General features: G+C 60.2%; 51 protein-coding genes and 2 pseudogenes (1 of these 53 cut by a window edge). 39 read left to right on the top strand and 14 right to left on the bottom strand.

What is annotated here, in order from left to right; all coding sequences use genetic code 11:
* From ACKVY0_RS26920 to surE, 6 genes are all read left to right on the top strand, one after another.
* On the top strand, positions 1-1,044 hold the 3' portion of the coding sequence (locus ACKVY0_RS26920) for a class I SAM-dependent rRNA methyltransferase (protein WP_409217965.1). 210 nt of this gene lie to the left of the window's left edge; the window shows 1,044 of its 1,254 coding nt (coding positions 211-1,254); the start codon falls outside the window, past its left edge; its stop codon occupies positions 1,042-1,044.
* A gap of 63 nt (positions 1,045-1,107) precedes the next feature.
* On the top strand, positions 1,108-2,949 hold the full coding sequence (locus ACKVY0_RS26915) for a GreA/GreB family elongation factor (protein WP_409217964.1): 1,842 nt from the start codon (positions 1,108-1,110) through the stop codon (positions 2,947-2,949).
* Positions 2,950-3,059: 110 nt separating this feature from the next.
* A complete protein-coding gene (locus ACKVY0_RS26910) occupies positions 3,060-4,412 on the top strand; it encodes a hypothetical protein (RefSeq protein ID WP_409217963.1) in 1,353 nt (450 codons plus the stop codon).
* A 396-nt stretch (positions 4,413-4,808) separates the two neighbouring features.
* Entirely contained in the window at positions 4,809-5,696 is an 888-nt protein-coding gene (locus ACKVY0_RS26905) for a sugar phosphate isomerase/epimerase family protein (RefSeq protein ID WP_409217962.1), read from the top strand.
* Positions 5,697-5,777: 81 nt separating this feature from the next.
* On the top strand, positions 5,778-6,764 hold the full coding sequence (locus ACKVY0_RS26900) for an MDR family NADPH-dependent oxidoreductase (RefSeq protein ID WP_409217961.1): 987 nt from the start codon (positions 5,778-5,780) through the stop codon (positions 6,762-6,764).
* A 203-nt stretch (positions 6,765-6,967) separates the two neighbouring features.
* Entirely contained in the window at positions 6,968-7,657 is a 690-nt protein-coding gene (gene surE / locus ACKVY0_RS26895; RefSeq protein WP_409217960.1) for a 5'/3'-nucleotidase SurE, read from the top strand.
* A gap of 234 nt (positions 7,658-7,891) precedes the next feature.
* Here surE and ACKVY0_RS26890 read toward each other — a convergent pair whose 3' ends face one another.
* From ACKVY0_RS26890 to ACKVY0_RS26880, 3 genes are all read right to left on the bottom strand, one after another.
* Positions 7,892-8,842, bottom strand: coding sequence for a hypothetical protein (locus ACKVY0_RS26890; RefSeq protein ID WP_409217959.1), 951 nt, complete (start codon positions 8,840-8,842; stop codon positions 7,892-7,894).
* 129 nt (positions 8,843-8,971) lie between these two features.
* Positions 8,972-9,709, bottom strand: coding sequence for a fibronectin type III domain-containing protein (locus ACKVY0_RS26885; RefSeq protein WP_409217958.1), 738 nt, complete (start codon positions 9,707-9,709; stop codon positions 8,972-8,974).
* Between the two features lie 30 nt (positions 9,710-9,739).
* On the bottom strand, positions 9,740-10,108 hold the full coding sequence (locus ACKVY0_RS26880; protein ID WP_409217957.1) for a helix-turn-helix domain-containing protein: 369 nt from the start codon (positions 10,106-10,108) through the stop codon (positions 9,740-9,742).
* 905 nt (positions 10,109-11,013) lie between these two features.
* Between ACKVY0_RS26880 and ACKVY0_RS26875 the strand changes: the two are divergent.
* The 10 genes and pseudogenes from ACKVY0_RS26875 to ACKVY0_RS26830 all read left to right on the top strand — a co-directional run.
* Positions 11,014-11,187, top strand: a pseudogene (locus ACKVY0_RS26875) (DUF3892 domain-containing protein); the annotation flags it as partial.
* The gene (locus ACKVY0_RS26870) at positions 11,184-11,768 is read left to right on the top strand and encodes a hypothetical protein (RefSeq protein WP_409217956.1); all 585 of its coding nucleotides are present in this window, start codon (positions 11,184-11,186) and stop codon (positions 11,766-11,768) included. The pseudogene ACKVY0_RS26875 and the gene ACKVY0_RS26870, both read left to right, overlap by 4 nt.
* Before the next feature lie 43 nt (positions 11,769-11,811).
* On the top strand, positions 11,812-13,302 hold the full coding sequence (locus tag ACKVY0_RS26865) for an N-6 DNA methylase (RefSeq protein WP_409217955.1): 1,491 nt from the start codon (positions 11,812-11,814) through the stop codon (positions 13,300-13,302).
* Entirely contained in the window at positions 13,299-14,495 is a 1,197-nt protein-coding gene (locus tag ACKVY0_RS26860) for a restriction endonuclease subunit S (protein ID WP_409217954.1), read from the top strand. The genes ACKVY0_RS26865 and ACKVY0_RS26860 overlap by 4 nt, the downstream gene beginning before the upstream one ends.
* 558 nt (positions 14,496-15,053) lie before the next feature.
* Entirely contained in the window at positions 15,054-15,506 is a 453-nt protein-coding gene (gene tnpA / locus ACKVY0_RS26855; protein ID WP_409217953.1) for an IS200/IS605 family transposase, read from the top strand.
* A gap of 271 nt (positions 15,507-15,777) precedes the next feature.
* A pseudogene (locus tag ACKVY0_RS26850) lies at positions 15,778-16,512 on the top strand (Fic family protein); the annotation flags it as partial.
* Positions 16,513-16,873: 361 nt separating this feature from the next.
* A complete protein-coding gene (locus ACKVY0_RS26845; RefSeq protein WP_409217952.1) occupies positions 16,874-17,797 on the top strand; it encodes an Abi family protein in 924 nt (307 codons plus the stop codon).
* Complete coding sequence (locus ACKVY0_RS26840; RefSeq protein ID WP_409217951.1) at positions 17,794-21,063, top strand: type I restriction endonuclease subunit R; 3,270 nt, start codon at positions 17,794-17,796, stop codon at positions 21,061-21,063. Before ACKVY0_RS26845 ends, ACKVY0_RS26840 begins: the two co-directional genes overlap by 4 nt.
* Positions 21,056-21,757 carry a M48 family metallopeptidase gene (locus tag ACKVY0_RS26835; RefSeq protein ID WP_409217950.1) on the top strand — a complete coding sequence of 234 codons (702 nt, stop codon included), beginning with the start codon at positions 21,056-21,058 and terminating at the stop codon, positions 21,755-21,757. The genes ACKVY0_RS26840 and ACKVY0_RS26835 overlap by 8 nt, the downstream gene beginning before the upstream one ends.
* Before the next feature lie 166 nt (positions 21,758-21,923).
* On the top strand, positions 21,924-24,515 hold the full coding sequence (locus ACKVY0_RS26830) for a DNA topoisomerase III (RefSeq protein ID WP_409217949.1): 2,592 nt from the start codon (positions 21,924-21,926) through the stop codon (positions 24,513-24,515).
* Positions 24,516-24,695: 180 nt separating this feature from the next.
* On the opposite strand, the gene ACKVY0_RS26825 is transcribed toward ACKVY0_RS26830, so the two are convergent.
* Genes ACKVY0_RS26825 through ACKVY0_RS26815 form a run of 3 tightly spaced genes read right to left on the bottom strand, consistent with a single transcriptional unit; the run spans position 24,696 to position 27,019 of the window.
* Positions 24,696-25,127, bottom strand: a complete 432-nt coding sequence (locus ACKVY0_RS26825) for an acyl-CoA thioesterase (protein WP_409217948.1) — start codon at positions 25,125-25,127, stop codon at positions 24,696-24,698.
* A 1-nt stretch (position 25,128) separates the two neighbouring features.
* Complete coding sequence (locus ACKVY0_RS26820) at positions 25,129-26,373, bottom strand: 4-hydroxy-3-methylbut-2-enyl diphosphate reductase (protein ID WP_409217947.1); 1,245 nt, start codon at positions 26,371-26,373, stop codon at positions 25,129-25,131.
* Between the two features lie 28 nt (positions 26,374-26,401).
* Positions 26,402-27,019 (bottom strand): L,D-transpeptidase, encoded by a 618-nt coding sequence (locus tag ACKVY0_RS26815; protein WP_409217946.1) that lies wholly within the window; start codon positions 27,017-27,019, stop codon positions 26,402-26,404.
* A gap of 115 nt (positions 27,020-27,134) precedes the next feature.
* Between ACKVY0_RS26815 and ACKVY0_RS26810 the strand changes: the two genes are divergently transcribed.
* The 17 genes from ACKVY0_RS26810 (at position 27,135) to ACKVY0_RS26730 (ending at position 42,355) form a co-directional block, all read left to right on the top strand.
* Positions 27,135-28,832, top strand: a complete 1,698-nt coding sequence (locus ACKVY0_RS26810) for a GspE/PulE family protein (RefSeq protein ID WP_409217945.1) — start codon at positions 27,135-27,137, stop codon at positions 28,830-28,832.
* A 37-nt stretch (positions 28,833-28,869) separates the two neighbouring features.
* Entirely contained in the window at positions 28,870-29,109 is a 240-nt protein-coding gene (locus ACKVY0_RS26805) for an addiction module protein (RefSeq protein ID WP_409217944.1), read from the top strand.
* The gene (locus ACKVY0_RS26800) at positions 29,106-29,402 is read left to right on the top strand and encodes a type II toxin-antitoxin system RelE/ParE family toxin (protein ID WP_409217943.1); all 297 of its coding nucleotides are present in this window, start codon (positions 29,106-29,108) and stop codon (positions 29,400-29,402) included. Before ACKVY0_RS26805 ends, ACKVY0_RS26800 begins: the two co-directional genes overlap by 4 nt.
* 61 nt (positions 29,403-29,463) lie before the next feature.
* A complete protein-coding gene (locus tag ACKVY0_RS26795; RefSeq protein ID WP_409217942.1) occupies positions 29,464-29,694 on the top strand; it encodes an acyl-protein synthetase in 231 nt (76 codons plus the stop codon).
* A gap of 82 nt (positions 29,695-29,776) precedes the next feature.
* Positions 29,777-31,006 (top strand): type II secretion system F family protein, encoded by a 1,230-nt coding sequence (locus tag ACKVY0_RS26790; RefSeq protein ID WP_409217941.1) that lies wholly within the window; start codon positions 29,777-29,779, stop codon positions 31,004-31,006.
* A gap of 65 nt (positions 31,007-31,071) precedes the next feature.
* Positions 31,072-31,524 carry a type II secretion system major pseudopilin GspG gene (gene gspG / locus ACKVY0_RS26785; RefSeq protein ID WP_409217940.1) on the top strand — a complete coding sequence of 151 codons (453 nt, stop codon included), beginning with the start codon at positions 31,072-31,074 and terminating at the stop codon, positions 31,522-31,524.
* Positions 31,525-31,542: 18 nt separating this feature from the next.
* Positions 31,543-32,250, top strand: a complete 708-nt coding sequence (locus ACKVY0_RS26780) for a Tfp pilus assembly protein FimT/FimU (protein WP_409217939.1) — start codon at positions 31,543-31,545, stop codon at positions 32,248-32,250.
* On the top strand, positions 32,247-32,648 hold the full coding sequence (locus ACKVY0_RS26775; RefSeq protein ID WP_409217938.1) for a prepilin-type N-terminal cleavage/methylation domain-containing protein: 402 nt from the start codon (positions 32,247-32,249) through the stop codon (positions 32,646-32,648). The genes ACKVY0_RS26780 and ACKVY0_RS26775 overlap by 4 nt, the downstream gene beginning before the upstream one ends.
* Positions 32,623-33,495 (top strand): type II secretion system protein, encoded by an 873-nt coding sequence (locus ACKVY0_RS26770; protein ID WP_409217937.1) that lies wholly within the window; start codon positions 32,623-32,625, stop codon positions 33,493-33,495. The genes ACKVY0_RS26775 and ACKVY0_RS26770 overlap by 26 nt, the downstream gene beginning before the upstream one ends.
* Positions 33,492-34,424 carry a general secretion pathway protein GspK gene (locus ACKVY0_RS26765; protein ID WP_409217936.1) on the top strand — a complete coding sequence of 311 codons (933 nt, stop codon included), beginning with the start codon at positions 33,492-33,494 and terminating at the stop codon, positions 34,422-34,424. Before ACKVY0_RS26770 ends, ACKVY0_RS26765 begins: the two co-directional genes overlap by 4 nt.
* A gap of 155 nt (positions 34,425-34,579) precedes the next feature.
* Positions 34,580-35,797 carry a hypothetical protein gene (locus ACKVY0_RS26760; RefSeq protein ID WP_409217935.1) on the top strand — a complete coding sequence of 406 codons (1,218 nt, stop codon included), beginning with the start codon at positions 34,580-34,582 and terminating at the stop codon, positions 35,795-35,797.
* Positions 35,798-35,833: 36 nt separating this feature from the next.
* The gene (locus tag ACKVY0_RS26755) at positions 35,834-36,397 is read left to right on the top strand and encodes a GspMb/PilO family protein (protein ID WP_409217934.1); all 564 of its coding nucleotides are present in this window, start codon (positions 35,834-35,836) and stop codon (positions 36,395-36,397) included.
* Positions 36,398-36,399: 2 nt separating this feature from the next.
* Positions 36,400-37,170 (top strand): hypothetical protein, encoded by a 771-nt coding sequence (locus ACKVY0_RS26750; protein ID WP_409217933.1) that lies wholly within the window; start codon positions 36,400-36,402, stop codon positions 37,168-37,170.
* 51 nt (positions 37,171-37,221) lie between these two features.
* The gene (locus tag ACKVY0_RS26745; protein WP_409217932.1) at positions 37,222-39,900 is read left to right on the top strand and encodes a type II secretion system protein GspD; all 2,679 of its coding nucleotides are present in this window, start codon (positions 37,222-37,224) and stop codon (positions 39,898-39,900) included.
* Positions 39,901-40,044: 144 nt separating this feature from the next.
* Positions 40,045-40,365 carry a hypothetical protein gene (locus tag ACKVY0_RS26740; RefSeq protein WP_409217931.1) on the top strand — a complete coding sequence of 107 codons (321 nt, stop codon included), beginning with the start codon at positions 40,045-40,047 and terminating at the stop codon, positions 40,363-40,365.
* Positions 40,366-40,369: 4 nt separating this feature from the next.
* Positions 40,370-40,852, top strand: coding sequence for a hypothetical protein (locus ACKVY0_RS26735; protein WP_409217930.1), 483 nt, complete (start codon positions 40,370-40,372; stop codon positions 40,850-40,852).
* A 102-nt stretch (positions 40,853-40,954) separates the two neighbouring features.
* On the top strand, positions 40,955-42,355 hold the full coding sequence (locus ACKVY0_RS26730) for a Gfo/Idh/MocA family protein (protein ID WP_409217929.1): 1,401 nt from the start codon (positions 40,955-40,957) through the stop codon (positions 42,353-42,355).
* A gap of 479 nt (positions 42,356-42,834) precedes the next feature.
* Here the strand turns inward: ACKVY0_RS26730 and ACKVY0_RS26725 are convergent, their stop codons facing one another.
* The 3 genes from ACKVY0_RS26725 to ACKVY0_RS26715 all read right to left on the bottom strand — a co-directional run bounded on the left by ACKVY0_RS26725 (position 42,835) and on the right by ACKVY0_RS26715 (position 43,796).
* Positions 42,835-43,041: a hypothetical protein gene (locus ACKVY0_RS26725; protein WP_409217928.1), complete on the bottom strand. Its 207-nt coding sequence runs from the start codon at positions 43,039-43,041 to the stop codon at positions 42,835-42,837.
* A 192-nt stretch (positions 43,042-43,233) separates the two neighbouring features.
* Positions 43,234-43,476: a hypothetical protein gene (locus tag ACKVY0_RS26720; protein ID WP_409217927.1), complete on the bottom strand. Its 243-nt coding sequence runs from the start codon at positions 43,474-43,476 to the stop codon at positions 43,234-43,236.
* Positions 43,473-43,796, bottom strand: a complete 324-nt coding sequence (locus ACKVY0_RS26715) for a hypothetical protein (protein ID WP_409217926.1) — start codon at positions 43,794-43,796, stop codon at positions 43,473-43,475. The genes ACKVY0_RS26720 and ACKVY0_RS26715 overlap by 4 nt, the downstream gene beginning before the upstream one ends.
* Before the next feature lie 256 nt (positions 43,797-44,052).
* Between ACKVY0_RS26715 and ACKVY0_RS26710 the strand changes: the two genes are divergently transcribed.
* Complete coding sequence (locus tag ACKVY0_RS26710; protein WP_409217925.1) at positions 44,053-46,131, top strand: prolyl oligopeptidase family serine peptidase; 2,079 nt, start codon at positions 44,053-44,055, stop codon at positions 46,129-46,131.
* A 154-nt stretch (positions 46,132-46,285) separates the two neighbouring features.
* Here the strand turns inward: ACKVY0_RS26710 and moaC are convergent, their stop codons facing one another.
* Genes moaC through ACKVY0_RS26690 form a run of 4 tightly spaced genes read right to left on the bottom strand, consistent with a single transcriptional unit; the run spans position 46,286 to position 49,727 of the window.
* Entirely contained in the window at positions 46,286-46,732 is a 447-nt protein-coding gene (gene moaC, locus ACKVY0_RS26705) for a cyclic pyranopterin monophosphate synthase MoaC (RefSeq protein WP_409217924.1), read from the bottom strand.
* 5 nt (positions 46,733-46,737) lie between these two features.
* Positions 46,738-47,736, bottom strand: a complete 999-nt coding sequence (gene moaA / locus ACKVY0_RS26700) for a GTP 3',8-cyclase MoaA (protein WP_409217923.1) — start codon at positions 47,734-47,736, stop codon at positions 46,738-46,740.
* 36 nt (positions 47,737-47,772) lie between these two features.
* Positions 47,773-49,032 (bottom strand): sensor histidine kinase, encoded by a 1,260-nt coding sequence (locus tag ACKVY0_RS26695; RefSeq protein ID WP_409217922.1) that lies wholly within the window; start codon positions 49,030-49,032, stop codon positions 47,773-47,775.
* Entirely contained in the window at positions 49,029-49,727 is a 699-nt protein-coding gene (locus tag ACKVY0_RS26690) for a response regulator (RefSeq protein ID WP_409217921.1), read from the bottom strand. The genes ACKVY0_RS26695 and ACKVY0_RS26690 overlap by 4 nt, the downstream gene beginning before the upstream one ends.
* Before the next feature lie 177 nt (positions 49,728-49,904).
* Between ACKVY0_RS26690 and ACKVY0_RS26685 the strand changes: the two genes are divergently transcribed.
* The 4 genes from ACKVY0_RS26685 to ACKVY0_RS26670 all read left to right on the top strand — a co-directional run bounded on the left by ACKVY0_RS26685 (position 49,905) and on the right by ACKVY0_RS26670 (position 53,928).
* Entirely contained in the window at positions 49,905-51,026 is a 1,122-nt protein-coding gene (locus tag ACKVY0_RS26685; protein WP_409217920.1) for a glycosyltransferase family 4 protein, read from the top strand.
* A gap of 4 nt (positions 51,027-51,030) precedes the next feature.
* Entirely contained in the window at positions 51,031-51,906 is an 876-nt protein-coding gene (locus tag ACKVY0_RS26680) for a UDP-2,3-diacylglucosamine diphosphatase (protein ID WP_409217919.1), read from the top strand.
* Positions 51,907-51,936: 30 nt separating this feature from the next.
* Positions 51,937-52,638: a phosphate signaling complex protein PhoU gene (gene phoU / locus ACKVY0_RS26675; RefSeq protein ID WP_409217918.1), complete on the top strand. Its 702-nt coding sequence runs from the start codon at positions 51,937-51,939 to the stop codon at positions 52,636-52,638.
* A gap of 219 nt (positions 52,639-52,857) precedes the next feature.
* Positions 52,858-53,928 carry a peptidylprolyl isomerase gene (locus tag ACKVY0_RS26670; protein WP_409217917.1) on the top strand — a complete coding sequence of 357 codons (1,071 nt, stop codon included), beginning with the start codon at positions 52,858-52,860 and terminating at the stop codon, positions 53,926-53,928.
* Between the two features lie 470 nt (positions 53,929-54,398).
* Here the strand turns inward: ACKVY0_RS26670 and ACKVY0_RS26665 are convergent, their stop codons facing one another.
* Positions 54,399-55,868: a protein kinase domain-containing protein gene (locus ACKVY0_RS26665; protein ID WP_409217916.1), complete on the bottom strand. Its 1,470-nt coding sequence runs from the start codon at positions 55,866-55,868 to the stop codon at positions 54,399-54,401.
* A gap of 309 nt (positions 55,869-56,177) precedes the next feature.
* Between ACKVY0_RS26665 and ACKVY0_RS26660 the strand changes: the two genes are divergently transcribed.
* Entirely contained in the window at positions 56,178-57,005 is an 828-nt protein-coding gene (locus ACKVY0_RS26660) for an NAD(P)-dependent oxidoreductase (RefSeq protein WP_409217915.1), read from the top strand.
* Positions 57,006-57,418: the final 413 nt, after the last annotated feature.

The raw sequence follows: 57,418 nt of genomic DNA, 5'->3' as shown, positions 1-57,418 counted from the left end.
TTCGGCAGCGGCTTCTTCAATCCCAAGGCCCGCGTGCCATTGCGTGTCATCCAGCATGGCGAAGACGTGCTCACCGAGGACGCGCTTGATGCCCGCGTCGATGCCGCGCTCGATCTGCGCCTCAAAACCCTGCGCCTCAACGAAACTTCCGAAGCCTGGCGTGCCGTGCATTCGGATGGCGACGGTCTCAGCGGCCTCATCGTCGATCGTTACGCGGACGTGCTGTCCATCGAAGTCACCACGCTCGGCGTATGGCGTCGCCTGCGCCGCTGGTTGCCGAAGCTGCATGCCGCGCTCGGCACCTCGCAGCATCTCATCGAAGTCGATCCCGACATCGCCCGCATTGAAAACATGCGCTGGTCCGACGTGCCCGAGGCCGACGATCCCGCGCCACGCGGCGTGCGTGTGCGTGAAAACAATGTGCGCTATCAAGTCAGCTTCGAGGACGGCCACAAGACCGGCTTCTTCTGCGACCAGCGCGACAACCGCCTCAAGTTCGCGCATCTCGCCAGAGGCCGTCGGGTGCTCGACCTGTGCAGCTACACCGGCGGCTTCGCCCTCAGCGCCAAAGTCCTCGGCGGCTGCGAGGACGTGACCGGCGTCGATCTCGATGAGAAAGCCATCGCCCAGGCCAAGAAGAACGCCGACTTGAATCAAACCCGCATCGACTGGGTCCATGCCGACACCTTCACCTGGGGCCGCCAGATGCAGCAGAACGGTGCGCTGTGGGACGCCATCGTGCTCGATCCGCCCAAGCTCGTCTTCTCCCGCGATCCCGAGGAAGGCCAGCTCGGCCGCAACAAGTACTACGACATGAACGCCGTCGCCCTCGGCCTGCTGCGGCGCGGCGGTCTCTTCGTCACCTGCTCCTGCTCCGGCCTGCTCGATGTCGCCGAGTTCGAAGAGATCGTCATGCGCGCCGCGCACCGCAACAAACGCCGCCTGCAAATCATCGACCGCACCGGGGCCGGCGCCGACCATCCCATCATGTCCAACTGCCCCGAAGGCCGCTACTTGAAAGTCCTCTGGTGCCTCGCGTGGTGAGTCGTGTGATTGCTTGCAGGTTTCCTTTGCTCAAACCCTGTCACCGTCTAGTCTGAGCGTCCCATGAATCCAGAGGTGCAAAACATTGTGGCCGCAGGCAAGCTCCCTGCCGCTGACGGCGAAAAACTTTCCAAACTCGAACCCGGCACCATCGCAGTGCATAAAAGCTGGGGCGTCGGCAAAATCACCGAATGGGATTTGCTCGGTGACCGCCTGCTGATCGACTTCGAAGGCAAGCCCGGCCATCCTCTGAAGCTGTCCTTCGCCATCACCTCGCTGGAGATCATTCCTGCGGATCACATCATGGCCCGCCGCCTCACCGACCTGGACACGCTCAAGGAGATGGCCGCGAAAAATGCGCCCGGCCTCGTCGAACTCGCCCTCAAGAGCAGCGGCAACTCCCTCCATCTCGACGCGCTCGAAAAACTGCTCAAGGGCCGCATCATCAGCGACGCTGATTATAAGAAGTGGTGGGAAGGCGCCAAGCGCGCGCTCAAAACACACCGCCACATCGTGGTGCCCTCCAAGCGCACCGAAAACCTCGTGCTGCGTGACCAGGCGGAAAACGCCGGTGCCCAGATGGTGAAGGCCTTCCTCGCCTCGCGCGATTTGAAGGGCAAGCTCGCCACGCTGGCCAGCATCCAGAAGGACATCGACCTGTTCAGTGATCCGAAGGTGGATCTCATCCCCGTCTTCCAGGACATCTCCGACTCCGCCCGCAAGAGCGTGAAGCTCAACCTCAAGGAATGCCTGCAGCTTCTCCTCGCCCGCGACGAACTCATCGAGAACCTCGCAGCCACCGCGCCGATGGGGTCGATGAAGATTTCCGATCTCATCGTCGAGACCAAGGAAGTGCTGGCCGATGCCATCAAGAGCCTCTCCGCCGGTCTGCTGGGCCGCATTTACCGCGCCTTCCCGGAAGCCTTCCCTAATCGTGGCTGGGTGCCTGAGATTCTGCACCATCTCACCAAGACCGGCGGCCGTGCCGTCGCTGAAATCGCCACCGTGCTCGATGCGAATGATGAACTCGACGTGCTGGCCGAGGCGCTGAAAAAATCCCTGCGCAACCGCATGCTCTCCGCCGACCTCCTCATCTGGATGGCCCGCGAGCGCAAAGGCCTCGCCGAATCCGTCTTCGACATCGACCTCGGTCACGCCATCCTCGGCGTCATCGAAAGCGACCACATGGAAGGTGGCCCCAAACGCACCGGCCGCCTCCAGGATCTCCTGTCGGATGACAAGACTCTGCTGGGCGAAATGGTGGCCGATGCCGAAGAAGAAGATGTGCGCCTGCTCTCCAAGCGCCTCATCAACGGCTCACTCTTTGACGAACTCACCCGCCGCTCCCTGATGGCGCGCATCATCAAGGTGCGTCCTGAAATGGAAGCCATGATGGACGAAAACGCCGGCCCGCGTCATGACGACTCCCTCATTGTTTCCTGGGCCAGCCTGGAAAAGAAAAAGACGGAACTCGAAGACCTCGTCAACGTCAAGATTCCCGACAACAAGCGTGAGATTCAGATCGCCCGCGACGAAGGCGATCTCCGCGAAAATGGCGGCTACAAAGCCGCCCGCGACCAGCAGTCCGTGCTCCTGCGCATGCAGGGCAAGCTCGAGCGCGAGCTGCGCAACGCCCGCGGCACCGACTTCGCCAACGTGCCGACCGACAAGGTCGGCATCGGCACCGTGGTGGATGTCGTGGATCTTGCCTCCGGTGCCACCGAAGTCACCACCATCCTCGGTGCCTGGGACGGCGATCTGGACAAAAACATCATCAGCTACCTCTCCGAGTCTGCCAAAGCCCTCATCGGCAAGGCGGTCGGCGACGAACTCGACCTTCCGACCGAAGCCCTGCACGGCACCCGCAAGGTGAAAGTTGCGGCGATCCGGGCGTTCAGCGCGTAGGCTTCATGCGGCGCACTCGCTGTCGTCAAACAATTTTTAGCAGCGAGTGTGATGACAATTTCAGGATGAATTGTCGCGGAGTACGCATACCATCCGCGCCCTTCCAGCCAATGCCATCACCCACAACCACGTTTGTCCCGTCATCGCTCCAAGCAAACTGTCGATCCTCACGCCGCAGTACTGCTGTGCCCGGCGCTGGCTGGCTGGCTGGCCTGCTCCTCTTCACGCTGTCGCTGACCGTCGCCCAAGGGCAGATCACCAGCGCTGAAAACCTCGGCCTCAATCTCGGTCAGAACACCCTCCTGGCTCCGCAGGCCCAGTCCGCCCCCCCGGCCATCTCCGTCTTCGACGCCAATCCTGGGCCCTGGGGCAAACTGCAATGTACTTATGTATTTCTCGAAGCCCCCAAAAGCCTGATCGAAGGTTTTTCCCTGCCTAGTCCGATCCCGCGCTGGTCGTTCCCGGAATCTTCTCTGGCCTCCCTGCCGGAGTTGTTTGCCAAGGCGGGCTTGTCGAAATCGTTGATCGCAGCACTGCTGTCCCCGACAACCCAGGTCAAGGAGGGCACGCATGTTCATCTCTTCCCTCCTCTGGCTGAACTTGAAGCCATCACCCAGGAGTCACGTGCGGTCATTTATGGCGAACTCGCCAAAGATCCGGCCAATGAATACCACGCGGACCCGGTCCTCATCATCGGCACCACCGTCGAGGAATGGTACAAAGGCAGCAAACTGCGCCCGGAACTCATCGCAAAAATTCAAAAACTCAGCTACATGCGCGGTGAAACCATCGCTTTCAGCGATATTCCCGCCCTGCTGAACTACGCGCAGTCGGACTCCGAGGCGCGCACCATCTTCAAGGCCTGCACCCGCACCCGCACCCTGATGGTGCGCATGAAACTCGACCGCACCTCAAACGCCGAACAGATCATCAATTACTGGACGGTCGGAGCAGGCCTCCGCCGCAAAGATTTGGAGCCGCTGATCAACTCCATCGTCGAAATCGACGGGATCGATGATCTGGGGCTCGTGCATGTCCTACCCGCGTTAGTCCGCAAGCTTCTGTACACCTACCCTGGCCTGGACATGGCCAAATACGGCATCATGCCGGACTGCCACTGGACCTCGCTCAATTTCTTCAACTTCGAGCCGCACCAATACCTGCTGGACGCCCGCCTGGCCACCAGCCAGGTGCTGGAGCAGTTCACACCCGTGGAGCCACCCTATCAATACGGCGACATTTTGTTCTTCCTCGACAACACCACCGGCGACGCCTACCACTCCTGCGTCCATCTGGCTGACAATATTGTCTATACCAAAAACGGCCGCAACCTGCTCTCCCCCTGGCTGCTGATGCGGTTGGAGGATGTGAAGAAGGTCTATCTCTACAAGGGCAACGGTCGAGTGCAGGGCTTCCGCCGCAAGGACATCGCCGCGCAAAAGTCCGTGAAGGAAGGCGAGTAGTCTGCATTTCTCACACCCTCGTGTGGCATGAAGTGCTCAGTTCTCAGTCAATGTCGTTAAGTTAAGAAGAGATTGCCGCAGATTCAGGGAAGCCGCAGATTTCTCGCCTGAATCGTCTAATCTGTGGTTTTCCTGAATCTGCGGCATTCATTCATGTGCTGTCCTTAACTTAACGACATTGAGTGCTCAGTCCAAAGACGCTGACTCGAAACTGAGCACTGAGCACTGAGCACTGAGCACTGAGCACTGAGCACTGAGCACTGAGCACTGAGCACTGAGCACTGAGCACTGAGCACTGAGCACTGAGCACTGAGCACTTTGATCAATGCGGTGTGTGAAATGCCGGCTGCAATGATCGCACCCAGCGGTGCGTTACATCAGCCACACTCACCCACCATGAACTCACGCCGCCACTTCCTTCACACCGTCCTCGGTGCCAGCGCCGCCTCAGCCTTCGCCGCTGATGCCAAGCTCACTTACAAGGGCGAGAACATCCAGTTCGGCCTCGTCACCTACCAGTGGGGCAAGGACTGGGATCTGCCCACGCTCATCAAAAACTGCGAGACCGCGAAGGTGCTCGGTGTGGAACTGCGCATCGAGCATGCGCACAAGGTCGATGTCTCGCTCACGCCCGAGCAGCGCAAGGAGGTGCGCAGCCGTTTTGAAGACTCCCCCGTCGATGTCCTTGGCATGGGCACCAACTTCGAGTTTCACTCGCCCAATGCGGATGAACTGAAGAAAAACATCGAAGGTGCCAAGGCTTTCATCAAGCTCAGCCATGACATCGGCGGCACCGGCGTGAAGGTGAAGCCCAACGCGCTGCCCAAAGACGTACCGATTGAGAAGACGCTCGTGCAAGTCGGCAAGGCGCTCGCGGAACTCGGCGATCATGCCATTGGCTTCGGCCAGGAAATTCGCCTCGAAGTGCATGGCAAGGACAGCTCCGAGCTGCCGCACATCAAAACCATCATGGACGCCGCCGACCGCGACAACGTGCGCGTCTGCTGGAACTCCAACGACACCGACCTCATCGGCGCCGGACTGGAGGCCAACTTCGCCCTCGTCAAAGACCGCCTCGGCCACACCGTTCACATTCGCGGCGTCAATCTCAGCACCTACCCGCTCGACAAGCTCGCCAAACTGCTCGTCGAGATCGACTACGAAGGCCACGTCTGCCTCGAAGCCCATAAAATGCCCGATGGTGATCCCGTGGCCGCGCTCGCTGAACAACGCGAACTCTTCATGGATCTCGTCACAGCGGCACGCATGACGGTGAAGGACTGAGACGGCCGAAGAGTCTTCAAGCAGTCAAGCGCACGCGACGCTTGACCTCCTTGACCATCTTGACCACTTGACCGCACCCTCATGACCTCCCGCCACCTCCAATTCGACCGCACCGGCAGCCCCGCCGAAGTCCTCCAGCTCAAAGAGCACACGCTCACAGCTCCCGAAGGCCATGAAGTCCGCGTGCGCATGCGTTACGCGCCCGTGAACCCGGCAGACATCAACTTCATCGAAGGCACCTATGGCCGCGCCGCGCATCCGCCCTGCATTCCCGGTCATGAAGGCAGTGGCGAGGTCGAAGCCGTCGGCAGCGCCGTCACCTCACTCGCCAAAGGCGATGTCGTCATCCCGCTGCTCGGCACCGGCTGCTGGACGCAGCATCTCACCGCCGCTGAGCATCACTTCGCCAAACTGCCGCCGCAGATCGACGCCGTGCAGGCCAGCATGCTCCGCATCAATCCCGTCACCGCCTGGGCGCTGCTCAAACACTACACCGATCTCAAACCCGGCTCCTGGGTGGCGCAAAATGCCGCCAACTCCGGCGTCGGCCGCGCCTTGATCCAGCTCGCGCATCACTTCGGCCTGCGCACAATCAACTTCGTCCGCCGCGTTGAGCTATTCGATGAATTGAAATCCCTCGGTGCCGATGCGGTCGTGCTCGACACCGATGAAGGCGTCGCCGAGGCCAAAAAAATCATCGGCAGCGATCCCGTACGCCTCGCCACCAACGCCGTCGGAGGCGACAGCGCCATCCACCTCATGGATCTGCTCAGTCCTGAAGGCATTCACGTCACCTATGGCGCGATGAGCCGCCGCAGCCTCAAAGTACCGAACAAATTCCTCATCTTCAAAAATCTTCAGCTCCACGGCCTGTGGATCACGAAATGGTTTGAGAAGGCCAGCACCCCCGAACTCTACGAAGTGCTCGATCCGCTCACCGCGCTCATCGAAACCGGCGACCTCGTCACCGCCATCGACGAGATCGTACCCCTCGCCGATTTCAACCACGCCATCACCCGCGCCCAGGAAGGTTCACGCAGCGGCAAAGTCATCCTCGACCTCGCCTGACACGCCAGCGGAGAGCATCAGACCATCAGACCATCAGACTTTCAGACTTTCAGACTTTCAGACTGAGAGACTGAGAGACTGAGAGACAGGGAGACTGGGAGAGTCTGATTGTCTGATTGTCTGATTGTCTGGCAGTCTGGCAGTCTGACAGTCTGACAGTCTGATTGTCTCATCCTTCCTCCCACCACTCCATGATTCCACCCATGCACGTCCTCCTCACCAATGACGACGGCATCACCGCGCCCGGATTGCAGTCTCTCGCTGACGCCGTGACACAGCTCGGCTGGGAGTTCACCATCGTCGCTCCAGCCTTTGAGCAAAGTCAGTGCGGTCATCGCGTCACCACGCACCAGCATCTCAAAGTGGAGCCGCACGGCGCACAGCGCTTCGCCGTCCATGGCACGCCTGCCGATTGCGTGCGCCTCGCCTTGTTCGCACTCGATGTGCAGCCCGACCTCGTGCTCTCCGGCATCAACGCCGGTGGCAACATGGGCCAGGACATCGTCATCTCCGGCACCGTCGCCGCTGCCCGCGAAGCCGCGTATCACGGCATTCGCGCCATGGCGCTCTCCCATTACCTGATTCGTGAGTTGCAGGTCGATTGGCAGCGCACTGCACGATGGATCGCCGAAATTTTGCAGGAGACACATGCCAAGGCGCAGCCGGAAGGAACTTTCTGGAACATCAATCTCCCGCACCTCCCCGCCACTCATGCTGCCTTGCCACCACGCATCCTCTGCACGCCCGCACGCTCGCCATTGAACGTCGCCTACACCCAAAACGAGCATGGCTACGCCTACAGCGCCTCCTATGCCTCACGCCCGCGAGATCCCGGCTCCGATGTGGATGTCTGTTTCGGTGGCAGCGTCGCCATTTCGCTGCTGCACGTCTGACCCGCCTCATGTCAGGCAGGTTGTTGGCAGTGGCTTGGGCATCCTACTCGTCCTCCTACTCGAACTCGTCCTCGATGCGGAAAGTTGACGATGGTTGACCGTTGGTTGCAGTGGTTGGCGGTTGTTTGCCATGGTTTGAAAACCACTGCAAACGGCGCGCTTCATCCTTCGCAGTAGTGCTACGGAGAATGGCAGCGCCCTCAACAACGGCAAACCATGGCAAACTTCCGCCCCCTACCGCCGCAGCGCGTTGATCAGCTCGTTCATCTTCGCTCGCATCACCTCCAGATCAGCCAGCGTCGGTGGATCATTGGCAAAGGGCGTATCCAGTGTGCTCACCACGTTGCTGTTGTTGCTCGTCCCACTGATCGCACTGCTGAGCTGCGCATTCGTCACCTCACCGGGCGAACCTTGCGGCCCACTGCCACCATCGTTGCCGGTAAACCCACGCGGGATGTTAAAGACCATGTGCACAAAGCTGCCATCGAAGGTCGTCTGCACCGATGCGGGATCACTCGGGTTCAGCATGTTCACGCCATCAACGATGAAGTTCGTGAACGGCGGGCCTTGGGCACCATCACTGCCGTTGCTGCCCGGCGTTCCCGCCGCACCATCGTTGCCGGCAAAGCCACGCGGGATATTGAAAATAATCCGCACGGCGTTGCCATCGAAGTTCGACTGCACGGAGGCGGGATCAGTCGGGTTCAGCATGTTCACCCCATCGACAATGAAGTTCGTGAACGGCGGGCCTTGCCCACCATCGTTGCCGTTGCTGCCATTCGTGCCGTCACTGCCTCTTGGAATTCCGAATAGCATGCGAACGCTGGCACCGTCAAAGCTGGTCTGCACCGTCGCGTTGTCGCCAGGATTGAGCGTGTTCACGCCATCGACGATGAAGCTGGTGATGGGCGGGCTGCTCACGCCATCTTGACCTCTGGGTATCCCGAAGGTGAAGCGCACATTCGCACCATCCCAGCTCACGCTGGCCTCTGCCGGGTTGCCGGGATTCAGCGTGGTCGTGTTGTCGATCACTGCGCCAGTGACGCTCGTCCCATCGCTGCCGTTCTGGCCGGGCGGCCCGACGGGAATGGTGTCGATCAAATCCTTGAGGCCGTTGAACTGTCCGCGCAGCGGCGCGGACTCGATCTCGGCATTCGTGGGTGGATAGGTGGGGTCGAAGGGCATGGCGTAGCACAAGCGTCCCGCTTGTGAAGGGGTGTTTGACGGTGGTTTGGCACCAAGGAGCAGGACTTGCCAAGTCCTGTGGGAGTCTCCCCCCACCAGCACTTGGCAAATGCCTCTCCTTGTCTTGGATCACGGCGCACGCTCCGTCGCCTCATCACTCCACGTTCCGGGACCGGCGCTGCCGACGGCGCGGACGCGGAAGCCATACAGCGTGCCGGGTGTCAGGCCGGTCACGAGGAGTTTCGCCGCTGTGCTGGATTTGATGGCGGCCCACGGCGCTCCGGGCGTGTCGTGCGGGCGGCATTCCCACTCGTAGCTGCTCGCTCCACGCACCACGTCGCAGCGCAGATCCACCACGCCCTCGTTGTCAGTCGCCGTGGCGCGTAGATCGCCCGGTGCGGGCAGGCTGCCGATGGGTGCGCCGGGGCTGCGCAGCGGGAAGCCCGTGCTTTGCAGCGCGGCCAGGTCGTTCGGCGTCACTGCCTCGCAGTGGTTCGCCCGGGCGGTGATCACGGTGTCCCAGACGCCTTCTTTCTGGTCGCGTATCTGGATTTTCTGCTTCCAGGTGATCTCGGCGGCATCCACATCCTTTTGGGCCGTGTCCAGATCAGCCTGGGCGACCGCCACCTGTGCATCCGAGGGTACGCGAGTGGCATCAGGGTAGCTGGCGTTGCCTGTCATCGCGGTGATGTGCGTCTTGCCCAGCGTGAGTTTGTCTGCGGGCTTTTTCTTGTTGAGTTCGAGCTTGAACTTGGTCATGGCTTTGTTCCTCCGAATCGGTTGGTAGGGAGACGGCACCGGCTCTGAGTCGAATCGCAACCCTTGGTCCATGCGGAGCGGTGGGCTGGAGTCAAAGCGGAGAGGCATGACGGTGTCATCGGATGTGGCAGGAGTACATCACACCCCGCCCGCCCGATCACCGTCAGTGGCGTGAACCTTTCGGTTTTTCCCGCGCCGCGTTTCCAGCGCACCCGACGGCGGTCGGGCTTCGGGATGATCCATCAGGTAATCGGTATGGGTCACCACCTCGCCATAGGACACCTGCACCGCCCGGCACACGCGTTGCATCGTGCCGATTTTCTCATTCGTCAGCCCGTGCTCGATGTTGTGGACTTCCGTTCGAGAAAGACCTGCCGCCAGCGCCACCTCCTCCTGGCTTTTGCGCAGGCGGTTGCGCAGCATGTTGATATACTGGCCCATCAGTTCCAAATACAGCCGCTCCAGCGCGTCCAGACGCACCGCATGTTCAGGCGGAAGCTTCTTCATGGCAGGGGGTTGGGAGGTCCGGCAGCCACCGATGATCGTTCACTGCGGTGGACAATTGCTCAAAACATGACTTCAAATCACCCGTTTTTCAACTAAATTACACCCTAGATCAAAGCCGCTCTTATGCCACCCTTGGCTGCGAGCGTGCCTTCCTCGTGCTGAAGACACCGCTCCATGATCCCAGACATTGCGGTCCTCGGGCCGAAGCGACCGCCCCATGAGCTTAAACACCGCAGTCCTCGGGCCGAAGCGGCCGCGCCATGAACTTAAACACCACAGTCCTCAGGCCGAAGCGACCGCTCCATGGGCTTAAACACTGCGATCCTCGGGCCGAAGCGTCCGTTCCATGGGCTTAAACACTGCGGTCCACGGGACGAGGAGACCGCGCCATGAGCTTAAACATCGCGATCCTCGGGCCGAAGCGGCCTCTCCATGATCTCAAACACCGCGATCCTCGGGACGAAGCGACCACTCCGTGTGTTGAAACAACCTGATTTTCTGGGCAAAAAGCCCAGGATGTGACCTTAAACCCCTCGCGAATCTGCACGATTGCCAAGTGTGATTAAGAAATGGCTTGCATTCACAAACCTCCATGATAGACTTATCCTTGTCAGCCAAAAAGAACCCGAACCGCCTTTAACAGCAATCCGGGCCTTTTTGAACCGATGTCACCCGAGAGCGACGATCAGCCTTAGCAACTGGATTCTAACTCTTGGGAGGGCGCGGTGCAACTTCTTCCCTTCAGTGACTGGCCTGGTGGGTGTTTAACGCCAAACCCAAATAGACCCCAAATGACAGACATCCGCATCCAATGCATCAACAAGACCAACCGCACGAGTGCGCACGAGCGCATCCAAAACGTCGGCGGTCTTAACTCAGACGGCACCCCCTGAAAACTCACCCTCGACCAGGCCATTCAAGGCATCGAGTCGGGCAAGTGGCGTTTCTGGGTCAGTGTGAATGGCGATTCCGTCTGGGTCGTCGTGGCGAAGAGCGCCGCAGGCAACAAGTACCTGAAAACGGTCAACGACGGCGACCAGCCGAACAACCTGCTCAGCCTTAAAGAGTGCCCACCATGACCTCCACCCCCATCGCCAGCATCGCCGATGTCCGCATGGGGGTCACCCTGCGGGGGCGGGACGCCACACGTCCCGTCCCCCACGGGTCCTGCTTCATGATCCGCATCAGTGATCTCTCCAATGATGGCCATCTCACGCCGGATGACCTCCTTCAGTTTGAGCCGGGAGATGACATCAAGCCCGACTACTTCCTCCGCCGTGGCGACATCCTGCTGCCGAATCGCGGCACCCGCACCACGGCTTACGTGTATGACCTGCCGCTCACGAATGTCCTCGTCGGGGCGCAGTTTTATATCATCCGCCCGCATGAGGCCAAGGTCCGGGCCGACTACCTCGCGTGGTTCCTCCGCACCGATGTGGCTGCCGCACACTTCGCCCTGCGGCGGAAGGGCACCCTCGTCCAGACCTTGCAGCGGAAGGATGTGCTGGAGCTGGAGCTGCCATTGCCACCCCTGGCAAAGCAGGCCACCATCATCGCTCTCGATGCCCTCGTCATTCAGGAGCGCCAGCTCGCCACCGAACTCGCCCTCAAACGCGCCAGCTACACCCAGCGCCTCATGCTCCACGCCGCCAGTTCCTAGTCTCCCAGTCTCCTCTTCTCAAAGTCTCCCCTTCTCAAAAGCCATGCCCAAAGTCAACCAAGCCGAAATCAACGACGTCGCCTGGCGTGCCTGCGACACCTTCCGCGGCGTCGTCGATGCTGAGAACTACCGGAACTACATCCTCGTGATGCTGTTCTGGAAATACCTGTCCGATGTCTGGCGCGACCACCGCGACGCCTACCTGCGCGAATACAACGGCGACGCCGAGCGCGTGCAGCGCCGCCTCGCCCGCGAGCGCTTCCAGCTCCCGGACGGCTGCGACTTCCTCAGCCTCTACGCCCAGCGCACGGAGCCTGACATCGGCGAGCGCATGAATGTGGCCCTCGCCGGCATCGAGGAGGCCAACAAGGCCAAGCTCGAAGGCGTCTTCCGTGAGGTGGACTTCAATTCCGAAAACAAGCTCGGCCAGACCAAGGACCGCAATGCCCGCTTGAAGCTCCTGCTCCAAGACTTCGCCGATCCACGGCTCGACCTCCGCCCCTCCGTCGTGGGTGAGGAGGACATCATTGGGAATGTGTATGAATACCTGCTGGAGCGCTTCGCCTCCGATGCCGGGAAGAAGGCGGGAGAGTTCTACACCCCCGGTCAGGTGTCGAAGCTGCTGGCGCTGCTGCTGGCCCCCAAGAAAGGCAACACCATCTGCGATCCCACCAGCGGCTCCGGCTCCCTGCTCATCAAAGTGGGCCGCCAGGCCGATGAGCGCGACTTCGCCCTCTTCGGCCAGGAGAGCAACGGCACCACCCACGCCCTCTGCCGCATGAACATGTTCCTCCACGGCATGGACAACTTCCGCATCGAGTGGGGCGACACCCTGCGCAATCCCCGCCTCGTCGAGAAAGATCAGTTGATGAAGTTCGACATCGTCGTCGCCAACATGCCCTTCTCCCTCGACAAATGGGGGCAGGAGGACGCGGAGAAGGACGCCTTCCATCGCTACCATCGCGGCCTGCCGCCGAAGTCGAAGGGCGACTGGGCCTTCATCACCCACATGATCGAGACCGCTCGCGAGGGCACGGGCAAGGTCGGCGTCGTCGTGCCGCATGGCGTGCTGTTTCGCGGCGCAGCAGAGGGCAAAATTCGCCAAAAGCTCATCGAGGAAAATCTGCTGGAGGCCGTCATCGGCCTGCCTGCCAATCTCTTCTTTGGCACCGGCATCCCCGCCGCCATCCTGTTGTTCAACAAAGGCAGGACTCATGGCGATGTCCTCTTCATCGACGCCTCCCGCGAGTACAAGGACGCCAAGAATCAGAACGTCCTCACGGATGAGCACGTCCAGAAGATCGTCAGCACTTATGCGGCCTTCCAGACGGTGGAAAAGTACGCCTACCGCGCCACCCCGCAGGAGATTGCCGACAACGATTTCAATCTGAACATCCCCCGCTACGTCGATACCTTCGAGGAAGAGGCCGAGATCAACCTCGACACCGTGAAGGCCGACATCACCCGCCTCGAATCCGAACTCGCCACCGTGCGCGGGAAGATGCAGGCTTACCTAGAGGAGCTGGGGGTATGATGAAAAGCCCATTCAAGAGCAGATCTTTGGACTCACTGGTGCCGACCGAAAAACCTATCGTTTACGGCATTGTGCAAGCAGGGGAACATGTGCTCGATGGCGTGCCCTACATTAGGAGCACCGATGTGGGCGGCCGTATCGACGAGACAAAGCTACTTAAAACCAGCCCAATGATTGCAGCGAAGTATAGCCGGTCTGTAGTCGAGCCGGGCGACATCGTATTCTCTCTGCGTGGTAACATTGGAGAGACCAGCATCGTCCCCGAGATTCTTCGTGGAGCCAACCTAACGCAAGGCACGGCTCGAATCAGTGTCTCGGACAAGCATGATGGTCGGTATGTCCTTTATGCATTGAGGCACACGCCAGTGATGCGGCGCATTCTGGCAGTCGGCAAAGGCAGCACTTTTCGCGAGATTACCTTGGAAGACCTTCGGCAAATTGAAGTACCAAGCCCACCCCTCCCCGAACAACGCAAGATCGCCGACATCCTGAGCACCTGGGACGAGGCCCTGACCCAGCTCGACGCCCTCATCGAAGCCCAGGAGCGCCGCAAGCAGGCCCTCATGCAGCAGCTCCTCACCGGCAAGAAGCGCTTCCCCGGTTTCAAAGCGAAGTGGAAGACGGCCAGCCTTGGAGATGTTCTTGAACCCATCACAAGACCAACCGCCAAACCTCAAGGCAAGTTTTTGGCCGCTGGCATTCGCAGTCATGGCAAAGGCGTGTTTCTCAAACACGATTTTATTCCAGCCAACATCGCCCTAGATGAACTCTTTGAACTGAAAACGGGTGACTTGGTGGTGAACATCACCTTCGCCTGGGAAGGCGCTGCCGCCATCGTGCCGCCAGAGGCGGATGGTGCGCTTGTCTCTCATCGTTTCCCCGCCTTCGGCTTTCGAGAGGGCAAGGCTGCTCGATCCTTTTTTCGACACTACATCCGCACTCACCGTTTCGTCTTCGATTGCGGTCTGGCGTCGCCCGGAGGTGCCGGGCGCAACCGAGTCCTCAGCAAGTCTGCCTTCCTCGACATCGAACTTCCACTTCCTCCCATCGAGGAACAGCAAAAGATCGGCGACATCCTCGACACCGCCGACCAGCAACTCACCCTCCTCCGCACCCAACGCACCGCCCTCGACCAGCAAAAGCGCGGCTTGATGCAGCGCCTGCTGACGGGGAAACTCAGGGTGAAGCCATGACCGGCAACGCGTTTCCATCCATTGCCTGATTCGATGCCGACACACAATCCATCTCATCCGCACTCGGACGCCTCTCGCGCCCTTTCAGGGCGCGTTGAAATGTGGGCGTCTCATGACACGCAACCCAGGGCATCGCTCCGCTCAGCCCTGGGCTATGTTCTTTCGCCCCGTTGGGCCGGGTTGGCGATTCACGTCGCGTGGGTGAAATGGGAGATTCTGGCGACCTCTCGCGCCCTTTCAGGGCGCGGTGAAATGGGGGCGTCTAACGGCACGCCACCCAGGGCATCGCTCCGCTCAGCCCTGGGCTATGTTCTTTCGGCCCGTTGGGCCGGGTTGGCGTATCGCCCTCAACCGGGGACAAAACTCACTCCATTGCATCCCGCTGCCCTTCAGGCCGATGTTCGGCGTCCCCAACGGGGACCGAGATTCCAGCCCAGGGCTGAAGGAGCCTTGGCGACGGATGCCCTGGGAACGAGGTTTCAGGCCGTTTTAATTTCATCGCGTCCTGAAGGGGCGCGAGAGGCACTCATCCACCCCTGACGCGCCATTCCAACCGCCATGCCGCAATCACTCGCCAAACTCTATGTGCATCTGGTCTTCTCAACGAAGAACCGTGAACGCGTGCTCATGGACGACATTCGGCATGACCTCCACGCCTACATGGGCGGGACCTTGAAGGGCATGGATTGCATGCCTGTGGAGATCAACTCGGAGCCGGATCATGCACATGTACTTTTTCTACTCGGGCGGACGGTTGCCTTGAGCGATGTGGTCGGCGGTTTGAAAAAGAGCGCCACGGAGTGGCTGCGGGAGCATGGACCAACCTATCGGGGATTCCATTGGCAGGCGGGTTATGGAGCCTTTTCCGTGAGCCAGTCGGCGGTCGAGGAAGTCCGCCAATACATCCGCAACCAGCGGGAGCATCACCGCGTGAAGACGTTTCAGGACGAGTTCCGCGCGTTTCTGCGCAAATACGAAATCGAATTCGATGAACGCTATGTGTGGGATTGATATACCTCGTCCAACGATGAATGCCTCTCGCGCCCCTTCAGGGCGCGAATCTATGATGGTATTGGCATCGCATCCCAGGGCATCGCTGCGCTCAGCCCTGGGCTATGTTCTTTCGGCCCGTTGGGCCGCCCTGCTTCGCCCCCAACGGGGGCTAAGACTCCAGCCCAGGGCTGAGGGAGCCTTGGCGACCGATGCCCTGGGAAACGAACGTCCAATCCATCTCCATTTCGATGAGCCCTGAAGGGGCGCGAGAGACGACCGAACCATCGCCATGAAAACCTTCCCCGACATCGACCGCCTCAAGGCCACACTCGACCAGCATCGTCCGCTGGACCCGGCGATTGTGCGCAACCTGCGGGAGGACCTGATCGTGCGCTGGACCTACCATTCCAATGCCATCGAGGGCAACACGCTCACCCTTCAGGAAACGAAGGTGGCGCTGGAGGGCATCACCATCGGCGGGAAGTCCATCCGCGAGCATCTGGAGGCCGTGAACCACAAGAACGCCATCCTGCTGCTGGAAGGCCTCGTGCAGAAGAACGAGCCGCTGGCGGAGTGGACGATCAAATCCCTGCACCAGCTCATCCTCAAAGGCATTGATGACAACAACGCGGGCCGCTACCGCAGCGTGAACGTACGCATCTCCGGCGCGGAGCATCTGCCACCGGATCAAGTCCTGATCCCCGAGCTGATGGAGCAGTTCATCACCTGGTATCAAACCGAGGCCATGGCCCTGCATCCCGTCGAACGTGCCGCCCGCGTGCACAGCGACTTCGTCAAGATTCACCCCTTCGTCGATGGCAATGGCCGCACCGGGCGCCTGCTCATGAATCTGGAGCTCATGAAGGCCGGTTACCCACCTGCCGTGCTCACGGTGGACCAACGCTTGGCCTATTACACGTTCCTGGAAGAGGCTCATGTGAACGGGAACAATGAGCCTTTTATCTGGCAGGTCAGTCGCATCGTGAAGGAAGGCTTCCGCCCTTATTTCCATGCGCTGGGACTGGCGTGGGAAGAAACGCCAGAGTCGATGACCCCAGAGTTGCTCGAACGGCTGAGAGTCTCGAACCCTGCTTCATTTGATCACAAACGGAGGAACGCTTGAATGATCCGCCCATGCTTGCCAGCCGAACACCTACTTTAGCACCCGTGTACCACAGCCTTTGTGGCTGTGGGTCAGCCAGATTTACCCACAGATCAGGAAAACTGTACGGAAGCAGGAAACCCGAGGACAATTTTCTATCATTGCAAAGTTGCAATCTGTACACGGTGTACCATGTTGGTACCAACAAGCCCGCCACGCCTCTCAACGATGCGCAACTTGGTGGGCATTTTTTTGCCCATGAAGCGTCGGAGGGTCTTTGCGCATGAAGTACATCAAACCCGTCTGCAATCTTCACGATCTGCTGCAGAAGCTCAAATCACGCGGATTGGTTGTTTCGAGTGATTCAGATGTTTTATCCTCGCTGGAAAACATCGGTTACTACCGTCTGGCTGGCTACGCATACCCGTTTCTTGAAGCGCCCACCCGCAAAACCTTCAAGCCTGGAACGACTTGGGAGCAGATTTCCCGCCTGTATGAGTTTGACCGGGAACTTCGTGTGCATGTCATTGATGGCATCGAAAGAGTCGAAGTATCCATCCGCGCACGCATGGTTTCCGCCACCTGCACGCACTGGAGCGATTCGCACTGGTTTCTCGACGCCCGGCATTTTCACCCGGCGTTCGATCACAGCTACTTCATCCAGCAGTTGGAGCGTGAACTCGGTATCAAATACCCACCGCCGACACGTAGCCGGGTACTGCCCGCCAACCATGCTGAAACCTTCATCCAACATTACTACACCAAGTACGGCGATCCTTATCTGCCTCCGTTCTGGATGACTGCTGAGGTGCTGACACTCGGCACACTGTCAAAACTCTACAAGGGCCTGGGAGATTCCAAGTTGAAGGCCGAAATCGCGAAACCTTTTGGAGTGCCCGCCAAAATGTTCGAGGGTTGGCTTCATGCGCTTGCACATCTCAGAAACATCTGTGCTCATCACGGACGCTTGTGGAACCGGGTGTTCTCCATCAGCCCACCGCTGGCAAACAAACACATGGGACTGATGCGTTCACCCACACGCTTAGAAGGGCATCTTGTCGTGCTGGTGGACGCGCTTGATGTGGCCAATCCGGGGCACTCATTCAGGCAGCAGTTCAAGGCATTGCTATCCATGTTTTCCGAGATCGATCCGACCGCAATGGGTTTTGTCGCCGGATGGGATGCGCAACCTTTTTGGACCAAATGACTCCCTCCTTCCAAGAAGCCCCCATCAGCCAGATTCCGGCGCTGAGACTGCTCCAGCAGCTCGGCTACACCTACCTGACGCCGGAGGAGTGCGCGGTGGAGCGGAAGGGGAAGTTTGGTCGGGTGATCCTGGAAAAGGTGCTGGCCGGGCAGCTCAAACGCCTGAACAAGATCAACTTCAAGGGCCGGGAGCTGCCCTTCACGGACGAGAACATCGCCAAAGGCATCGAAGCGCTGCGGGACATCCCCTTTGAAGGCCTCGTGCGCACCAGCGAGAAGGTCTATGATTTGCTCACGCTGGGCAAAAGCCTGGACCAGACCATCTCCGATGAGACGAAGGGTTTTACGCTGCGCTACATCGACTGGCAGAACCCGCGCAACAACGTCTTCCATGTCACGGCCGAGTTTGAGGTGGAGCGCAGCGGCAGCCACGAGACAAGGCGGCCGGACATCGTGTGCTTTGTGAACGGCATCCCGTTTGTAGTGATGGAGAACAAGCGGCCTGAAGCCAAGGACTCGCTGGAGCAGGCGATGAACCAGAACATCCGCAACTGGCAGGCGGAGGAAATCCCGCAGCTCTTCATTTACAGCCAGCTCGCGCTGGCGCTGAACAAGAACGACGGCAGCTATGCCACCACGGGCACGCCCTTGAAGTTCTGGTCGAAGTGGAAGGAGCTGCACGATGTCAGCGCCCAGGTGCGCACCGTGGTGAACAGCCTGGTGCGGCCGGAGGAGCATGCGAAGCTCTTCAAAGGGGGCTTTGCCTTCGCCAAGCAAGCCTTCGAAGAGCAGATGATGCATGAGCGCGAGCCGACCGAGCAGGACAAACTCATCTGGTCTCTCTGCCGCCCGGAGCGGCTGATCGAGCTGGCACGGCAGTTCATCCTCTACGACGAGGGCGGTGCGGTGAAGAAGATCGCCCGCTACCAGCAGTACTTCGCCATCAAGGCCACGCTGGAACGCGTGAAGCAGCGGGATGTGCAGGGTCGCCGCAAGGGCGGGGTCATTTGGCAGACGCAGGGCAGCGGCAAGTCACTGGCCATGGTACTGCTGGGCAAGGCGCTGGCGCTGGATGAGACCATTCCGAATCCGCGCATCGTCATCGTGACGGACCGCATCGACCTGGACGAGCAGATCACCAAGACCTTCCACCAATGCGGCAAAGACCCGCAGCAGGCGAAGACGGGAGCGCACCTGATCGAACTGCTACAAGACGAACGCGTGGCGGTGATCACCACCGTGCTGTTCAAGTTCGAGACGGCTGCTAAAGCTGCCCGTGAGCTGCACAAGCTGAAGGACGACCTCTTTGTCCTGGTGGATGAAAGCCACCGCAGTCAATACGGCGATGCCAACATCCAGATGCAGAAGGCGCTCCCCAACGCCTGCTACATCGGCTTCACCGGCACGCCGCTGATGAAGAAGGAGAAGAGCACCGCGAACAAGTTCGGCGGCTTCATCGAACCCGCCTACACCATCCGCGATGCCGTGGACGACAAGGCCGTGGTGCCGCTGCTCTATGAGGGCAGGCACATCGTGCAGCAGGTGAACCAAACACCCGTGGACACGATGTTTGAAGCCATGTGCGAGGGTCTGACAAAGGAACAGAAGGCCGACCTGAAGCGGAAGTTCACCGCCCGCGATGAGCTCAACCGCCTGCAAAGCCGCCTCTACCTGATCGCCTGGGATGTGAGCCAGCATTTCTCCAAGCAGTGGCAGGGCACGGGCTTCAAAGGCCAGCTCACCGCACCCGGCAAGAAGGAGGCGCTGCTGCTGAAGGCTTACTTTGACCAGTTCGGCAAGGTGAAGACCGAGGTCATCATCTCCGGTCCCACCGAGATCGAGAACCCGGAGGAGCATCAGGAGGCGGAGAAGGACGAGAGCGTGGAACTCTTCTGGAAGGCCATGATGGCGAAATATGGCACCGAGAAGGAATACAACCGGCGGATCATTGATGCCTTCAAGAAGGGCGATGAACCGGAGGTGCTGATCGTGGTGGACAAACTGCTCACCGGCTTCGACGCCCCGCGCAACGTGGTGCTCTACATCGCCCGCAGCCTGAAAGGCCACACGCTGCTGCAAGCCATCGCCCGCGTGAACCGCCTGCACTCTGGGAAGGACTACGGTTACATCATTGATTACTACGGTGTCGTCGCCGAGCTGCACGATGCGCTGGAGCTTTACAGCAGCCTGGAAGGCAAGTTCGATGCCGATGACCTCGAAGGCACGCTGACGAACATCGCCGAGGAGATCAAGAAGCTGCCCGCGCTGCATGACGCGCTGTGGGATCTCTTCAAGGAGGTGAAGAACAAGAAGGACGAGGAGTCTTTTGAGCTGGCGCTGGAGCCGAAGGAGGTGCGCGAGGACTTCTACACCCGCCTGTGGCGCTTTAGCCGTGTGCTGAAGATGGCCTCCTCCAGCATCCACTGGGTCACCGCCACGCCTGCCGATCAAGCGCAGCGCTACAAGAGTGACGCGGCCTTTTTCCAAAAGCTGCGTGCCAGCGTGAAGCTGCGCTACGCGGAGGAGATCGACTACCGCGACTACGAGAAGCAGATTCAGAAGATGCTGAACACCTACGTGCAGGCCGATGAGGTGATCCAGGTGGTGGAGCCGGTGAACATCTTCGAGCGCGAGGCCTTCGAGGCCGAGGTGGAGAAAGCCAAGTCGCCACGAGCGAAGGCCGACACCATCGCCAACCGCACCAAGAAGACGATCACGGAGAAGATGGAGGAAGACCCGTTCTTCTACCGCAAGCTCTCGGCCCTGCTCCAGCAAGCCATCGACGACTACAAGGCCGAGCGCATCAGCGAGGCGGAGTTTCTCTCCAAGGTGACCGACATCATGGAGCAGACACGCGGCGGCAATGCCCAGGACGTGCCCGAGGTGCTCAAGGAGAACGACCTCTCGCGGGCGCTCTTTGGGGCGCTCAAGGAGCAGATGGCGGTGAAGTCTGCGGCAGATGGCGCTGACAACGAGGGTGTGGTCCGCGAAGATGCGCCGGCCTACGGCGGCGACATCAAGCCTCTTGAACCCACACCGGATGCGATTCTTGCCGAGGCGGCCTGCGAGATGGAGAAAATCATCCGCAAGCATGCCGTGGTGCGCTGGCGGGAAAACGTGGATGCGCAAAACCGCATGCGGAATGACCTGGATGATTTCCTCTTCGACCTCCAAAAGCAGAAAGGCATCACCTTGAGCTTCATCCAGATGGATGCGATCATGGAGAACGTCATCCGCATCGCCATGCACCGCACCGACGATGTCTAGGCCCGAGATCATCGACACCGCCGCCGGTCCCGCGCAGCTCAAGCGCACGAACCGCCAGACCCTCGCCATCAGCGTGTTGCCGGATGGCACCTTGGAACTGGTGGCTCCGCTCCACGCCCCACTCGAAGCCATCCTCATCCGTGTGGAGAAGCGCACCGGCTGGATACGCACGCAGCGCCGGACCTTCCGCGAGATGAACGCCACGCGCCCGTCTCTCCGCTATGTGAACGGAGCCACGCACCGCTACATGGGCCGCCAATACCGCCTGAAGATCGCCAAGGGTGCTCCCGCACAGGTGGCGCTTCGAGGTGGCTACCTGCACGTCATGACCTCTAATAACGGTGAGCGTGAGATCAAAGAAGCCCTGGAATTCTGGTATCGTCGCCATGCTCTGGAACAGTTCGAGCGGCGATTGATCCCTTGGATTGCATGGTGCCAGCAACGCAAGCTGCCCAAGCCCCGCTTTCACCTGCGCTCCATGCCCAAACGCTGGGGCAGCGCCCTGAAGAGCGGGACGATCCACCTCAATCCCGAACTCATTAAGGCCCCCTCCGCCTGCATCGACTACGTCATCACCCACGAAATCTGCCACCTCAAGCATCCCGACCACGGCCCGAAGTTCCAAGCCATGCTGCAACAGCTTTGTCCCGACTGGAAGCGGCTGAAGGAGCGGCTGGAAAGGGCGGAAGGATGAGCGCCATAAGCCGCCTGTTTCGCTGGCAATGTCGCCATTTCGCTGCTGCGCGTATGATTGAACAGCAGGCGGCTTTCACGGCTCAAAACGCGCCCGGCTTGACAGCGGGGGCGAAAGCATCCCCTAAGTAGCTCCCTTTTTCCCGACCATCCCTGTTCACACGCACATGTCCAAAGCCCTGATCATTGCCGAGAAGCCCAGTGTTGCCGCCGATCTTGCCCGCGCACTTGCCAAAGCCCCCGGCATGAAGCCTTTCGCCAAAGAAAAAGACTGGTACGAGAACGAAACACACGTCATCTCCTCCGCCGTCGGCCATCTGCTGGAACTCGGCATGCCCATGGTGGATGGCAAGAAAGTGGGCTGGGGGTTCACCAGTCTGCCGATCATGCCGGAGCAGTTTGAGCTGAATCCCATCGAGCAAAGTGCGGAACGCTACAAGCTGCTGGCCAAGCTGCTCAAACGCAAAGACATCGACAGCGTGATCAATGCCTGCGATGCCGGGCGCGAGGGCGAGCTGATCTTCCGCTACATCGTGGATGCCACCGGCTCCAAGAAGCCGATCAAGCGGCTGTGGATGCAGTCCATGACCCAGGGTTCCATTCTGGATGCCTATAAGAAGCTGCGCACTGACGAAGAGATGCAGCCGCTGGCCGATGCCGCGAAATGCCGCAGCGAAAGCGACTGGCTCATCGGCATCAACGGCACGCGAGCGCTCACCGCGCTGAATTCACGCCACGGCGGCTTCCGCCTCACGCCGGTGGGCCGCGTGCAGACGCCGACGCTCTCGATTCTCGCGCAACGCGAGCGTGACATCGCCGCCTTCGTGCCGCGCACCTATTTTGAAGCCATCGCGTTGTTTGAGGTGAAAGCAGGCCGTTATTCCGGCCGCTGGATCGACGAAGGCTTCAAGAAAGATGAAACCGATGAGCACAAGAAGGCCGAGCGGCTGTGGGATCAAGGCACGGCACAGGCCATCGCCGATCGTTGCAACGGCAAGCCCGGCAAGGTCGAGCAGACCACCAAACCTGCCCGTCAAGCCGCTCCCCTGCTCTACGATCTGACGAGTCTGCAACGTGAGGCGAGCAATCGCTTTGGTTTCTCTGCCCGCCGCACCCTGCAAATCGCGCAGGCGTTGTATGAGAAGTTCAAGGTGCTGACTTATCCTCGTACGGATTCGCGCCATCTGCCGGAGGATTATCTCGACACCGTCACCGACACGCTCAAAACTTTCGCCAGCCACGACAGCCGCAAGCAGGACGCGCTGCCGCATGAACTCGGCACGCACGCCGCCACCGCGCTCGACAAGAAGTGGGTGAAGCTCAACAAGCGCATCTTTGACAGCAGCAAAGTCAGCGACCACTTCGCCATCATCCCGACCGGCTTGATTCCACCGAAGGAACTGCCGGAAGCCGAGCAGAAGCTGTTCGACATGGTCGCACGTCGCTTCGTCGCCGTGTTTTTCCCTGCTGCTGAGTTTGAAGTGACCACTCGTATCACGCGTGTCGGCAAAGACGCGTTCAAGAGCGATGGCAAGGTGCTCAAGGAGCCTGGCTGGCTGAGCGTCTATGGCAAAAAAGCCGCCGAAGAAGCCGCTGAAGGTGGCGAGGATGCCGCCAAACTGCTCGTGGCCGCAAATGATGGCGACACCGCCAGCACGCTGGATGTCGAAGTGAATGAGCACCAGACCAAGCCGCCGCCGCGCTTCACGGAAGCTACACTGCTTTCCATCATGGAAGGCGCCGGCAAGCTCGTCGAAGACGAAGAACTCGCCGAAGCGATGAGCGAACGCGGTCTCGGCACGCCCGCCACGCGTGCGGCCATCATCGAAGGTCTCATCATGGATCGCTACATCGAGCGCGTGCAGCGCGACATGCATGTGACCGCGAAAGGCCTCGCTCTCATTGATCAAATCAGCGCCATCGGCATCGACACGCTCAGCTCGCCTGAAATGACCGGCCAGTGGGAGTATAAACTGCGCCAAATGGAGCATCGCGAACTCGACCGCGAGAGTTTCATGAAGGACATCCGCCGCGTCACCAAGCAGGTCGTGGACAAAACCAAGGAGTTCTCCAAAGCCGCCAAGGAGAAGGTGTATCCTGAGTTCAAGGCCACCTGCGGCGTCTGTGGCAGCACCGAAGGCTACAAGCAGACTGAGGAGTTCTACGGCTGCAAAAATCCCAAGTGCAAAGTGCGCGTCTATAAGACCGTCGCCAGCCGTCCGCTAAGCGACGATGAAATTCGCACGCTGATCGAGAAGCGCTTCATCGGTCCGCTGGAAGGCTTCCGCAGCAAGAAAGGCAAGGAGTTCACCGCCGCGCTCCAGGTCAAGGACGACATGAAGTTGTCCTTCGTCTTCGAGGGCAGCGATCCTGATGCGATCAACTGGGACGAATGCCCGGTCATCGCCGACTGCCCCGTTTGTGCGAAGAAGGGCCGAAAGGACCAGAAGATCTACGAAACGCCGGATGCTTATCAGTGCAAAATCAACGCCGCTGAATCCACCAAGTGCAACGCCCGCCTGCCGAAGAAACTCTGCCAGAAAGACATCACGCCCGAGAATGCGCGTGAGTTCTTCGCGGACGGCAAGACCTCGCTGATCGCCGGCATGATCTCCAAACGCGGCCGCCCGTTCAGCACATTCCTCGTCTGCACCCCCGGCGAAAAACGCATCATGAGCTGGGAGTTCCCGCCACGTGAAGCGAAGCCCAAGGCCGAGAAGAAGCCCAGAAAACCGGCGGGCGTCAGCGGGCGCGGATGATCGTAGGCCGGATGTGTTGGGCGGTTGGGACCACTTTCCGTCCACAGCTTCTTCGCCCAACTATCCGGCTCAAGGCGAGTGCGAAGGCCTGTTGACGCTCGAGTGCCTCCCAACCAGCCGGATAGTTCGGCGAAGCATGCACTCGTGTTTGCGCAGATCCATGCGCCGAACACATCCGCCCTACTCACCCTTCTTCTGCATCAGATGCGCATACTTCACCTTCCAGTCTGCTGGAAGTCGTGACGGCTTGCCTTCCGGCATCTGCACCAGCGCCAGTGACTGGCGGCAGGTGATGAGCAAGGCGTTGTCCTCGGCACGGCGCATTTCAAACGAGCACCAGAAGCGCACGCGCTCGACGCTTTCGAGTTTGCCGTGGATGATGAGTTCATCACCGAGCTTCGCCGGCTTCTTGTAGTCGATCTCGGTGCGCACCACGACGGGATACAAATGCGTCTGTGCCATTTCACGCAGTTTCATGCCCATCAAACCAGCAAGACGGGTGCGCGCGGTTTCAATCATGCGCAGGTAAGCGATGTTGTGGACCACGCCGCCGCAGTCGGTGTCAAAAAACATCACCTCCTCGCGGGTTTCGATGGTCGGTGTGTGCTGCATATCAGTTCAAAGCGGCCTGCACGGCGGCTTCGTCAACACCCCGCAGCTTGAACACGCGCAGCACGGTGTCTTCGATGAGATTGTTCGGACACGAAGCCCCGGCGGTGATGCCTAGCGTCACCGGTCCTTCGCTGGCGAGCTTGGTGGAGTAGCTTTCCTTCTCCGCTTTGAGATGAAGATCGAAATGCACGATCTGCTCCAATGATTTGAGGCAGTCGGCGGTGCGGATGAAGAAGGTGGGAAGCTGCTGCTCGCCGATTTCAACGAGATGGGTCGTGTTGGAGCTGTTGTAGCCGCCGACGACGAGCAGCACGTCGAGCGGCTGCTGCAACAGGCCAAACAGCGAGTCCTGCCGCTCCTGCGTGGCACCGCAGATGGTGTCGAAGACCTGGAAATTCGTCACACCTTCCGCAGGACCATGACGATCCAGCACCGCCTGCTTCAAACGCCGCTGAACCTCCTCGGTCTCGGATTTGAGCATTGTGGTCTGGTTCGCCACACCGATGCGCGTGAGATGAAGATCGGGATCGAAGCCATCGGAATGCACTCCGGGCGGAAAACGCTTCAAGAACGCCTCCCGGTCGCCGCCGTGGCGGATGTAGTCGCAAACGTAATCGACATCGGCCAGCGTGAGCACGACGAGGTAATTGCCCATGCCATCATCGCCCATGGCACGCGAGGAGGTGGCCCGGGTTTCTTCATGGCTGGCCTTGCCGTGGATGATCGAGGTGAATCCGTTCTTCGCATACTGGCGCACGCGTTTCCACACGCTCATCACGTCGCCGCAGGTCGTATCGACCACCATGCAACCGCGTTCACCGATCAGCTTCATCAGCCGCGTTTCCGCGCCAAAAGCGGGCACGATGACGACATCCTCGTTCGTCATGGTGGCGACCATCGCCTCGTGGTCGATGTTGGGGATGCTAACCACGCCCATTTCAGTGAGCTGACGGTTCACCTCCTGATTGTGGATGATTTCGCCAAGCAGGAACACACGCCGGTCGGCAAACACCTTTCGTGCGGCATAGGCGAGGTCGATGGCACGCTCCACACCATAGCAAAAACCGAAATCACGGGCGAGACGGATCGTGGTGTTGCCCACGCTGATCACGCTGCCACGCGCACGGATTTTTTCGACGATGTGGCTGCGGTAGTGCGTCTCCACCTCCGCCTGCACACGCTCCATGACCTCGGGCGTGCGGACATTCACACGACGGGCGGCTGGAGCGGATGCTGGAGCGGACATTGCGGAGAAAAACAAAGCGCCAGACGGCTCAGTAGTACATTTTGCCCTTCGCAGCGTCTTCGAAGACCTTGTTGCTCATCATGTAGGAGTCTGGCGGGTCGGCCAGGGTGCTGTCATCCAGCACGGGGAGCGACTTGCCGTGGGTGGCGTCTTCAGGATGCGAGGTGGCGATGATGAGCGGCGTGCCGGATTTCACCATGCTGAAGATCTTCTGCGCGGATTTGATGGGCAGGCGCACGCAACCGTGGGTGCAGGGATAAGGCTTGACCCAGCCCCAGTGCATGCCGTAGGCAGATTTGAACTCCATCCAGAACGTCATCGGATAACCAGCGCCGGGAGAGCTGGCGCGGCGACGGTTGGCCACCTTGCTGTAAATCGAGTAGGTGCCGAGCGGCGTCGGCGTGCTGGCGGTGCCGACAGAACATGGCGTGGCGAGCAGCACTTCATTGCCTTCCATCACATACACGCGCTGGGCACCGGTGCTGAGCTTTACCTTCACATTCGCGGGATTTTTCACCGCTTTGGCCGGCGGATCGAAGTTGAGGGAGTAGTTGCCTTTTTTCACAACGGCGCAGTTGCTCAAGGCGAGGGCGAGGCTGGCGAAGGCGAGCGCCTTCATGGAACGAGTGAGTAAGAGTGTGCTCATGGAGAATGCCGATGTAGCACACGATTGCGGTGGCTCCACAGATTTTCTTCGCCGATGAAGCTCTTGCATGCCTGAGCGAAACTTTGCCCGCATGCCTGCGTTGTATCGCCCTCACATGCCAGCAACCTCCTTGATCGATGTTCTCGTCCGCACCGCCGCCAGCGCCGGATGCGCCGAACCCACCCGCTTGCGCCACGCCCTCGAAATCGCCGCCGACAAGCGCCAGCCGCTCATGGATGCACTGGTGGACAGCAGCATGGTGGATGAAGACCGCTTTTTTGCCCAGCTCGCGACCGGTCTCGGCATTCCCTTCGCCGAAAATGGTGTCGGTGACGCTGCGGAAGGTCTGCACAGCCGTTTCCCGGCCAAGCTTGCTCTTCGCCATCGCATCTGCCCCTCGCAGCAGGCCGGGAGCGAGATGACGATCCTCACCTACAACCCGTTCGACCTCAACGCACGTCAGGCCGTGGGTCAGGAACTACGCAAACGGGTCCACTGGCAGATCGCACCACGGCATCGCATTCTCGAAGCGCTGCATCAGGGCTACGGCGTCGGTGCAGAAAATTTCGAAGAACTGCTCGAAGGCCGCGAGGGCGGCGATGAGCACGATGATCTCAAACAGGAGGTCAACGTGCTCGATGAAGCCGACGAAGAAGCCACGGTGATGAATTTCGTGAACCAGGTCTTTCGTGAAGCGCTCAAGGAACGTGCCACCGACATTCACGTCGAACCGCTGGAGCGAGACCTGCGCATTCGCTACCGCGTTGATGGCAAACTGCTCGAAGTGCCCGTGCCGCCCAACATGCGTCTGCTGCAATCGTCGCTGATCTCGCGCCTCAAAATCATGGCGAACCTCGACATCGCCGAGCGCCGCATGCCGCAAGACGGCCGCATCAACCTCGAACTCGATGGCGAACCCATCGACGTCCGCGTGGCGACGATTCCAAGCGTGAACGGCGAATCCGTTGCCCTCCGCCTACTCACCCGCAAAAAGTTCGACTTGATGTCCCTCGGCCTCGATCCCGCCACCGAGGCAACGATTCGCAAGCTGCTCGCAGCGCCGAATGGCATCATCCTCGTCACTGGTCCCACCGGCTCCGGCAAATCATCCACGCTTTATACCTTCCTCAAGGAACTGAACACCAAGGAGCGTCGCATCGTCACCATCGAGGACCCGGTCGAAAACAAGCTCGATGGCATCATCCAGATCGCCGTGAAGCCGGAAATCGACCTCACCTTCGCCGCCGGTCTGCGCAGCATCCTGCGTGGTGATCCCAACGTCATCATGGTCGGTGAAATGCGCGACCAGGAAACCGTCGAGATCGCCATCCGTGGCGCTTTGACCGGCCATTTGGTCTTCTCCACGCTTCACACCAATGACGCCGTCGGCGGCATCTCGCGTCTGCTCGACATGGGCATCGAGCCATTCATGATTTCGTCGTCCGTGCGTGCCTTCCAGGCCCAGCGCCTCGTCCGTACGCTGTGCAATCTTTGCCGGCAGCCTGCCCATCATGAAGACAGCCACCTGCGCACCATCGGCTTCCCGCTGGAATGGAAAAACAAGCTGTTCAAGCCCGTCGGCTGCCGCTCATGCCGCAACACCGGTTTCACCGGTCGTCTCGCCATCATGGAAATCTGCCTCATGACCGAAGCCTTGCAGGACAAGATCAACAACCGCGCCAACAGCATGGAACTCAAGGCCCAGGCGCTCAAAGACGGCATGGTGCCGATGCGCCACTACGGTTTCCGCAAAGCCTCTGAAGGCGTCACCACGCTCGAAGAAGTCATGACCGTGACGGCGGCCAGTGAGTAGCGTTGCAAACCCCTCACTTATTGAGTAATTTCGCCTCATGACACTCGCCGCCAATCCCCCCATCGAAATCCCGCTCGAAGGACTCACTCCAAAACAAAAATGGCAGGTTATTGAGTTCCTGTGCGAGGATCTCAGCAGCAACCACGCTACAGAAATCGAGCCGCCGGCATGGCACGCCGATGTTTTGCGTGAGCGCGAAGAACGCGAAGCGCGTGGTGAATCCGTCTGGCGGGATGTTGACGAAGCGTTCGCAGCCATTCGCCGTCGCGTGTCATGATCGTCAGACTCGAAGACTGGGCATCCGAAGACTTGATCGACGGCTTCGTCTTTTATGAAAAATGCGAGCCGGGTGCGGGTCACTACTTTCTTGACCGCATCCAGCCTGAAATCATGGAACTCGGTGTGACGGGCGGTGTTCACCGTAAACGGCATGGCTATCATTTTTGCGCCTCCAAACGCTTCCCGCATGGCTTCTACTACAAGGTCCAGAACGACATCGTGAAGGTGTATGCCGTGCTCGACTGCCGTCTCGATCCCCGCACGATCCGTCAGGTGCTAAGCTGCCGTTGACCCGTTCGTCCCCCCCCCCAGCAGCGTTGCCAACCCGTCACTCATTGAGTAATCTCTCCCCATGACCCCCGCCGCCAATCTCCCCATCAAAATCCCGCAGGAAAAGCTGTCTGTTGCTCAAAAAGGGCAGGTTTTTGACTGGTTGAGAAACGACCTGGCCGTGGCCGAAGCCGGTCCGCAAGACTGGCATTTTGAGGTGCTGGCCGAACGGGAGCGAATGTTGGCCTCGGGAGAGACCCGTCTCATGCCGCTGGCGGAATTCATCGCCGAAATGAGACGGGAGCTGCCATGACCGTATTGCCACCAGTGACGCCCTCGATCAACGCCGATAACGTTCATTCGTCATTCTGATTTCGTCATTCATCATTTTCCCCATGCCCGCCTTTGCCTACACCGCTCTCAACGCCACCGGACAGACCGTCACGGGTTCTGTCACTGTTGGATCGCGCGCGGAGGCGTTTCGGAAGATTGAGGCGCAGGCATTGACGCCGGTGAAGGTCACGCAGGAGGAAAAATCGGATGCGGCAAAAGCCAAAGCGGTAGCAGATGAAGGACCGGTGAAATTGAAGCGGGCGCAGCTCATTTCGTTCACCGAAGAACTCGCGGACTTGCTCGATGGTGGCCTGCAAATTGACCAGGCGTTTCGCGTGATGCAGGAACGTCAGGAAGCGCCGGCAGTGCGCCGCATCGCCACCACGATGCGCAATGAACTGCGTGAAGGCTCCACGGTGGCGAAGGCGCTGCGGAAGGCGTCGCCGAGCTTTGATGATCTGTACTGCAATCTCGCCGCCGCAGGCGAGGTCAGCGGCTCGCTGCCGAGCATTTTGCGCCGCCTTTCCACCAATCTCTCCGTCATGGCCGAACTTCAGGCCAAGGTGACGCAGGCGATGATCTATCCGGCCTTCCTGATCGGTGCTTGCATCGTGCTCATGGTCGTGTTCATGACCTTCATGGTGCCGCAGATCATGGATTTGATGGGCAAGAACGGCCAAAAGCTCCCGGCGGCCACGCAGTTGCTCATCAGCTTCAATCATTTCATGGGCCAGTGGTGGTGGGCCATTCTGGCGGCGCTCACCGCAGCCTTTCTGACCTTTCGCGGCTACATTTCCAGCCCCGCAGGCCGCATGTGGTGGGATGACACGAAACTCAAGCTGCCACTGTTCGGTGCGATCCAGTCGATGCGCTTCTACGCGCAGTTTGCGCACTCGCTGGGCAATCTCATCACCAACGGTGTGCCGCTGCTGAACAGCATTCGTCTCGTTTCCAAGATTTCCGCCAATGTCTTCATCCAGTCACTGCTCGCGAAGGTCACCAACCTCGTTTCGGAAGGTGCGCCGCTTTCTACGGCCTTGCGCAAAGTCGGCAGCTTTCCGCTGCTGCTCGCCGACATGATCGCCGTGGGCGAACAGACCGGCCAGCTCGGCAGATCGATGGAAAAATGCGCCACACGTTACGACAAGGAGCTGGACCGGCGGATCAAACGCATGACCGCGATGATCACGCCCATCATTCTCGTCGTCATGGCCGTCATGGTCGGCACGGTGGCCTACTCCATCGTTGCCGCCATCGCTCAAAGCGTTACTGGCATCCGTGGCGGCGGCTGAGGCGTCGCAACCAACCGCATTTCTTCCTGTTCATAACCCCAGAAATCCTGTTCAATCCTGCCACCATGAAAATCCGCTCATCGAACTCCAAAACACTCCATACCGCTGCCTTCACGCTCATCGAAATCGTGATCACGCTGACCATCATCGCCATTCTCGCAGGCGGATCGATGATGATGTACTCCAGTTTGATTGATACCGCCAAAGACTCACGCGTCGACGCGGACATGGACAAAATAGCACTCGCGCTCCTGTCTTATGAAGGCAGGACGCTCCGCGTGCCTACCACCGAGCAGGGGCTGCAGGCTTTGGTGGAAAAACCCACCATCGAACCGATCCCCGACAACTACCGCCCTTTCATGGAAGAGCTGCCGAAAGACCCATGGGGCCAGCCTTACAAGTATCGTTTCCCCGCGCAGAAATCGAAGAAACCCTACGATATCTGGACTCTCGGAGCCGATGGCCAGGACGGCACGGAAGATGACCTCGGCAACTGGAAGAAGACGGCGGCCAAATGACGAATGCAGAATGACGGAATGAAATCCAAATGTCGAAATCCGAAGGCCGGCCATGACGCGAGTGATGCTCCTGTCATTCGTCATTCGTCATGCTGCATTCGTCATTCCTCCGCGTTCACGCTGGTCGAGATCATCATCGCTCTGACCATCGTCGCCATTCTGGCGGCGGCGACGGTGCCGATGCTGAAAGGGTTCCGCGAAGAGCGCCTGGCACGTGAACCGGTCACGGCGCTGGTCAAACTGGCGCGGGAGGCGCGCATGCGAGCGATGACGGAGAAGCGGCCGTATCAGGTGGCGTTTCATGGCGGCGGCTTCACCGCCTCGCGTTACTTCAATCCGTATCTCCAGCTTGCCGAGTTGCAGGAGTTTCTCGAAACCGGCGAGAATCCACCGGCGGAGCAGGAAACCTTCGACAAGAACGATCTCGACAACGGCGGCAGCGTCACGAAGACCACCGAACTGCCGCTGGCACCGCCCGCACCGAAATATGACGAGCACTGGACGGAAAAGTACGAGATGCCGCAGGACATGAAGTACTCGCTCCAGTTCTGGTATGACACCGAACCGCTCTACCTCGAAGGCGATGTTGTGAAGCTCTGGGTGTTTCAGCCGAGCGGCGTCTGCCAGCCGCTGAAGGTCCATATTGAACGCGATTCTGCCACGTTCGATGTCGAGTTCGCCGCCCTGACGGCGGACATTGTGAAGGAGAGCGTGGATCTGCGATGAAAACGTCAGCTCACAAGCGCCGGAGCGGCTACATCTTGTTTGAACTGGTGATCGCGCTGACGATTTTCGCGCTCGCCGTCCTGGGGCTGGCGAAGGCGCTGAATCAGGCGCTGGAGACGGCGAATCTGCTGAAGCGTGATCAGATCATCCGCATCGGGATGCGCAATTTTTTGGAGGAGATCCGACGCAAGCCCATCACCAACATGAGCACCTCTCAGATGGACACGACGTATGGCGTCACCTACACGAGCAGCACGGAGCCGGTGTCGCTCAAAACGACCAGCGGCGGCACTTTGAGTGACATCTACAATCTCACCATCAAGGCCACGTCGTCCTTCGACGGTGTGCCCCAGGAGGATACCTTGAACGTCTATGTCTATAAACCCGCCCAGCCATAAACGACGCGCGGCGTTTACCCTGATCGAGGTCGTGATCGGCATCACGATCCTGTCGATGATCACGGCGACGCTGTTCGCGATCATCCGCGGCTCAGTGCGCGGTGCGGCGGAGATCGAGCACATCCAGCGTGAGAGCGATTCGGTGAACCGTTTCATCGAGCTGAACCGCAGGGCGTTCGCCACCCTGCCGAGCACCGCCACACTCACGCTCAAGCTGGTGCAGAACACGGAGCCGATCATCCAGGAGCTGACGATTGCCGGATCGCCGGACTGTTTTCCCTTTGGTCTCAACCCGATCACATTAAAGGACACCACGCTGCGCATCCGCCCGCATCCCGATGGTCTCGCCGACTCCAATGAAATGCCGCTGCATTATCTGAGTCTGTCACGCGAAGACCTCATCCCACAAACCGATGACCGGCAGAGCAGCAACCGCCAGTCCACCACCGGCTTGTACGCGCCGGATGAGGAAGGTCGTTACTGGATGCCGCTGCTGCCGGATGTGGTGTCGCTGAAGTGGCGCTTCTATATCGAGAAGGAAGAGACCTGGTATGAGGAATGGAGCAAGTCCACCTGGCCGGATGTGATCGAAGCCCAGCTCGTGCTCAAGGATCGCACGCTGCCGATTCGCATGGTGTTCAGCGTTCCTGTCATCACTCTGGTGGCCGGTCGGGCACCAACGACAAGCAGCAGCTCAACGAGCACCACCAGTGGAGCAAGCCAGACGTCGGGCGGTGGTCGTGGTGGTGCGCCGCCTGGCGGTGGCGGAGGTGCTGCGCCCGCTGGAGGCGGCGGCGCCCTTGGTGGCGGATCCCCACCCTCAGGAACTGGAGGAGGCGGGCGATGAGAACATTTACCAAACCTCGTGCCCGCGAAGCCGGCTCCGCTCTCATGCTCATGATCTGGGCCATCCTGCTCATGTCCGTCACGGTCATGGGCGTGGTCGAATACATCACGTACAGTGCGGAGGAGTCGAAGCTGGCGGCATATCAGTTCCGAGCGCTGCATCTGGCGGAAAGTGGCCTCGCCGTCGGCCTGCATCCGAACACACGGCGTGGTGACATGGTCATGAAGCAAAAAATCGGCCCGGACAGCGGTTTTGATGTCGTCATCAACTACGAAGGTGCCCGCATCCCGATCAACTACGCCACCGACGAGCGCCTGCGTGAGGCGATCTACAATCTGTTCATCTACTGGCAGCTCAACGCCGAAGACGCCGGCATCGCGGCCGATTCCCTGGCCGACTGGGTCGATAATGACAGCAACCAGCGTGCGAACGGCGCCGAAGCCGAGTACTACAAGAACCTGGGCATCTACGATGCGCCACGCAACCAAGGCTTTGCCCGCGTGGATGAGATGCTGCTGGTGCGCGGCATGGATGCCGTCGATCGCAAGAAACCTGACTGGCGCGAATACTTCAGCATCTACGGCGAAGGCCAGATCGATCTGCGCACGGTATTCAAAGACGTGCTGCTGGCTGTCACGGGTGCTTCCGAGGGTGAGGTGACCCGCTTCATCTCCGAGCGTGACGGTGCGGATGGCATCCCCGGCACCGAAGACGACCGCCGGATCCGTGACGAAGAGGCCTACCAGCTCCTCGGTCTCAGCGGCGACCGCCTCACCGCCATCAGCGGCATCGTCAATGACGACGACACCAGCCTGCGCCGCATCACCAGCATCGGCTGGGTCGGTACGAAACGCTCCAAGATCATCGTCGTCACCCGCCGCAATCAGGAAACCGGCGCGGTGACGTACTTGGGGCGCATGGAAGATTGAGACGGTGTGCCGGTGGACGGTGCGCCAGTAATTCGGTGACAGTGAGACAGCGCTGGATGATAAGCCTTTCTGTACTCACTGACGCACCGGCTCACCGATGCACAATGCTGCGCAACTTCCCCTGCCCCCACACGTTGTAAATGCCCCACCCCACGATGTCACTATCTGCCGCCACGCTGCTCCTCCCCGCCCCCGATGCCGCCTGGCGTGTATGGAAGCCGCGTGCGAGCACCAGCGCCGAAGTGGTGGACAGTCCGTCGCAGGCTTCGCACCTTGCCAAGCCGCTTATCATCGGTCTGCCGGCCTCCGCCTGCCGCACCATCGGCCTGATCCTGCCACAAACCGAAAGCGACCTGCTGGAGCAGATCATTGTCACCCAGCTCGAACGTCGTGGCTTCAAGCTCGAACAGGACGCGGCAGGAAAAAATTACCGTTGGCATCTGCTCGGCAACCTCGGCGGCCAGGCCATCGTCAGCGTCGATCTTCTCGCCGAACCCTTCCCCGCTGCACTCGCCGCCGCCCATGCGAGCGATTACACCGCCGCGTTGCGCCTGGCGCAGTTCCCAGCAGGCCACGTCATCATCATTGAAGAACAAGGCGATCTCGTGCTCGCGGCCAGCCATCATGGCAAGCTCTACCACAGCCACATTTTCACCCAAGCACCCGCCACGGAGGAAGCGCTGGCCTTGGAAATCACTCTGGCGCGCCTCAGCTTGGAGTCTGATCTGGGAACCGACAGCATCACCGGCGTGGCGCTCATCGGGGCCAACTTTGACCGCGGCCTGATGACACGTCTCAGCTCCGTGCTCGACCTGCCGGTGCGCATCGTCGCCGAACTGCCGCCGAACACCGCGCTCGACACCCGCACCTGGAGCAAAATGCTGCCTGCCGGCATCCGCGCCGCCCAGACGGCCAGCGTGCGCCGGGGCAAACTCACACGCGCGCTCGTGCTCGGCGGCATGCTCTATGTCTCGCTCGCGTTTCTGGCCTTCGCCTACCTGCATTTTCAGGAACAACGTGCCGCCAAGCTCGCGGCGGAGATCGAGGTCACCAGCGAGCCTGCCGCCGCCGTACGCAAAGCCAACGAACGCTGGAAAGTGCTCGCCCCGGCCATCGAACCGAAACGCTACCCGCTGTTTCTACTCGCCGAGATCAACCGCATCATGCCCGGCAGCGGCATCGTGATCCGCGATTTTGAGGTCAAGAGCAACGAGATCGACATCAAGGGCGAAGCACGCGACGCCCAACTCGCCTTCCAGTTCATCGAAGACTTCAAAAAGAACCGCATCCTCAGTCGCTACGAGTGGACCAATCCACGACCCGAAGTCAAAGGCACCACCGCCATCTTCCGCGCCCAAGGCAAGCTGCCCTAGCGGCTGCGCCACATTTCAAATTTCAAATTTTCCCGAATGGCCCTCGCCCTCACCCAACGTGAACGAAAACTGCTCGCCGCCTGCATCAGCGCGCTGCTGCTCATGGCCACGTTCATCATTCTCAAACAGTTTCTCGACCGCCGCACCGCCGTGCTGGCACGCATCACCGCCCTCGAAGCAGAAAAACGTGAAAATGACGGCTATCTGGCCGATCGTGAGTTCTGGGAAAAACGGGCCGCGTGGCTGAGCCAAAACATGCCTGTCACGGAAAGCCTCGGCACCGCGCAGGCGCAGTTGTTGGAGGAGATTCAGAACGTCGCGCTCGATTATCAGCTCCAGGTGCAGAAGCAGCAGCTCCTGCCCGATGCCGCCGACAGCAAACAGAACGCCGCCGTTTATCGCGAAGTCGCCGTCGAAGTGCGTCTGCGTGGCGATCAAACTACCGTGCTCGGCTGGCTGGCCTCGCTGCAATCGCCCGAAAAATTCCAGGCCATCAAACAACTCGAACTCGAGATCGACTCCAAGGCCAAGGAAAAGACGCCGCAGGTGCTCTGCAACCTCGTCCTGGCCCGATGGTTCAAACCTGAGGCCGGACTCTGACCATGAAACCCCTTTCCCTTCATCTGCTGCTATGCGCTTGCGCGCTGACGCCGCTCACCGCGCAAGAACCTGCCCCTGCGGACGCGCTGCCGCCGCTCACCACCGCGGATTTTGCCCCCCTGCCCACGGACGGTTTCGACCCCACGCTGCCCGCAGCGGCTCCTGCTGCAGCCCCCGCAGGCCCGGTCGATCCCGACCTGCCCCAGCCGTTTGATCCGGCCAGTCTCACGGCCATCGTGGAAAACTCGCCGTTTACCCGCATCGTCAGCATTTCTGATTCGCTCGTGCTCACCGGCATGGCCTACGTCGATGGCAAACCTGTGGTGACCATCTTTGACAAGACCAACAAGCAGTCGCTCGTCGTCTCCGAGGAGCCGAACCTCAAAGGCTGGAAGCTCGTCGGCGCACAGCCCTCGGAAAAAATCGATTTCGCGCAGGCCAGGATCGCCATCGGCGGCGAAACCTTCAGCATCCGCCACACCGCCCTGGGCAAGGACGACATGAGGAAAGACAAGAGCGAGCGCCGTCCTGAAGGCGGACCCGGCGGACCACCCGGCGGTGGCGACCGCTTCAGCCGCAGCAACAAGGGCCCCAGTGAGGAAGACCGCAAAAAATACGAATCCCTCTCTGAAAAATCCCGCGACAAATTCCGTGACGCATTGAGAGAGAAATTCAGCGACGAAAAATTCCGTAACGCCCCCGAAGAAGACCGCCGCAACGCGGTGCGCAGCATCTTCGAGAAAATCGAGAAGGAAGACAAAGGCGGACGTTAACTGCGCCAGCATCCCTTCTCTCCGGCCAATCCCGCTCCCAACATTTTTTTCATGCATCGCCGTCTCCCTGCTCTCACCTGCTTTCTTTTCGTCATCACCACTCTTGTGTGCGGCCAGAACGCACCCGCACCCGCACCCGCTCCGGCTGCTCCAGCGGCACAGCCTTCCATCGTGCCAGTGCAGCCAGCCGCAGCACCGGTTCCCCCAATTTCCATCGTTCAGGCACAGCCTACGGCGCCAGCACCCGCAGCAACGCCTGCGGCACCCGCCGCTGATGGCACCACACCGGCAGTTCCACCCGACGGCGCACGGCCTCCGGGTGCGCCCGGCGGCGGTTTCCCTGCCGGTCCCGGCGGCCGTGGTGGCTTCAGCGGACGACGCGGCGGCGGCTTCGGTGGTGAAGGCGGCGGCATGACAGGTGCAGCGCCCGGCGAAGGCGAAACCTACACCATCGCGGGTGATCAGGTCATGATGCAGTTCGCCACCAATCCCGTGGCCGACATCCTCGCCATCTACGAAAAGCTCACCGGCCTCACGCTCGTCAAGGACTCCAGTATCTTTGAAGGTGCTCAAATCAGCCTCATCACCCCGAAACCGGTGCCCAAAGATGAAGCCATCAAGCTCATCGAAGCCTCGCTCCTAACCAACGGCTACGCCATCGTCACCGAACCCGGCGGCAAGAGCGCGAAAATTCTGCCGACACGCAACCAAAGCGCCACCGCTGTGCAGTTTTCCCACGGCGTGCGTTTTTACACCAGTCCCAGGGACATCCCCGACAACGAAAGCATCGTGTCCTACTTCATGAAGCTGGACTACCTCACGCCCGAGGACGCCGCCACCATGTTCTCCGGCCATGTCGGCCTCGGCGCGTATGGCCGCATCACCGCCGTCACCACTCCGCCTGGCCTGCTCATCACTGAAAGCGCCACCGTGGTGAAGCAGCTCATCAGCATTCGCGAATCCATCGACGTCGGCGACACCGGCTCCTCGCTCGTCACCAAATTCATCCCCATCAAGTACGGTGACGCCGCCACCATCGCCCAGATCATCCAGGCCACCCTCACCGCGCAGGCGCAGGAAAAAGAAACCAAAGGCGTGAACACCATCCGCGGCGCTCCTGGCAGCGACGGCCGGGGCAACAACAACGATAACAACCAGCAGCGCGCCCCCCAGCAGCCCAGTGGCAACAACTCGTCGCAAAACACCCAAGCCCCGCAGCCCAGCGCCCAGGTCGTCGCTGACACCCGTTTGAATCAAATCCTCGTCGTTGCCGCCCCCGCTGACTACACCTACGTCGCCAGCCTCATCGCCGAATTCGACAAGCCGCTCGAAGTCGCCGAGCCCTTTGAGCGCAAACTTAAATACGCCGCCGCCCTCGATGTACTCAGCGCCGTCGTCGATCTCCTACAGGAGGTAAACTCCGGCACCACGCAGCTTCCCGGCGGCGGTACCGTGCAGCAGCAGCGCCAGCAGGCGCTCGCCAGCAACAGCAGCCAGCTCCTCGGTGGCCGCAGCACCACCGGCACCCGTGGCGGCACCGTCGGCAGCACCGCTGCTGCCGCCACGTCCGACACCGCCACCACCGGCACTTCCACCTCGGGCATCGGCTCCCGCGCCGATGTCATCTCCGGCCCCACGGAAAACAACGCACCCGTCTCCGTCCTGGTCGGCAAGACCCGCGTCGTCGCCGATCCCATGTCCAACAGCATCCTCGTCATGGGTCGCAAGGAGGACATCGACAAGACCAACGGCCTCCTCGACAAGCTCGACCGCAAACCCGCCCAGGTCTATCTCGCCACCGTCATCGGCCAGCTCACCCTCACGGACGGCATGAAGTCCGGCGTCGATTACATCTCCGGCCTCAGCAAGCCCGGCGACGGCACCAACTTCAGCGCCAGCGGCTTCACCAACCGCACCGACGTGCTCACCGGCAACGCCGTCACGCGTGCCGTCGCCGATCTGCGCAACAATGCCATCACCACCCCGTTCGGTCCCGGCAGCGGTCTCAACCTCTACGGTGCCATCGGCGACAGCCTCGAAGTCTTCGTCACCGCCCTTGAGACCAACAACAATTTCAAAATCCTCTCCCGTCCCTCTATCTTCGCCCTCAACAACAAAAAAGCCGTCATCACCTCCGGCCGCCAGATTCCCGTTCCTTCCCAGCAGACGACCTTTGCCAACGGCAACAACCAAGGCAGCACCCAGACCAACATCGAATACCGCGATGTCGTGTTGAAGCTGGAGATCGTCCCGCTCATCAACATGGATGGCGAAGTCACCCTCACCATCTCCCAGGTCAACGACACCGTCGTCGGCACCCAGCTCGTCGTACCCAATGAAGTGCCCATCATCGGCACCGAGCAGCTCGTCACCACCGTCACCATCCCCGATCGCAACACCATCGTCCTCGGCGGCCTCATCTCCGAAGAAAACACCAAGAACAAACAGGGGCTGCCCATCCTCGGCCGCATCCCTGGTCTCGGAAAACTGTTCCGCACCGACACCGACTCCAAAACCCGCAAAGAACTCATCGTCTTCATCCAGCCCCAGGTCGTCACCGACAACCTCAGCGTCCGCCAAACCTCCTACAGCGAAGACCTCCGTTCCACCATCGGTGCCGAAGCCGCCCAGCGCTTCCCGCAGCAAGTCCCCCCACCCGGCACCGCCCCTCTGGTTCCTGAGAAAAAGAAAAACTTCTTCCAGCGCCTCTTCAGCCGTGACAAAGACTAAACTGCGGTGGCGTTCGTCAGAACGCGGCCAACGCACCGTCAAGCCGTCAAGGGTGCCACCCATCGGCTTTTTTGGCGACGGCGCTGATTGTGCTTGCCACGCCTGCGGATTTTTGAGACGAAGGAGGCACAACCCTATTTTCCCATGAGCACCACTGCGGTTCCATCGCTTCCCCTGCAACTCTTTACCCTGAAAGATGGCCATGTGGCCAGCGACAGCGGCCAGGAGGCCGTGGACAACTACGCCGCCGATTTTCAGGGCCTGCGGCACTTTGGCCTGAAGGTCGGCGAGTGCCTCGAACTCGGTGCGCCGTGGTGCGGCACGCTGCAGGAGGAGGATCTCACCCTAAATTTCGCGTATTTCGACGCCGGCACCGACGCGCAGGATCCCGGCGCAGGCGCCCTCATCGGCGAACGCATCCCGCTGTTCGAACTGCTCACCCGCGTCAGCTCAATGGAGGCATAAACTCATGGCTGCATCCATCACTCCCTCCCTCCGTTCCGCTCTCGAACGCCTGAAACACGCTGGTGCGGTGAACGGCATGCTGCTGTGCTGGCGGCGGCAGATTCTCATCAACCTGCTGCCGTATGAGGAATTCCGCGCCGAGCGCCTGTTGCAGACGGTGCATGATGCGCGCGCGCATTTCGCCAGCGGCGGCGACCGCGATGTGACGACCTTCTGGTTTGGCTACGAAGGCGTGTTTGTGCTGGCCTTGTTCCAAGGCGAGTGCCTGCTCATCACGCTGCACACGCATGCGTCGGAGGTGGATTTCTTGCGGAGTGTGGGCCTGACCTTCCTGGATGACACCCAGCTTCTCGTGCAGGCGCTGTTGCAGCCGTCTCCCGATGATGAAACCAGTCGTGATGAAACCCAGCGGCTCAGCGAACCGGGGGTCGATGGCCTGCCGCCGCAGGCTTCCGGGCCGACGAAGGTCATCCCGCGGCATGCTTGAGGGCTGCCCCGCCGTCTTGGTGCAATCGGTCCTTTCACTGAAAGGTTTGCCGCCGCCGTGGCGAAATTTCTGCTCACTCTGACTCCTACCCCCAACGACCTTATGTCTGATCCAGCTGCTTCCGCGTTCTCCCGTCGTCGTTTTCTCCATGCCAGCGGCGGCACCCTCCTGGCTCCTGCCGTTCTCACCGCCACCGGCACCCTGCAGGCACAGCAGAAGGCGGACTCGAACGAGACGCTGAAGATCGGCCTCATCGGCTGCGGCGGACGTGGCACCGGGGCGGCGGCGCAGGCCCTTGGTGCGGACTACAACTCGAAAATCGTCGCCATGGCAGATGCCTTCGACACGCAGATCGAGAGCAGCATCAAGAACCTCTCCACGCAGTTCCCGGATCGGGTCGATGTGCAGCCGGACAAGCGCTTCACCGGCCTCGACGCCTACCAGAAGCTCATCGACTGCGGCGTGGATGTCGTCCTGCTCGCCACCCCGCCCGGATTCCGCCCGCAGCACCTCACGGCGGCGGTGGAAGCCGGGAAGCACATTTTCTGTGAGAAGCCCATGGCGGTGGATGCCGCCGGTTATCTGGTGGCCCAGGCGGCGGTCGAGAAGGCGAAGCAAAAGAAACTCAACCTCGTCGCCGGCTTCTGCTGGCGCTACTCCACCAGCCGCATCGAGTGCTACAAGCGCCTCCATGACGGCCAGATCGGTGACATCACCGGCATTCTCGCCACCTACTACGCTGGTCCCGTCAAACCCATGCCGCCCTCCGCAGGCCGGCCTCAGGGGATGGGCGATGTCGAGTGGCAGGTGCGCAACTGGTACAACTTCTCCTGGCTCAGCGGCGACAGCATCGTCGAGCAGGCCGTACACAGCCTCGACAAAATCTGCTGGGCCATGCAGGACCAACCGCCCGTCAGCGCCATGGGCACAGGTGGCCGCCAGATCAAGGCGGAAGACGGCAACATCTTCGACCACTTCCACGTCGCCTACGAATGGGCGGGCGGCACGCTCTGCCACCTCACCAACCGCCAGATCACCGGCTGCCACAACGAGGTCTTTGACAACATCCAGGGCACCAAGGGCCGTCTCGTCATCGGCAAAGGCCCCGCCCCCTTCATCGACGGTGAAAAACGCTGGCGCTGGCGTGGCGAGGAGAAAAACATGTACGACCTCGAGCATCAGGCGCTCTTCAACGCCATCCGCAAAGGCGAGGTCATCAACGACGGCGACCGCATGATGAGCAGCACGCTCATCGCCATCATGGGCCGCGAAGCCGCCTACACCGGGCAGAAAATCCTCTGGAAGGATGACGCCCCGCCAGCGCCGCCGCCAGCGCCCGCTGACAAAGGCAAAGACAAGGCGGCGAAGCAGGAGAAAGCCCCGGAGCGCGTTGCCCTGGCCATGCTGTCCTCCAAGCAGGACCTCGCCCCCGACAACCTCAAATTCGGCGACAAATTTGAGCCCAGCCCGCTGCCACGCCCTGGCGTGACCAAGTTCGCGTGAGCTGAGTCTCAGCCGTAACCATACAGAAGGTGAACCACAGAGGCTCCGGGCACACAGAGGATTTAAGAAACACCTGGAAGTCACCTCATGGTGAAGTCGATCAACAAGACTCTTCCCTCTGTGTCCCCTGTGTCTCTGTGGTTCCATTGCATGGACACGGCTCCGACCTCCTTACCCCAGGGGAAACTCAGTGATCCAGTTCTGCTCTGCGACCGTCCAGCCTCTGCGGTTCAATCCAAATTACCGCAGAGACTGGACGGTCGCAGAGGCTCATTGACATTCCTTGTCACGGGTTCAAGCAGCGCCCGAGGTCAGGATTTCGCAACGAGCTGCAGTCAAAGTTCGTCTGCACCGTGGCATTGCCGCCGGGATTCAGCGTGTTCACGCCATCAACATGAAACTCGTGATGGGCGGGCTGCTCACGCCATCTTGACCAGGCGGATTCCCAAACGTAAACCGCACATTCGCCCCGTCCCAGCTCACGCTGCCTCCGCCGGGTTGCCGGCATCGAGCGTGTTTGTGCCATCAATGATCGCACCGGAGACGCTGGTGCCATCGCTTCCGTTCTGGCCGGGTGGCCCGACGGGAATCGCGTCGATGAGAGCGACGATGCTCTGCAACTGCGCACGCTTCTGCGCCGAGGAGTTCGGTGAGTTCGCGATGGGAAGGTTGGGATCAAAGGGCATGGCGGCTGGTTGCTGGATGTTCGTCCTCTTACTCGAACTCGTCCTCGATCACGGCGTTTCAATCACACCCCAGAGCTTCGAGCGGCCCTGAAGTCTGGTTAGCATGGGTTTGGTTGTCATGGGCGTCAGCGTAGCGTTAGAATCGAGGGCGAGTAGGAGTAGGAGGACGAGTAGGATTGCGCCTGCGCCGCCTCACAGCACCCGGATCTGCGGTGGATCGCTCCACGCGCCCGTGACGCCCTTGAGGCCGACGTTGCGGACGCGCACCCAGACGACGCTGCCGGGGGTGAAGCCGTCCATCTCGGCACGGCCACCTTTGAAGATGCCCTTGGTCTGCCAGGCGGCCTCGCTGTTCGGATCGCCCGTCGTGGCCTGCACCTCGTTGACGCTGGGGCGGTGCTCAGACTTGTAGCGGGCCAAGATCGTGCCGCTCACGTCGCCCCTGGCGGCAGGCGCAGATTCGTGGGGACCGCCGGGGGCGAGGTGTCCTGCGTCCGCGTGGTCTCGTAGGAGGGGAAACCGCTCTGCTCCACGATCAGCGGGTCGCCTTTGGCAATATTGTTGACGTAGTTGCCCAGCACGCCCAGCGCCTCCTCCAGATCTTCCTGCGTCTCGTTGAAGACGAGGATGTCCGCCGTATCCCGATGGCGTTCCACCGCCGTCATCAACGCCGTTCGATCCGAACGCGAAGCCGTGATGCAGCAGGTGCGGTCGAGCAGATGCAATGGCTCTGCCCGCCGGAACGATGGACACATCCGGCGCGTGTGTGCTCATGATGATGAACCAGACGAGCACGCTCGAAACCGTCAAATATTTGGCAGACTTGATTCATGACCAGTGCGCTTATCTCGGTTGCCATGACTCGAATGATCGCCCTTACGCGAATCGAACCAAACATTGCGCTCATTGCAGCTTCGCATCAAGGCAACCCTGTTCGTTTTTCCTGAACCAGTGCGCTGCCGTGCAATCTGCTGGTGAAAAAGAGCGGAAGGCGGCGTTTATGCTGGCTTCATGAAACGACTTCTCCTTCTCTCCTTTCTCACTGCATCCGTGCTGCCAACACAGGCCCAGCTCGGCCCAAACGGTGCCACGGCCTCTTTCAAAGGCAGTCTGCCACCGAAACCAACGGCGGCGTTGTCGGCGGAGCAGGAAGCTGGCATCGAGAAAGAACTGGCGGCGGTGACGCAGGCGTTTGAAGCGGTGAAGAAGCATGAGCGGGCCGCAGATGCGGACATTTTCCTCAAGGCGGCGCGTTATGCACTGGAGTTCGATGAGTGGTATGACAAGCGGCCGGAGGATGGCGTGAAGAAGGCGTTGGCGCTGCTGGAGGAGGCGAAGAAGCGCATCGAGTCGCTGCAAAAGGGCGAGACGCCGTGGCTGAATGGCAGCGGGCAGAAGGTACTGGGCTTTTACTCAAAGATCGACGATTCGCCGCAGCCATATGGCGTGGAAGTGCCCGAAGGCTTGGAGTTTGGCGTGGGAAAGAAGCCGGTGCCGATGTGGATCTGGCTGCATGGCCGCGGTGACACGGCGACGGATCTGCCCTTCGTCTATTCGAAGCTCATGGCGAAGAAGCCGGGGCAGTTTCAGCCGGCGGGGACCATCGTGATTCATCCCTTTGGCCGTTACTGTAACGGCTGGAAGAGCGCAGGTGAGGTGGATGTGTTTGAAGCGCGTGATGACGCAACGAAGCGTTTCAACGTCGATACCAACCGCATTGCGCTGGCCGGATTCAGCATGGGCGGGGCCGGTGCCTGGCATCTGGGGGCGCATTACGCCGATCAGTGGGCCTGCGTTCACACGGGAGCAGGTTTTGCCGATGTGAAGCGCTACCAGAAGCTCACGCCGGACAAATACCCGGCGTGGTATGAGCAGACGCTGTGGGGCGTGTATGACGTGCCGGACTATGCGCGAAATTTCTTTAACGTCCCGCTCATCAGCTACAGCGGTGAGGTCGATGCGCAGCGCGATTCGGCGGAGTACATGATGGAAGTGCTGGCAAAGGAAGGTCTGAAGCCGCCGCATCTCATCGGCCCCGGCATGCCGCACAAGTATCATCCCGAGACGCTCAAGGCGGTGCAGGCGTGGATCGAGAAAGCTGTCGCCAAAGGGCGCGAGCTGTTTCCTGACGAGGTTCACATCCAGACGAAGACCCCGTTCTACGGCCGCATGAAGTGGCTGAACCTCCATGGCTTGGAGAAAAGTTGGCAGGAGGCTCGGCTCGATGCGAAGGTCGTGGACGGCCAGACGATTGAGTTGAAGACGAGCAATGTGACACGCGTCGTGTTCTACCCGCCGCCGCAGGCGCGACAGGGCGGTGGCAAGCTCAAGGTGAGCGTGGACGGCCAAGCGCTAACGTTGACCGTGGGGCCGGAAGTGCCGCAGTTTGAGACGTTCATGAATCCGGGACCGAAGGTGGCCGGTTCGATGTGCCGATTGATCAAGGAGAACGGCCGGTGGCGTGATTTCGGCAACGCGCAGCCGTTTCAGCACGAAGGCCCGCAAGGTGGCAAACCTTCATCACATCCGGGGCCGATGGATGCGAGCTTCATGAAGCGCTTCCTCGTCGTACTGCCGGATGGAAAATCATCGTCACCTGCCGTGGATGCGTGGGTGGCAGTTGAGTCGGCGCATTTCATCCAACGTTGGAAAGGCTTGATGCGCGGCGATGTGCGGGTGGCCAACGCCGCTGAGATTAAAGACGTGATCGAAGCCGGTAAAACGCAAAGCCTCATCCTGTGGGGCACGCCGGAGTCAAACTCCTGCCTCAAGCAAATAGCTGGTGCATTACCAATGCAATGGAATGCGCAGAAGGTGAGCATGGGGACGCAGTCATTTGATGCGAAGACGCATGTGCCGCTGCTGACCTATCCCTGCCTCCAGTCACCGGGATTTGAAGTCGTCATCAACTCCGGCCTCACCTTCCGCGAAGCGCATGACCGGACGAACTCGCTGCAAAACCCCAAACTGCCAGACTGGGCGATCCTCGACATCACGCAGCCGCCGAACGCGGAAACAGCGGGAAAAGTCGTGGCGGCGGACTTTTTTGATGAACGCTGGCAGGTGAAATCCTCACCGATTGCACGCTAGACCGCCGCCATGCAGCCAATCTTGGTGCCTTAGCGGAAGATTGGGATGGGCTCACGCGGTCAGTCGTTGTGTTCAAGGCTCGTTGTTTTGAATTGAACAGGGCTACGGCGATACTCAATGACGCCGAAGGGCAATGGCGCGGGAAGCGGCCGCTTCAGCCTTTGGTCTTGCGCACCAGACGAATGCCCTCGATGCGCATTTTCTTGTCGGCAGCTTTGCACATGTCGTAAATGGTCAGCGCGGCGATGCTGACGGCGGTAAGGGCTTCCATTTCGACGCCGGTCGGAGCGACGGTGATGGCGGTCGCGATGATATGAACGGCCTTGGGCCGGAACTCGAAGTCGAGCTGGACTTTGCTCAGCGGGATCTGGTGGCAGAGCGGGATGAGGTGCTGCGTCTGCTTGGCAGCCTGGATGCCGGCGATGCGGGCAATGCTGAGCACGTCGCCCTTGGCGATCTGGTTCTTGCGAATGAGGTCGAGTGTGGCCGCTTGGAGCACGATGCGGCCTTCGGCCACGGCTTCGCGCCGCACCGGCGGTTTGGCGGAGACATCGACCATGGCGGCTTCGCCTTTGCGATTGATGTGAGTCAGTTTGCTCATGGGTTTTAGCCGCCGATGGCGATCATCTTGCGGTTGGGCTGGTAGTTGTGGCGGAAGTCGTGCTCCTTGGGTTTGCGGGCGACGACGTTGTGGAAGAAGGCGGCGAGTTCGGCGTCATCGCAGCCGCCACGCAGCACGTTGCGGAGGTCGAATTCGAGGAAGCTGCCGAGGCAGGGGCGCAGCTTGCCGTCGCAGGTGAGCCGGAGCTTGTCGCAGTTCTCGCAGAAGTGCAGGTTCGTCATGGCACCGATAAAACCGATCTTCTGGCCGGTGGCGGGGATGAGATGATACGCGGCGGGGCCGTTGGTGCGGAAGTCGGGCAGCGGGGTGAGCGGGCCGGAGGTTTGCTCGACGAGTTTCTTTGCAGTGGCGATGGGCAGGAAGTTGTCCTCGCTCAGCATGTCCTGCGTGCTGACGGGCATGAGTTCGATGAAGCGCAGCAGGGCGTTCTTTTGATGAGCGAAGTCGATCAATGCGGGCAGTTCGCGCTCGGTTTGGCCTTTCATCAGGACGCAGTTGAGCTTGATCGACTGAAATCCGGCCGCGATGGCGGCGTCGATGCCTTCGAGCACTCGCGGCAGCAGATCGCGGTTGGTGGTGCGCTGGTAAACATCGCGGTCGAGTGAATCGAGCGAGATGTTGGCGGTGCGTACTCCCGCTTTGACCAGACGCTCGGCCATGGTGACGCCGTTCTCGGTTTTGGCGAGCAAGGTGCCGTTGGTGGAGATGCCGATGTCCTCGATGCCGGAGATTTTTGCCAGTTCAGCGCAGAAATCAGCCACACCGGGCCGGGTGAGCGGTTCGCCTCCGGTGACGCGGATCTTTTTGATGCCGAGCGTGGCGCCGACGCGCACGGTGCGCAGCATTTCGTCGTAGCTGAGCGTGTCTTCCTTGGCGAACCATTCCTGCTCCTCCTCGGGCATGCAGTAACGGCAGCGTTCATTGCACCGGTCGGTGATGGAGACGCGCAGGTAGGAAATGCGATGGCCGAAGAGATCTTCCACAGAATGACCGCTCTAAACCACACTCTGCGGCCTAGCTCAAGCCTCGGTGTGCTGCAAAGGCACGCGCATGGTGAAGGTGGTCTCGCTGCCGGGGGTGCTGGTGAGTTCGATCTTGCCGCCATGCGCCTCAACGGCCCGTTTGACGATGGAAAGACCAAGTCCGGTGCCCTTGATCTGCGAGGAGTGGTGCTTGTTGCCCCGGTAGAAGCGCTTGAAGACGAAGGGCAGGTCATGCGCGGGGATGCCGATGCCGTTGTCGCTGACTTTGATGACGCAGTGGTCTTTCTGCCATTCGCCACTGACGCGGACGACGAGGCCGGGCTTGGCGTTCTCTTTGACGGAGTTTTCGATGAGATTGGTAAAGACCTGATCCCAGTAAAAGCGGTCGCCTTTGAGTTTGCCGCCGTCTTTGGGAAAGTTGAACTCGATCTTCACTTCGCGGCCTTCCATCATCGGGGCGAGGTGATCGGCGGCATCCTGGGCGCAGACGCGGACGTTGAATGGTTCCAGGTTCAGTCCGTTGCTGGCGGCGGCGTCCAGTCGCGAGATGGTGAGCATGTCCTCAATGATGCGGGCGATGCGTTTGCCGTGCTTCTCCATCACATCGAGGCATTTTTTCATCGTGGCGGCATTCGGCGCGGCATCATCCTGCAGCATTTCAATGTAGCCGTTGATGATGGTCAGCGGCGTGCGCAGTTCGTGCGAGGCATTGGCGACGAAATCCTTGCGGATCTGCTCGGTCATGGCGGCTTCGGTCACGTCCTGGATCATCAGCCAGGCTCCGCCGCCGGACGTGGCGGGCAGTGGTGCCGATTCGATGAGAAAATGGCGGCCGCTGAGGTTGGTGCCAGCGCCGACGTCGGACGGCAACACCTGGATGCGGCGGGTGGTGTGGCGCTTCTCGGTGATGGCTTGCTGCACGAGATCGATGATCTGATGATCGCGCACGGCCTCGATGAGGGGGCGGCCAGGCCGGGAATCCGCATGGAGTAGGATTTTTTTCAGCGGCTGGTTGGCATAACGCACGCGCAGGTGTTCATCGACAAGCACGAGGCCCTGGCTGATTTCGTCGAGCAAGGTTTCAAACACGCGGCGCTGCCCGGCCTGCTCCTCGGCAAGCTGACGGGCGCGATACAAGGCCAGCGCCTGCTCAGGCAGTTGCTCTGCATCACGTGCCCGCAGGCCGATGTTCTTTGCTACACTCTCCCAGCGCCGAAGCCAATGCCGCTCGCGACGTGCGCGATCAATGATGCAAACGACCAACAGCAGGGCGAGGACGATGCAAAGCGTGGTCATGCAGGTGTGGAGGCGGCGGGCTCCGTCTGAAACTGGAAGCCGGTGCCGCGAATGGTGACGATATGGACGCCCGCTGCACCGAGTTTTTCGCGCAATCGTTTGATATGAGTGTCGAGCGTGCGCGTGGCGACATCGCTGTTGTAGCCCCACACTTCGCGCAGCAGGTCGGCGCGGTTGTGGATGATGCTGTCGTTTTCCATGAGCGTGGTCAGCAGTTTGAACTCGGTGGTGGTCAGATCGAGCGGTGCACCATCCAGAAAGAGTTTCATGTTCTTGCGGTCCAGCATGAAACGACCGCGCTGGACCTCGGAAACGTGCGTCACCTTCTTCACCCGGCGCAGGATGGCGCTGATGCGCAGGTACAGCTCACGTGGGCTGAACGGCTTCGTGAGGTAGTCGTCCGCGCCGAGTTCGAGACCGGCGATCTTGTCGGTGACCTGGGCCTTGGCGGTGAGAATGATGACCGGGATGGTGGCGGTGCGGGTGTCGGCACGCAGACGTTTGAAAATCTGCACGCCATCCAGGCCGGGCAGCATCAGGTCCAGCACGATCAATTCGGGCTGGTGCTCAACAGCGGCCGGCAGAGCCTGCAGGCCGTTGCCGATGCAGATCGGCTCATGGCCCTCGCGGGTGAGATGCAGGGCGATGAGTTCAGAAATGTCCGACTCATCCTCGACGATCAAGATTTTGCTCATGGTGTCTGGTTTTGCTCCGCTGCCGTGCTGCGGGCAAACTTATGATGGTGACGAAGCTGTCACATGGCAACCAACTTGCTCTGTAGAGATACGGCCATGGTGTCGATTTCGTCACACGACCGAGGCTGGACGAATTTTCCTGCTGCTTTATCCGCAATCAGTTCCTTTTTCTTCCCCATGCGGGTTCTCATCGTCACCGACACGTTTCCGCCGGACATCAACGGCGTGGCGCGCACGCTCAACACCTTGGGCGAGGGCTTACAGCGTCGTGGCCACACGGTGCGCGTCGTTACTACTCATGAAGCGACCGATGCCTTCGGCCTGCCGCGGGATGTGATGCACGCGCTGCCGCTGCCTGGCTATCCCGGCCTGCGCATGGGTTTTGCCTCCCTGCGGCAGATGCTGGAGGTTTTCGATGCCTACCGGCCGGATGTTCTCTATGTGGCGACGGAGACGCTCATGGGCATCGCCGCCATTCGTGCGGCAGGGAAACGGGGAATCCCGGTGGTGTCGGGTTTCCACACGAATTTTCAAACCTACCTCGAAGATTACAACCTCCCCGGTATGGAGACGATCGCCGCCGGTTTCCTGCGCAGCGTTCACAATCAAACCGCCCGCACACTTACGCCCTCAGTCGATACGGCGTCGATGCTGGAGCGCTGGGGCATTCGCAATGTCGGGGTCATGGGCCGTGGCGTGGACACGGAGCTGTTTGATCCCGCACGCCGCAGTGCTGAGCTGCGGCAAAGCTGGGGCGCGGATGACGCGACGCCGGTGGTGATCTATGTCGGACGCATCGCGGCAGAAAAAAACCTCGACCTCGCCGTGCGTGCGTTTGCGAAGTTTCAAACCGTACAGCCGACGGCGCGCATGGTCTTTGTCGGCGATGGTCCACGGCTGGCGGCGTTAAAAGAAGAACATCCCGAGTTTCATTACGCCGGTTCGCGCACCGGGGAGGATCTCGCCGCGCACTATGCCTCGGGGGATGTTTTTTTGTTTCCCAGCAGCACTGAAACCTTCGGCAACGTCGTGCTGGAGGCCATGGCTTCTGGCCTCGGCGTCGTGGCCTTCGATTACGCCGCGCCGCGCCTGCTGATTCGACCGGGAGAAAATGGCTGGCTCGCGCCACTGGCGGATGAAAAGCTGTTTCTTGCACAGGTTTGCACGGCGGCTGCTTCCTGGAATGATGCCGCACTCCGCACCGCCGCCCGGCAGACGGCCTTTGACCTCGGCTGGGCGCGGGTGATTGAGCAGTTTGAGCAGGAACTCCAAACGGTGATACAACCTTCAGCCTCCTGAACCCATGAGCGACACTCCCGCGATCACCGAAGGCACTGAGGCCAAAACCAAGCTGCGCTTCAAGACCATCTTCATCTCCGACGTGCATCTCGGCATGCCGGACAGCAAGGCCGCGCAGGCCTCCCACTTCATCCGCAACTGCCTGTGCGACAAACTCGTGCTCAATGGCGACATCATCGACGCCTGGCATCTCACCCGCCTTGGCGGCTGGAACAAAAGCCACACCAACTTCATCCGCACCGTGTTGCGCAAGATGGAGAAGGAGAACACGCAGATCATCTACCTGCGTGGCAATCACGACGACGTGCTCGACCGCTTCATCCCCATCCAGTTCGAAAACTTCACCATCACCGACGACCACGTCCATCACACCCCGAAGGGCGACTATCTCGTCGTGCATGGCGACGGCTTCGACGCCGTCACCAGCAACCACGCCTGGCTCGCGAAGCTCGGCGGTCTGGGTTACAACGTGCTGCTGCGCATCAATCGCATCTACAACGGCTACCGTCGTTTGCGGGGCAAGGAGGCGTTCTCCTTCAGCGCCTGGATCAAGCACAAGGTGAAGTCCGCCGTCAGCGCCGTCGGCAAATATGAGGAGCAGTTGCAGAACCTCGCGCGCCAGCGCAACTGCATCGGCATCATCTGCGGCCACATCCACCGGGCCGACAACAAGATCGTTGGCGACACGCATTACCTGAACTCCGGTGACTGGGTCGAGTCCATGACCGCCGCGGTGGAAAACCTTGATGGCACGTTCGAAATCATCAGCTACACCGACTTCTGTCAGCGCACCCATCGTGACCCCAAAGGCGCGGCAGATGCCGCCGAAATCATCGAGCCGTCCGCCGCCGCGCCTGAATCTTCTGCAATTCCAATGTAGCAAAGCCGTCACATTCAGTCATTTTAGCCCATGCAGGAACACATCCTCTCCACCTTCAATCACTCGCTCGAAAAACTCCGCAGCGATGTCCTCGCCATGTCCAGCATGGCCCGCAAAAACCTCGCCTGCGCCATGCGCGGCCTGCTGGAGCGCGACACCGACCTCTGCAACAGCGCCATCGCCGCCGACCAGGACGTGAACGATCTCGAAAAAGCCGTTGATAAACTCGGCATGCACATCCTCGTGAAGTTCCAGCCCACCGCGCATGACCTGCGCCAAGTCATGGGCACCATCCGCGTCGCCAACAACCTTGAGCGCATCGCCGACCAGGCCTCCAGCATCGCCAAGCGCGCCCGCTTCATCAACAACCTGCCCGAGTTCCCCGAGATCAAGCTCATCCAGCCCGTCTATTCGCTGTGTGATCACAACCTCGACGCCAGCCTACAGGCCTTCCTCAACGCCGACCCCGCCGCCGCCGCCGCCGCCCGCCTGCTCGACAAAGAACTCGATGCCGCTGAAAAAGCCCTCGACCGCGAACTCATCGCCGTCATGGAGTCGCATCACTCCGGCCTCGAAGGCTACATCCACCTCATCTTCGTCGCCCGCTTCCTCGAACGCGTCGGCGACCACGCCAAAAACATCTGCGAAGACACCATCTTCATCGAGCGCGCCGAAGATATCCGCTTCACCAAGAACAAGCGTGAAGAAGTCGTCGTGACAGCAGGGCTTTGATGGGGCCTTGGCTTCCCACCGTGAAGAGATATATCAGGCGGCGCGGGTTCTAGCGCGGAATTCCGATTCCGCGACGGCACCGACTCGGTATCGGAATACCGAGCTACAACAAATCGGCTGACACTCTGCGGCACTTTCACAAAGGAGCCGTGTGTAAAAAAACTGACGGCATTCCGCGCTGTTGTCATCCCCGGCGCATGCCCTAGTCTGCGCCCGTTCATGTCCTCCAACCTCCAAGGTTTTCCGTGGCGCTTCGCCGTATGTTTCATCGCCGCCTGCTGGCTCTTTGCCGATCTGTATGCCTGCAAAGGCCCGCTGCATGCCCGGTTGATGCAGGGCAGGGGATCATGGCCCGAAGGACTCGGTGGCGGCTATGCGGCGGCGGTTCATGGCCGTCCCATCACGCGGCTCGAACTGGAAGAAGCCATGCGCGCTCATCTTTGGGCACGCAACGAGTCCTGGGCCGCGCTCGGTGCTGAAGCGCGCCAGCAAATTCGCTGGCTCGTTCTCGACAATCTCGTCAATGATCGCCTCATTCGTGCGCATCGTCTCATGGACGGTGCAAACACGATGCCGCCGACCGCTGCTGCCCGGCGCGAAGCGGACTTCATACAGCGTCAGTTTGCCGTTGCCGCTGAATATCCCCAACGTCTCGCCGCCCAGCAGCAAACACAGAAGTCACTCGACGCCGCGATTCGTGATGCGCAGCTCGACGAAGAGTGGATCACCCAAAAAATCGCCCATCGCCTCGCTGAAGTGACCGAAAAGGAGGTGCGTGCCTGGTATAGCGAGTTCAAGGAGTCGCTGCGCATTCCGCAGGCACACCACGCCGCGCACATTTTCCTCACGCGCCACGACCAAACCAAGCCCGATCGCGCGGCGGAGATCCGCGCGATCCACCGCCAGCTCATGGCGAAGGAGAAAACCTTCGCCGCACTCGCCGCCGAGCACTCTGATGACGACCGCAGCAAGGTTGTCGGCGGTGATCTCGGCTGGTTCACCCGCGAACGCATGCCGGAGGATTTCATCGCCGCCGTGGAGAAGCTGAAGATCGGCCAGTTCAGCGATCCCGTGCCGACGAAACTCGGCTGGCACCTCATCATCGTCATGGAACGTCGCGCATCGCGCCTGCCCACCTTTGAAGAAGCCAAAGCCGAAATTTCTGCCCTGCTCACCAGCCAGCGACGCGCAGAAGCGGTGAAAAGCCTCGTCGCCGAACTGCGCCAGACAGCCAGGGAATCACTGATTCATCACTCGCCGGTCATTGACCGCGCCGAACCTGCGCCATGACTCGGATGATATGCCTGCTGTCATCAGGTTTTGTGATTTCCCGCAGATTCAGAGAACCCACAGATTTATCTTCTGATTCAATCTGCGGGTTCTCTGAATCTGTGGGAGAATTCAAACTCCCGAATCCTGATGGCGCGATTTATAGAATGCAACGTGCCCCTTACCCGGCCTTTCGCTTCACGGCTTCGCAGTCCCAAATACGGTGAGTCAGCAGCGAGAGCGCAGGACGGGGAAAGGAGATTCGCGTTGGCAGGTTCGAAAGCGATCTCCCTCTCCCCGTCGAGGCGTGGCTGTTCAAAACACGCGCACTTCGGGGAGAGGGCTGGGGTGAGGGGGGCGCCCATCGCCCGCTTTTCGCCGCCTCGTGCGTTGCATGGTGAGAAATGCGGGTTAAATGCCGCGCATGAAACCCAATGTAGGCGTCCTCGGTCTCGGCATCATCGGCTTTGGGTGCGCTATCTTTGCAGGTGTTACTCGCCCAAGTTGGCACCGCTCCGAATTTGGTGTCCTTCCAGTCGAATTTTCATGTAGGCGCTGGGCATGCAGTAAACCGCGTGGTCGATGCTTGTTTTGATCACACACCAGGAACCTCCGGCCTGGAAGTATCGTTGGAAGAATCCGCGGGTCTCCTCGGGCACGAGTTCAAAATAGCGGTTTTTCATCTGGTCATCGACGAGGATTTCCGCGTTTCCTTCGAAGTAGATGATGGTGCTGTGGTCCGGTGAGTTGAACATCCATTCCACCTTGGGGTTGGCGCGGATGTTGGCCGTTTTGTCAGTGTTCGTGCCGGTGAGGGTGATGATTTCGGAGAAGTCCGGCGTGCATACTGCGCCCATCCATGACGAATGGGCGCGGCCTTCAGAATTCACCGTGTTCAACAGTCCTTCCCGATAGGTTTTTAGCGCATGGAAAAGGGTTTCCCGGATAACCGCGACGGCGTTTGCCGGGTTGAGGTTGGTCGCAGGCGCATCGACCAACCTGATGCCACTTTTCGAAGTGATGGTTCGCAACTGTGATGTCGGCCGACGTGCGGAAGGCGAGATCTCCGGCACCGAGAAAGACGCCGGATGGTGAGATGCGGACTTGGGAAGCTGAATGGTTTGCTGCATCTGCTCCGCCGCTGTTTCGATCACCGCCAGGGGCGTGTTCAAAATGACGTCCAGATCATGCCGGAGTTCCGCCGCAGTTTGGTAACGCTCGATCAACTCGTGTTGCATGGCCTTGGCGATGATCTCGTCCAGGCGCGGATCGCTGCCGACCTTCTGCGAAGGCATTTTAAACATGCCCCGTGGCACTGTGCCAGTCATCATGTTGTAGAGCATGACGCCCACTGAATAAAGATCCGCCCTGTGGTCCGGCTTCATTCCTTGGATCATGGCCTCAGGGGCTATGAAATCCGGTGTTCCCATCGCAATGTTTGTCCGCGTCAGGTGGGCCAACGAACCGTGATCAAGGCTTTGAGCCAGACCGAAATCAGCCACTCGCACGCGGCCTCGGGCGTCGATCATCACATTCCCAGGTTTGATATCGCGATGGACCACGCCCTGCTTGTGCGCATACGCCAGCGCATCACACACGTGCAGTCCGACGGACAGCACATGATGCAATGGCATCCGGCCCTGCTCCCGCAGTATTTGCGCCACATCGGTGCCTTGAATAAATTCCATGACAAAGTAGGGCAGGCCGGCGGCGGTCTCACCTGCATCAAACACTGGGACAATACCGGGATGAGAAAGCTGGGCCATGGTTTTGGCCTCTCGTTTGAAGCGGTTGGAAAAACTTTTGTCGCTTTCGTCACCAAAATCCTGCGGCAGCACCTTTACGGCCACATGGCGTTCCAACGAATTTTGCCAGCAGCGATACACCGCGCCCATGCCACCGCGCCCGATCAATTCAAGCACCTTGAACTGTGGCATCTGAGCCTGAAGCTCTTCGGGCATGGGGGGCTGCCAAAAGCTTGGATGCGATCCCTGAGAACCTTTGCTTTTCGGCAGGTCTGAGTGGGAATCTCCCACCAGAACAACATTTTTTGGTTGGTCATCTGTCATGGTTTTTCCCACTCATAGGGCTCGCTGATGATTAGAACCCATGGGTTGTGTCATCGTTGGCACAGGTGAAGTCAAGTGGTGATTCTGCGCAAACCCACAGAGGAATGCCGAGGCTCACATAGCCGGTTCCTGTTCATGAAATTTGTGTTTTATCACGCCGAGGTCATTGACCGCGCCGAACCTGCGCCCTAAATGCCGCGCATGAAACCCAACGTTGGAGTACTCGGTCTCGGCATCATCGGCAGTCGTGTGGCAGACAATCTGCGCAAGGCAGGCCACGAAGTTTTCGTCTGGAGCCGCAGTGCCCGCCCGGTCCCGAACTTCCTCGCCTCGCCCCGCGAAGTCGCCGAGGCCGCAGGCATCATCCAAATCTTCGTGCGCGACAGCGCCGCGCTGCTGGAAGCCCTCAACGACATGCGGCCCGCGCTCAAAGCCGGCCATCTCATCATGAACCACGCCACCGTGAGCAAAAAGGCCACGTTGGAGGCCGCGAAGCTGGTTGAATCGACTGGCGCTGCGTTTCTCGACGCGCCCTTCACCGGCAGCAAGATGGCCGCGCAGAATGGCAAGCTTTGCTACTACATTGGTGGCAGCGATTTGATGCTCGAACGCGCCAAACCTGTCCTTGAAGCCAGTTCTGCCAAAATTCTGCCACTTGGCGGTGTGGGAGATGCCATGGTGCTCAAGATCGTCACCAACCTCGTTTCCGCCGTCATCGTTGAAGCTGTCGCCGAAGCCGCTGCGATCACCAAGGCCAATGGCATCCCGCTGGAGCGCTTGCATGAAGCGCTAGAGTCGAACGCCAACTACTCCACGCTCATCGGCATGAAGCTCCCCGCCATCATCAAAAGCGACTTCGAGGCGCATTTCAGCCTGCGCAACATGCTCAAGGACGCCGACTTTGCCCGCGAACTTGCCGCCGCAGCCAAACTGAACGTCCCCGCCATCGACTGCACCGCCACGGCGATGCGCAATGCCCTCGAAGCCGGCAAGGGTGATCTCGATTTCAGCGTGATCGGTGATCGGTGAAGCGCGGGATGGGAGGCTTGCGTTCACTCTCGTAAAAAGATAGAATTCGGCCATGACAGCAGTGCAGACACTTCCCGGTATCTTTTCGATCTCTGAATCCGACCCTGCGTGGGACATGATTCTTCGCGAATGCGAAGAGCGTGGCAGTCTGTTGATCGAAAGCTCAGGGGGCAAGCCCTTCAAGCTGGAAACCGCGACCAAAGCCCAGTCGGTTCGACCGAAAATGAAATCACCGCCCACTTTGATGCCATCAGCGCCAAGCTCGGTGATACTATGCTTAGAGTCATCAAGATGGGTGATTTTTTGCCGCAGATTCAGGGAAGCCACAGATTGTTTTATGTCTGGTAATCTGCGGTTTTCCTGAATCTGCGGCCAATCCTCCGTTTCACAAAATGTGATGACGCGCAGTATAG

Source organism: Prosthecobacter sp., assembly GCF_046154365.1.
GTDB lineage: Bacteria > Verrucomicrobiota > Verrucomicrobiia > Verrucomicrobiales > Verrucomicrobiaceae > Prosthecobacter.
The sequence above is the reverse complement of the archived record's forward strand: the minus strand, read 5'-3'. Positions and strand labels throughout refer to the sequence as shown.

Bases quoted from the DNA above. Each gene is read 5' to 3' on its own strand.
- tnpA (WP_409217953.1), top strand. From the start codon at position 15,054: ATGCCGCAATCACTCGCCAAACTCTATGTGCATCTGGTCTTCTCAACG.
- ACKVY0_RS26820 (WP_409217947.1), bottom strand. From the start codon at position 26,373: ATGTCCGCTCCAGCATCCGCTCCAGCCGCCCGTCGTGTGAATGTCCGC.
- ACKVY0_RS26770 (WP_409217937.1), top strand. From the start codon at position 32,623: ATGTCTATAAACCCGCCCAGCCATAAACGACGCGCGGCGTTTACCCTG.
- ACKVY0_RS26740 (WP_409217931.1), top strand. From the start codon at position 40,045: ATGAGCACCACTGCGGTTCCATCGCTTCCCCTGCAACTCTTTACCCTG.
- ACKVY0_RS26915 (WP_409217964.1), top strand. From the start codon at position 1,108: ATGAATCCAGAGGTGCAAAACATTGTGGCCGCAGGCAAGCTCCCTGCC.
- ACKVY0_RS26825 (WP_409217948.1), bottom strand. From the start codon at position 25,127: ATGCAGCACACACCGACCATCGAAACCCGCGAGGAGGTGATGTTTTTT.
- ACKVY0_RS26800 (WP_409217943.1), top strand. From the start codon at position 29,106: ATGATCGTCAGACTCGAAGACTGGGCATCCGAAGACTTGATCGACGGC.
- ACKVY0_RS26760 (WP_409217935.1), top strand. From the start codon at position 34,580: ATGTCACTATCTGCCGCCACGCTGCTCCTCCCCGCCCCCGATGCCGCC.
- moaC (WP_409217924.1), bottom strand. From the start codon at position 46,732: ATGAGCAAACTGACTCACATCAATCGCAAAGGCGAAGCCGCCATGGTC.
- ACKVY0_RS26885 (WP_409217958.1), bottom strand. From the start codon at position 9,709: ATGCCTCTCCGCTTTGACTCCAGCCCACCGCTCCGCATGGACCAAGGG.
- ACKVY0_RS26730 (WP_409217929.1), top strand. From the start codon at position 40,955: ATGTCTGATCCAGCTGCTTCCGCGTTCTCCCGTCGTCGTTTTCTCCAT.
- ACKVY0_RS26735 (WP_409217930.1), top strand. From the start codon at position 40,370: ATGGCTGCATCCATCACTCCCTCCCTCCGTTCCGCTCTCGAACGCCTG.
- ACKVY0_RS26905 (WP_409217962.1), top strand. From the start codon at position 4,809: ATGAACTCACGCCGCCACTTCCTTCACACCGTCCTCGGTGCCAGCGCC.
- ACKVY0_RS26780 (WP_409217939.1), top strand. From the start codon at position 31,543: ATGAAATCCAAATGTCGAAATCCGAAGGCCGGCCATGACGCGAGTGAT.
- ACKVY0_RS26660 (WP_409217915.1), top strand. From the start codon at position 56,178: ATGAAACCCAACGTTGGAGTACTCGGTCTCGGCATCATCGGCAGTCGT.
- ACKVY0_RS26750 (WP_409217933.1), top strand. From the start codon at position 36,400: ATGAAACCCCTTTCCCTTCATCTGCTGCTATGCGCTTGCGCGCTGACG.
- ACKVY0_RS26870 (WP_409217956.1), top strand. From the start codon at position 11,184: ATGACCTCCACCCCCATCGCCAGCATCGCCGATGTCCGCATGGGGGTC.
- ACKVY0_RS26725 (WP_409217928.1), bottom strand. From the start codon at position 43,041: ATGCCCTTTGATCCCAACCTTCCCATCGCGAACTCACCGAACTCCTCG.
- ACKVY0_RS26795 (WP_409217942.1), top strand. From the start codon at position 29,464: ATGACCCCCGCCGCCAATCTCCCCATCAAAATCCCGCAGGAAAAGCTG.
- ACKVY0_RS26815 (WP_409217946.1), bottom strand. From the start codon at position 27,019: ATGAGCACACTCTTACTCACTCGTTCCATGAAGGCGCTCGCCTTCGCC.
- ACKVY0_RS26715 (WP_409217926.1), bottom strand. From the start codon at position 43,796: ATGTGTCCATCGTTCCGGCGGGCAGAGCCATTGCATCTGCTCGACCGC.
- ACKVY0_RS26840 (WP_409217951.1), top strand. From the start codon at position 17,794: ATGACTCCCTCCTTCCAAGAAGCCCCCATCAGCCAGATTCCGGCGCTG.
- ACKVY0_RS26910 (WP_409217963.1), top strand. From the start codon at position 3,060: ATGCCATCACCCACAACCACGTTTGTCCCGTCATCGCTCCAAGCAAAC.
- ACKVY0_RS26685 (WP_409217920.1), top strand. From the start codon at position 49,905: ATGCGGGTTCTCATCGTCACCGACACGTTTCCGCCGGACATCAACGGC.
- ACKVY0_RS26880 (WP_409217957.1), bottom strand. From the start codon at position 10,108: ATGAAGAAGCTTCCGCCTGAACATGCGGTGCGTCTGGACGCGCTGGAG.
- ACKVY0_RS26680 (WP_409217919.1), top strand. From the start codon at position 51,031: ATGAGCGACACTCCCGCGATCACCGAAGGCACTGAGGCCAAAACCAAG.
- ACKVY0_RS26890 (WP_409217959.1), bottom strand. From the start codon at position 8,842: ATGCCCTTCGACCCCACCTATCCACCCACGAATGCCGAGATCGAGTCC.
- ACKVY0_RS26665 (WP_409217916.1), bottom strand. From the start codon at position 55,868: ATGCCCGAAGAGCTTCAGGCTCAGATGCCACAGTTCAAGGTGCTTGAA.
- ACKVY0_RS26865 (WP_409217955.1), top strand. From the start codon at position 11,812: ATGCCCAAAGTCAACCAAGCCGAAATCAACGACGTCGCCTGGCGTGCC.
- ACKVY0_RS26830 (WP_409217949.1), top strand. From the start codon at position 21,924: ATGTCCAAAGCCCTGATCATTGCCGAGAAGCCCAGTGTTGCCGCCGAT.
- ACKVY0_RS26670 (WP_409217917.1), top strand. From the start codon at position 52,858: ATGTCCTCCAACCTCCAAGGTTTTCCGTGGCGCTTCGCCGTATGTTTC.
- phoU (WP_409217918.1), top strand. From the start codon at position 51,937: ATGCAGGAACACATCCTCTCCACCTTCAATCACTCGCTCGAAAAACTC.
- ACKVY0_RS26860 (WP_409217954.1), top strand. From the start codon at position 13,299: ATGATGAAAAGCCCATTCAAGAGCAGATCTTTGGACTCACTGGTGCCG.
- ACKVY0_RS26810 (WP_409217945.1), top strand. From the start codon at position 27,135: ATGCCAGCAACCTCCTTGATCGATGTTCTCGTCCGCACCGCCGCCAGC.
- ACKVY0_RS26835 (WP_409217950.1), top strand. From the start codon at position 21,056: ATGTCTAGGCCCGAGATCATCGACACCGCCGCCGGTCCCGCGCAGCTC.
- ACKVY0_RS26745 (WP_409217932.1), top strand. From the start codon at position 37,222: ATGCATCGCCGTCTCCCTGCTCTCACCTGCTTTCTTTTCGTCATCACC.
- gspG (WP_409217940.1), top strand. From the start codon at position 31,072: ATGAAAATCCGCTCATCGAACTCCAAAACACTCCATACCGCTGCCTTC.
- ACKVY0_RS26790 (WP_409217941.1), top strand. From the start codon at position 29,777: ATGCCCGCCTTTGCCTACACCGCTCTCAACGCCACCGGACAGACCGTC.
- ACKVY0_RS26690 (WP_409217921.1), bottom strand. From the start codon at position 49,727: ATGAGCAAAATCTTGATCGTCGAGGATGAGTCGGACATTTCTGAACTC.
- ACKVY0_RS26765 (WP_409217936.1), top strand. From the start codon at position 33,492: ATGAGAACATTTACCAAACCTCGTGCCCGCGAAGCCGGCTCCGCTCTC.
- ACKVY0_RS26710 (WP_409217925.1), top strand. From the start codon at position 44,053: ATGAAACGACTTCTCCTTCTCTCCTTTCTCACTGCATCCGTGCTGCCA.
- ACKVY0_RS26775 (WP_409217938.1), top strand. From the start codon at position 32,247: ATGAAAACGTCAGCTCACAAGCGCCGGAGCGGCTACATCTTGTTTGAA.
- ACKVY0_RS26695 (WP_409217922.1), bottom strand. From the start codon at position 49,032: ATGACCACGCTTTGCATCGTCCTCGCCCTGCTGTTGGTCGTTTGCATC.
- ACKVY0_RS26805 (WP_409217944.1), top strand. From the start codon at position 28,870: ATGACACTCGCCGCCAATCCCCCCATCGAAATCCCGCTCGAAGGACTC.
- surE (WP_409217960.1), top strand. From the start codon at position 6,968: ATGCACGTCCTCCTCACCAATGACGACGGCATCACCGCGCCCGGATTG.
- ACKVY0_RS26755 (WP_409217934.1), top strand. From the start codon at position 35,834: ATGGCCCTCGCCCTCACCCAACGTGAACGAAAACTGCTCGCCGCCTGC.
- ACKVY0_RS26845 (WP_409217952.1), top strand. From the start codon at position 16,874: ATGAAGTACATCAAACCCGTCTGCAATCTTCACGATCTGCTGCAGAAG.
- ACKVY0_RS26900 (WP_409217961.1), top strand. From the start codon at position 5,778: ATGACCTCCCGCCACCTCCAATTCGACCGCACCGGCAGCCCCGCCGAA.